The 45,663-nt window shown below is 45.0% G+C and carries 38 protein-coding genes and 3 pseudogenes; 20 read left to right on the top strand and 21 right to left on the bottom strand.

The window, feature by feature from the left end:
- Positions 1 to 281: 281 nt before the first annotated feature.
- From MiSe_RS23830 to rpiA, 6 genes are all read right to left on the bottom strand, one after another.
- Positions 282 to 1,019, bottom strand: a complete 738-nt coding sequence (locus MiSe_RS23830; RefSeq protein ID WP_226585541.1) for a superoxide dismutase — start codon at positions 1,017 to 1,019, stop codon at positions 282 to 284.
- Between the two features lie 73 nt (positions 1,020 to 1,092).
- Positions 1,093 to 2,265: an aldo/keto reductase gene (locus tag MiSe_RS23825; protein WP_226585538.1), complete on the bottom strand. Its 1,173-nt coding sequence runs from the start codon at positions 2,263 to 2,265 to the stop codon at positions 1,093 to 1,095.
- A 659-nt stretch (positions 2,266 to 2,924) separates the two neighbouring features.
- The gene (locus tag MiSe_RS23820; protein ID WP_226585536.1) at positions 2,925 to 6,878 is read right to left on the bottom strand and encodes a choice-of-anchor D domain-containing protein; all 3,954 of its coding nucleotides are present in this window, start codon (positions 6,876 to 6,878) and stop codon (positions 2,925 to 2,927) included.
- 184 nt (positions 6,879 to 7,062) lie between these two features.
- A complete protein-coding gene (locus MiSe_RS23815) occupies positions 7,063 to 7,308 on the bottom strand; it encodes an SH3 domain-containing protein (RefSeq protein WP_226585534.1) in 246 nt (81 codons plus the stop codon).
- A gap of 135 nt (positions 7,309 to 7,443) precedes the next feature.
- Positions 7,444 to 7,713: a hypothetical protein gene (locus MiSe_RS23810; protein WP_226585532.1), complete on the bottom strand. Its 270-nt coding sequence runs from the start codon at positions 7,711 to 7,713 to the stop codon at positions 7,444 to 7,446.
- Between the two features lie 48 nt (positions 7,714 to 7,761).
- Positions 7,762 to 8,475 (bottom strand): ribose-5-phosphate isomerase RpiA, encoded by a 714-nt coding sequence (gene rpiA / locus MiSe_RS23805; protein WP_226585530.1) that lies wholly within the window; start codon positions 8,473 to 8,475, stop codon positions 7,762 to 7,764.
- A gap of 108 nt (positions 8,476 to 8,583) precedes the next feature.
- Here rpiA and MiSe_RS23800 point away from each other — a divergent pair, with 108 nt between their 5' ends.
- From MiSe_RS23800 to MiSe_RS23790, 3 genes are all read left to right on the top strand, one after another.
- Positions 8,584 to 10,452 (top strand): tetratricopeptide repeat protein, encoded by a 1,869-nt coding sequence (locus MiSe_RS23800; RefSeq protein ID WP_226585528.1) that lies wholly within the window; start codon positions 8,584 to 8,586, stop codon positions 10,450 to 10,452.
- A 184-nt stretch (positions 10,453 to 10,636) separates the two neighbouring features.
- On the top strand, positions 10,637 to 13,219 hold the full coding sequence (locus tag MiSe_RS23795) for a tetratricopeptide repeat protein (RefSeq protein ID WP_226585526.1): 2,583 nt from the start codon (positions 10,637 to 10,639) through the stop codon (positions 13,217 to 13,219).
- Between the two features lie 66 nt (positions 13,220 to 13,285).
- Positions 13,286 to 13,567 carry a DUF3288 family protein gene (locus MiSe_RS23790; protein WP_226585524.1) on the top strand — a complete coding sequence of 94 codons (282 nt, stop codon included), beginning with the start codon at positions 13,286 to 13,288 and terminating at the stop codon, positions 13,565 to 13,567.
- 414 nt (positions 13,568 to 13,981) lie between these two features.
- Here the strand turns inward: MiSe_RS23790 and MiSe_RS23785 are convergent, their stop codons facing one another.
- Together MiSe_RS23785 and MiSe_RS23780 are read right to left on the bottom strand one after the other, a co-directional pair.
- A complete protein-coding gene (locus MiSe_RS23785; protein WP_226585522.1) occupies positions 13,982 to 15,745 on the bottom strand; it encodes an MlaD family protein in 1,764 nt (587 codons plus the stop codon).
- 72 nt (positions 15,746 to 15,817) lie between these two features.
- The gene (locus tag MiSe_RS23780) at positions 15,818 to 16,600 is read right to left on the bottom strand and encodes an ABC transporter ATP-binding protein (RefSeq protein ID WP_226585520.1); all 783 of its coding nucleotides are present in this window, start codon (positions 16,598 to 16,600) and stop codon (positions 15,818 to 15,820) included.
- A 74-nt stretch (positions 16,601 to 16,674) separates the two neighbouring features.
- On the opposite strand from MiSe_RS23780, the gene MiSe_RS23775 reads away from it, so the two are divergent.
- The 3 genes from MiSe_RS23775 to MiSe_RS23765 all read left to right on the top strand — a co-directional run bounded on the left by MiSe_RS23775 (position 16,675) and on the right by MiSe_RS23765 (position 18,745).
- Positions 16,675 to 17,346, top strand: a complete 672-nt coding sequence (locus MiSe_RS23775; protein ID WP_226585518.1) for a uracil-DNA glycosylase family protein — start codon at positions 16,675 to 16,677, stop codon at positions 17,344 to 17,346.
- A gap of 348 nt (positions 17,347 to 17,694) precedes the next feature.
- A complete protein-coding gene (locus MiSe_RS23770) occupies positions 17,695 to 18,174 on the top strand; it encodes an orange carotenoid protein N-terminal domain-containing protein (RefSeq protein WP_226585516.1) in 480 nt (159 codons plus the stop codon).
- 121 nt (positions 18,175 to 18,295) lie between these two features.
- Positions 18,296 to 18,745, top strand: a complete 450-nt coding sequence (locus MiSe_RS23765; protein ID WP_226585514.1) for an orange carotenoid protein N-terminal domain-containing protein — start codon at positions 18,296 to 18,298, stop codon at positions 18,743 to 18,745.
- A 90-nt stretch (positions 18,746 to 18,835) separates the two neighbouring features.
- Here the strand turns inward: MiSe_RS23765 and MiSe_RS23760 are convergent, their stop codons facing one another.
- From MiSe_RS23760 to MiSe_RS23750, 3 genes are all read right to left on the bottom strand, one after another.
- Positions 18,836 to 20,389 carry an EH signature domain-containing protein gene (locus tag MiSe_RS23760; RefSeq protein ID WP_226585512.1) on the bottom strand — a complete coding sequence of 518 codons (1,554 nt, stop codon included), beginning with the start codon at positions 20,387 to 20,389 and terminating at the stop codon, positions 18,836 to 18,838.
- Between the two features lie 58 nt (positions 20,390 to 20,447).
- Positions 20,448 to 21,167, bottom strand: coding sequence for an OmpA family protein (locus MiSe_RS23755; RefSeq protein ID WP_226585510.1), 720 nt, complete (start codon positions 21,165 to 21,167; stop codon positions 20,448 to 20,450).
- Between the two features lie 115 nt (positions 21,168 to 21,282).
- Entirely contained in the window at positions 21,283 to 23,517 is a 2,235-nt protein-coding gene (locus tag MiSe_RS23750) for a hypothetical protein (RefSeq protein WP_226585508.1), read from the bottom strand.
- 430 nt (positions 23,518 to 23,947) lie between these two features.
- Between MiSe_RS23750 and MiSe_RS23745 the strand changes: the two genes are divergently transcribed.
- From MiSe_RS23745 to MiSe_RS23730, 4 genes are all read left to right on the top strand, one after another.
- On the top strand, positions 23,948 to 24,874 hold the full coding sequence (locus tag MiSe_RS23745; RefSeq protein ID WP_226585506.1) for a cell division protein FtsQ/DivIB: 927 nt from the start codon (positions 23,948 to 23,950) through the stop codon (positions 24,872 to 24,874).
- A 149-nt stretch (positions 24,875 to 25,023) separates the two neighbouring features.
- Positions 25,024 to 26,325 (top strand): cell division protein FtsZ, encoded by a 1,302-nt coding sequence (ftsZ, locus tag MiSe_RS23740; RefSeq protein WP_226585504.1) that lies wholly within the window; start codon positions 25,024 to 25,026, stop codon positions 26,323 to 26,325.
- Between the two features lie 133 nt (positions 26,326 to 26,458).
- The gene (gene thiD / locus MiSe_RS23735; RefSeq protein ID WP_226585502.1) at positions 26,459 to 27,268 is read left to right on the top strand and encodes a bifunctional hydroxymethylpyrimidine kinase/phosphomethylpyrimidine kinase; all 810 of its coding nucleotides are present in this window, start codon (positions 26,459 to 26,461) and stop codon (positions 27,266 to 27,268) included.
- A 178-nt stretch (positions 27,269 to 27,446) separates the two neighbouring features.
- Entirely contained in the window at positions 27,447 to 28,061 is a 615-nt protein-coding gene (locus MiSe_RS23730) for a hypothetical protein (RefSeq protein WP_226585500.1), read from the top strand.
- Positions 28,062 to 28,551: 490 nt separating this feature from the next.
- Here the strand turns inward: MiSe_RS23730 and MiSe_RS23725 are convergent, their stop codons facing one another.
- From MiSe_RS23725 to MiSe_RS23715, 3 genes and pseudogenes are all read right to left on the bottom strand, one after another.
- On the bottom strand, positions 28,552 to 29,223 hold the full coding sequence (locus MiSe_RS23725; protein ID WP_226585498.1) for a hypothetical protein: 672 nt from the start codon (positions 29,221 to 29,223) through the stop codon (positions 28,552 to 28,554).
- Between the two features lie 347 nt (positions 29,224 to 29,570).
- A pseudogene (locus tag MiSe_RS23720) lies at positions 29,571 to 30,149 on the bottom strand (L-histidine N(alpha)-methyltransferase); the annotation flags it as partial.
- Positions 30,150 to 30,292: 143 nt separating this feature from the next.
- Entirely contained in the window at positions 30,293 to 31,429 is a 1,137-nt protein-coding gene (locus MiSe_RS23715) for a trans-sulfuration enzyme family protein (protein ID WP_226585496.1), read from the bottom strand.
- Between the two features lie 270 nt (positions 31,430 to 31,699).
- Here MiSe_RS23715 and MiSe_RS23710 point away from each other — a divergent pair, with 270 nt between their 5' ends.
- Entirely contained in the window at positions 31,700 to 32,242 is a 543-nt protein-coding gene (locus MiSe_RS23710) for a low molecular weight protein arginine phosphatase (RefSeq protein WP_226585494.1), read from the top strand.
- Positions 32,243 to 32,439: 197 nt separating this feature from the next.
- Here MiSe_RS23710 and MiSe_RS23705 read toward each other — a convergent pair whose 3' ends face one another.
- Complete coding sequence (locus tag MiSe_RS23705; RefSeq protein WP_226585492.1) at positions 32,440 to 32,727, bottom strand: DUF2087 domain-containing protein; 288 nt, start codon at positions 32,725 to 32,727, stop codon at positions 32,440 to 32,442.
- A 237-nt stretch (positions 32,728 to 32,964) separates the two neighbouring features.
- On the opposite strand from MiSe_RS23705, the gene MiSe_RS23700 reads away from it, so the two are divergent.
- Positions 32,965 to 33,312, top strand: a complete 348-nt coding sequence (locus MiSe_RS23700; protein WP_226585490.1) for a DUF6717 family protein — start codon at positions 32,965 to 32,967, stop codon at positions 33,310 to 33,312.
- 341 nt (positions 33,313 to 33,653) lie between these two features.
- Here MiSe_RS23700 and MiSe_RS23695 read toward each other — a convergent pair whose 3' ends face one another.
- Positions 33,654 to 34,868: a calcium-binding protein gene (locus MiSe_RS23695; RefSeq protein WP_226585488.1), complete on the bottom strand. Its 1,215-nt coding sequence runs from the start codon at positions 34,866 to 34,868 to the stop codon at positions 33,654 to 33,656.
- 274 nt (positions 34,869 to 35,142) lie between these two features.
- Here MiSe_RS23695 and MiSe_RS52885 point away from each other — a divergent pair.
- From MiSe_RS52885 to MiSe_RS23680, 3 genes and pseudogenes are all read left to right on the top strand, one after another.
- Positions 35,143 to 35,208: pseudogene (locus MiSe_RS52885) on the top strand (arsenate reductase/protein-tyrosine-phosphatase family protein); the annotation flags it as partial.
- The gene (locus MiSe_RS23685; RefSeq protein ID WP_226585487.1) at positions 35,205 to 35,411 is read left to right on the top strand and encodes a low molecular weight phosphatase family protein; all 207 of its coding nucleotides are present in this window, start codon (positions 35,205 to 35,207) and stop codon (positions 35,409 to 35,411) included. The pseudogene MiSe_RS52885 and the gene MiSe_RS23685, both read left to right, overlap by 4 nt.
- 102 nt (positions 35,412 to 35,513) lie before the next feature.
- Positions 35,514 to 36,261, top strand: a pseudogene (locus MiSe_RS23680) (nucleotidyltransferase domain-containing protein).
- A 6-nt stretch (positions 36,262 to 36,267) separates the two neighbouring features.
- Here MiSe_RS23680 and MiSe_RS23675 read toward each other — a convergent pair.
- The gene (locus MiSe_RS23675) at positions 36,268 to 36,597 is read right to left on the bottom strand and encodes a hypothetical protein (RefSeq protein ID WP_226585486.1); all 330 of its coding nucleotides are present in this window, start codon (positions 36,595 to 36,597) and stop codon (positions 36,268 to 36,270) included.
- Positions 36,597 to 36,971 (bottom strand): PadR family transcriptional regulator, encoded by a 375-nt coding sequence (locus MiSe_RS23670; RefSeq protein WP_226585485.1) that lies wholly within the window; start codon positions 36,969 to 36,971, stop codon positions 36,597 to 36,599. The genes MiSe_RS23675 and MiSe_RS23670 overlap by 1 nt, the downstream gene beginning before the upstream one ends.
- Positions 36,972 to 37,042: 71 nt before the next feature.
- Between MiSe_RS23670 and MiSe_RS23665 the strand changes: the two genes are divergently transcribed.
- Together MiSe_RS23665 and MiSe_RS23660 are read left to right on the top strand one after the other, a co-directional pair.
- Entirely contained in the window at positions 37,043 to 37,282 is a 240-nt protein-coding gene (locus MiSe_RS23665; RefSeq protein WP_226585484.1) for a hypothetical protein, read from the top strand.
- A 256-nt stretch (positions 37,283 to 37,538) separates the two neighbouring features.
- On the top strand, positions 37,539 to 38,270 hold the full coding sequence (locus MiSe_RS23660; RefSeq protein WP_226585483.1) for a DUF7873 family protein: 732 nt from the start codon (positions 37,539 to 37,541) through the stop codon (positions 38,268 to 38,270).
- A gap of 937 nt (positions 38,271 to 39,207) precedes the next feature.
- Here MiSe_RS23660 and MiSe_RS23655 read toward each other — a convergent pair.
- Positions 39,208 to 41,160, bottom strand: a complete 1,953-nt coding sequence (locus tag MiSe_RS23655; RefSeq protein ID WP_226585481.1) for an NB-ARC domain-containing protein — start codon at positions 41,158 to 41,160, stop codon at positions 39,208 to 39,210.
- Between the two features lie 312 nt (positions 41,161 to 41,472).
- Here MiSe_RS23655 and MiSe_RS23650 point away from each other — a divergent pair, with 312 nt between their 5' ends.
- From MiSe_RS23650 to MiSe_RS23640, 3 genes are all read left to right on the top strand, one after another.
- Positions 41,473 to 42,111 (top strand): hypothetical protein, encoded by a 639-nt coding sequence (locus tag MiSe_RS23650; protein ID WP_226585480.1) that lies wholly within the window; start codon positions 41,473 to 41,475, stop codon positions 42,109 to 42,111.
- A gap of 12 nt (positions 42,112 to 42,123) precedes the next feature.
- A complete protein-coding gene (locus tag MiSe_RS23645; RefSeq protein ID WP_226585478.1) occupies positions 42,124 to 42,438 on the top strand; it encodes a hypothetical protein in 315 nt (104 codons plus the stop codon).
- Between the two features lie 105 nt (positions 42,439 to 42,543).
- A complete protein-coding gene (locus tag MiSe_RS23640; protein WP_226585476.1) occupies positions 42,544 to 43,668 on the top strand; it encodes an ATP-binding protein in 1,125 nt (374 codons plus the stop codon).
- A gap of 21 nt (positions 43,669 to 43,689) precedes the next feature.
- Here the strand turns inward: MiSe_RS23640 and MiSe_RS23635 are convergent, their stop codons facing one another.
- A complete protein-coding gene (locus MiSe_RS23635) occupies positions 43,690 to 45,303 on the bottom strand; it encodes an acyl--CoA ligase family protein (protein ID WP_226585474.1) in 1,614 nt (537 codons plus the stop codon).
- Between the two features lie 9 nt (positions 45,304 to 45,312).
- On the bottom strand, positions 45,313 to 45,663 hold a 351-nt coding region (locus MiSe_RS23630; RefSeq protein ID WP_226585472.1), incomplete at its 5' end, for a hypothetical protein.

Genomic DNA, 45,663 nt, shown 5'->3' with positions numbered 1-45,663 from the left:
CCCGAGGCTAAAGCCTGGGGCTGCACAAACAAAGCCCGCCAGAGCGGGCTGAAATTATTACAGCCCCGAGGCTAAAGCCTGGGGCTGCACAAACAAAGCCCGCCAGAGCGGGCTGAAATTATTACAGCCCCGAGGCTAAAGCCTGGGGCTGCACAAACAAAGCCCGCCAGAGCGGGCTGAAATTATTACAGGCTGCTCTGGCAGCCAAAGTTTGTATAGCGACACCCTTAAGGGTGTCGGATTTTGGCGAAGGTATTGTTCAAAACAATCGGGTTTCTTGATTAAGCACTTGCTTGAGCAAACCGCTTGTTTATTTCATCCCAATTGAGTACATTCCACCAGGCATCTAAATATTCGGCGCGGCGGTTTTGGTACTTCAGATAATAGGCATGTTCCCAAACATCGTTGCCCATAATGGGATAATTGCCTTCGATTAAGGGACTATCTTGGTTAGCGGTACTCGTGACTTGCAGCTTACCATCTTTAGTGCGAACTAACCAAACCCAACCGCTGCCGAAACGCTTGGTTCCTGCGGCGTTAAACTGTTTCTTGAAGTTGTCAAAACTGCCAAAAGATTGTTGAATGGCAGATGCGATCGCACCAGTTGGTTCCCCACCTCCATTGGGTTTCATAATACTCCAAAACATGCTGTGGTTATCGTGTCCGCCGCCATTGTTTCGCACCGTGGTACGAATATCTTTCGGTACGGTATTGATATCTTTTAGCAACGCTTTCAGACTTTGGGTTTTGAGTTGGGGATATTTGGCGATCGCGGCATTCAAATTGGTAACATATGCAGCATGATGTTTGTCATGGTGTATCTGCATCGTCCGCGCATCAATGTGGGGTTCTAAAGCATCGTAGGCGTAGGGTAACGGGGGTAGTTCAACATAATTAGTTGTGCTTTGCGCTACATCCGTCCCGCCTAAATTATCTCCAGACGCTTTGCAAGCACCGATAGTGACTGCACCGACACTCGCTCCCAATAAATATACAAAACTTCGGCGTGTAAGAGTCATACTGGATGGGATTGGGGAAATTGGTAAGTTTGTTGCCAGTATTCCATTGTCTCAGGGTTTTGGTATCTCAAATTCATTCTTGAGATAAACGTTTAACTGATTCACCGCCTAACATTTGATGCGCTTGTTCGAGAAAAGCGGGTATCTGATCGGCGTGGGGACTTTTAGCAAGACACTGACGCAAGTTTAATTCTTTGACTCGATCTGCCTTTTGACCTGGGAACCAGTGACCGCCATTACCCAGCAGGTTGTAGCGCATTTTGGCATAGTCGTACATATCGTAGGCCATAGCAAGATTTCTCAGCCACAAGATCGTGGGTATATTCATATTACCGGGGGTGCGATCGCAGCTAGGTAACCCGACTTGCCAGGTTTTTACCCAATCTTCCCCCAAACAGCGGATCGCTTCTGCCTCTAACCTTGCCAAAATAGACGGTAAAATTTCATCTGCCTTGTCTAACAATGCCAAAGTTTTCAGGTGTTCTTCAAAATCCGTCCGTTGCGCCGCCCCTATACTCAAAGTATGCACTTGGGGATGGCTCAAACAAAATAAGTCATTGAACACCATCGGACTCAGAGGATAGCACAGATCGACCAACTTTTGCGGCGGTTTATACAGCATTCCGCCTTTATCCGAAGGACTGATAATAAACACCCCCATGTCGTGGCTTCTTGCTGCTTCTATCGCCGCCCAATTGCTTTGGTTAATGTAATACCAGTGCAAGTTTACGTAGTCGAACTCGTTCGTCTCGATCGCCTGCACGATTACATCGGTAGGGGCGTGGGTAGAAAAGCCGATAAACCGGACTTTCCCTTGCGAGCGCAACTTCTGCGCCATCTCCTGACACCGGATGCTATCTGAAAAAATTTCGGTAGTATTTATGCCATGAATGCTCAGCAAATCTACGTAATCGAGATTGAGATTAGCGAGAGATTGGTCAAAATTGCGCTTAAAGTCTTTGGGGTCTGCAAAGGGGACAATTTTAGTTTGGACGATGATGCGATCTCGCTCTAACTTCGGTAAAATTCGTCCCAGTTGCATCTCGGAAGTGCCATAACCGCGCGCAGTTTCGATATGATTGATGCCGACTTCAATAGCGCGACGGATAGTTGCTTCCAGGTTGTTTTGATTGTCCTGTGGAATTTGCCATTGGGGGACATCCTGCCATTTAAATTGATATCTCATGCCGCCGCAGGAAAAGACGGGGATTTGCAATTCTGTGCGTCCAAAGCGTCGATACTGCATGATTAGCTATTGAGGGATTTATGCAATATTTAAGTTAACGCAAGTTGCTAGTTATAAACTTTGGCTTTGCTAATTGCTAATTGCTAATTGCTAATATAGGATTATAGTAGGGGCTATCGCATTTGCGCTGTTATCTTGTCCGTAGACCTGAAATATTTCTACGCAAATGCTTCACCCTTACACGTTATTAGCCGCTCTTCGAGAGATAACTAGCAACTTGAGTTAAGTTATGTAACAGGAGCTTAGCGCACGAGGATCTGAGAAACCGGGTTTCTTTGCTGACAAAGCGATGGCTATTAGTTATTAACGCAAGTTGCTAGTGCGGGACTGACGCGCACCCATGGGGGTTTCTCTGAAAAATAGTTGGTTTGGCAACTAGAGATACAGCGGATTGCACTCGTATGAGGTACACCTTTGTTTGTCAAGCGCGCACCGTTAACGGTGCGCGCTTGACAAACAAAACCTGAAGGCTGTACCTCACTCGCTTGCAATCCGCTGTATACGTAGAAACAAAGATGATAGAATCGTCGTGGGTAAGTCCTGTAGTTATCTCGCTGCTAGGAGCTAATGGCTAATGGATCGATTGGTAAAAATCCTATATTAGCAATTAGCAATTAGCAATTAGCAAAGCCAAAGTTTATAACTGCGTTATGAGTTAACTACGGCAGCAAAAATGGCATTCCGATTAAGGTTGGGTCGCCGATAGGAGAGAAGTCAGACTCAAATGCTCCGATATCAATCCTACCAACTCTGATGCGAGCAAATCCCGTCCCCCGCTGATCGGTTTCTGGTGGTGGCGCAAAGTTAGGATCGCCGGCATTAATCGCCGGACTGCCTGGAAGTAGTGCGATTGTCTGCGTCGCACCACCGTTATCTTGCAACGCGCCAAGTTTGGCATCAACATTGAGGATATTGCCAGTAATATCCCCAGTGATGATAGCGGTAGAGGGATTGCCAATCAGGTTGTAACCCTGTGAGGTGAGGGTGCCACCCAAATCAGGGAGATTGGAGGCGGTATTACCAGCGATTATGGTGTTTTTGGCACTCACCGTACCTGCTAAATTAAAGACACCAGCGCCTTCGGTTGCACTGTTGCCGGAGATGGTGCTGTTACTAATATTCACGCTGCTGTTGTTGGCATTAAAGATGCCAGCGCCTTTGCCGCTATCGATGTTGACAGAATCGAATGTCACGTGGTTGCCAAAGATAGTGCTGTTGGTAATATCTAACGTGGCGCCAAAATTATTATGAATGCCTCTGTTAAGACTGGTTGGGTTGCCAGAGAGAACGCTGTTAGCGATGCTGAATGCACCGCGGAAATTTGTGATGCTGCTACCAAAAAAGTTTGGCGCGTTGTTAGTGGAAATAGTGGTGTTAGTCACACTGACTCTGCCACCTTCGTTGAGGATGCCGCTACCAACGTTTGCCGCCATGTTGCCGGAGAGTTTGCTGTTAGTGACGCTGACTGTGCCACCTTCGTTGAGGATGGCACCACCTTGATTATTTGCTATGTTGCCGGAGAAGTTGCTGTTAGTGATGGTGACTGTACCACCTTCGTTGAGGATGCCGGCACCATCGTTTGCACGACCATTGGCAATATTTAAGTTAGAAAAAGCAGCATTCACGCCGTTACGGACGGTAAAAATCCGGTAATCTCCCCCTGTATCCCGTCGCACAGTTAGGGTGTTTGCGCCCGGGGCATTAATCGTGGTGTTATTAGCGTGAGGACCGCTAATTTCTGGCAGTGCTGCTGTCAGATTAATCGTTCCCGATGCGCCTGCACCAGCGAAAGCGATCAGATCAGCACCAGGACTTGCGATCGCATTCAACATCGCTTGTCGCAACGACCCTTCTCGCAGCGCATAATTATCTACAGAATCCTTTGTATTGATTACCACCGTGTCGTTAGCAGCAATCGTTACCGTCGCATTATTATTTGTTCCATCAATCGTGTAACTACCAGATGCCAAATTCAATTTCAGCGTTTCATCCGCCTCGGCATGTTCGTCATCTACAGGCGTGAGAGTCACATCCACCGAAGATTGTCCAACAGGAATAATTAAACTTCGATTTGCACCCGTTCCTGAAATACTGCCACCACCACTAACGCTGAAATTGTAATCAACACCGAAAGCACCACCCGCATTACTGGTAACAGTACTGCTGTCATCAATTGCCAGATTTACCGTCAAAGCATTCCCCGTATTACCAGTGCGCGTAATGCGATAAGTCCCGGTATTCCCGCCAACTTCCGCTGCTTCTGCATCGGTGGCGGTGATGCTAACCGTTGGGGGTGGTTCAACAATCCCTGCAATCGGAAAATCAAACGGACTTTCATCCTTGTCGTTGTTAGTAAATAGTAGCGTGCCATTGAAAGTGCCAGCATTAGTAGCATTCAGTTGCACTTCAAACGTAGCACTACCACCAGGAGCAATACTGCTAGGAAGCTTTCCTACCCAACTGAAACCATCGGGCAAATTGCGGTCTAAGAGGTTTAAAGTTTCAGAACCTATATTCCTCACCGTGAAGGTTCTAGTAACCGCAGTGCCAACATTAGTAATGCCGAAATCAATTGCTGTGGTTGTGCCATCGGTAATCTTATTTTCCTCATCTAAAACTTCAATTTCTGGCACTGTAACGTCAGTTACCGTACCTGCAAGCGTAAAATCAAAAGGATTTTCATCCCTATCGTTGTTGCCAAATGACAATGTACCGCTGGGGGTTCCAGTCGCACTGGCATCGAGTTTTACTGAGAAAGTAGTTTGGGTCCCTGCCGCTAAAGTGGAACTGGCAAAACCACTCGCCAAACTAAAGCCATTCGGTAAATTAATCCTACTCAGATTAAGGTCAGCATTCCCGATATTCTTGACAGTAAAGCTTTTGGTAATATCTTTGCCAACTGTAGTGCTACCGAACTTAACAGAACCCTTACCATCGGCAATGTTAGCTTCTCCATCTAATACCTCAATCTCTGGGTCGGTGGCAGCAATATCATCGTCAATAATCGTATAAGTTGCCGTTTGCTGAGTTCCTAAACTTGCCCCACCTGTAGGATTGATTAATTGCAAATTAATCGGATCGTCTTCTTCCGCAATCGTATCCCCAATAATGGGCAGTTCGACATCTTTGGAGTTTTCCCCAGGATTAAAGGTAACAGTAATCGGCAAATTGTTAGTAAAATCATTCAAAGTTGCCGTGCTACCTGCACCGAGTTGCACTTGTACGGTGACAAGGCGATCGCTGGCACCCGTGCGTTGAATTGTGGCAACAATTTTATTGGTCGTGCCGCTATTTCCTTCCCGCTCGCTATAGTTAGCAGAAGTAAAGGATAAAGTACCTGGGGTTAGTCTTGATTGGGTGTCGTTATCTAAAATTGTGAGAACGGCAGTATTTTGCGTCCCAATTGTTGCTCCGCCTGTAGGGGATTCCAAGGTTAAATTAACCGTTTCATTACCTTCAACTTCTGTATCGTTAAAGATAGGAACGGTGACGGTTTTGGCAGATGTATCTCCATCTGTCCAATTAACGGTAATAAAACTATTATCGTAATCTTTGGGCGCTGCTAAAGGAGGCGCACCCCCTATGGAACTGCCACCGTTAACAAGTACCTGCACCGAGATAGCGCCGCTGCTGCCATCTGTGCGGGTAATAGTCACCGCAGCAACCGGCGTGCCATCTTCATTAATACTGAATGTCGGGGCGCTAAATTGTAAAATGCCGTTTGAAGTTGGTGTAATTACGAGTGGAATCGGAGCGGGTTCGGTAAAAGTGCTGGCGTTAATTCCTTTGAGAATTGCTAAATACTCGCCGGTAAATTTATCCTGAATAATTGTATTGCCAGTATATGTGCCGCTGCCGTTAAAAATATTCAGGTCTTCAAAAGTCACACCTCCAATTAATTCAAAGGAGTCCTGACCTTTGGTAAAGTCTATAATGCTGTCGGCGTCGGCAATATTTAAACCGCCTGTGGTGCGAAAACCGGGAACGTCAAAACGCCTGCCGATGACAAAAGTGTCGTTGCCTTCGCCGCCGGTTAGTGTATCTGCACCCAAGTCACCGTAGATAATATCGTTACCGGCGTCGCCAAATAACAAGTCGTTGTCTTTACCTCCCCGGATTAAGTCGTTGCCATCCCCGCCAAAGACGATATCATTGCCTTTGTTAGCGGACAAGAGATCGTCGCGATCGCCACCAAATAGCTGGTCGTTTCCGCCTAACCCAAACAGAGTATCAATTCCCAATTGACCATAAAGGACATCGTTACCATTTCCGGTAAAATTGGCTTCGACTCCAGTGTCGCCAAATAACAAATCATTCCCATCACCGCCAAACGCAGTATCGTTTCCCCTGTCCCCGTGGAGGGTGTCGTTACCGGCGTCGCCAAATAGCTGATCGTTGTCTTTACCTCCCCGCACCCAGTCGTTTCCTTCACCACCAATGACCGTATCTTCATTTTGATTACCGTTGAGCAGGTCATCTCCTTCCTCACCCTTGAGCAGGTCATTTGCTTCGCGACCAAAAATGGTATCGTTGCCTGCAAATCCGATCAGGGTGTCGGCATCGGGTGTACCATCTAAAAAATCGGTATCAATAGTTCCGTTAAAGATAGGCATTTTTACGGTTTTCCCCGATCAACAGTGTGTGAGGTGCTATCCAAAGATGGCATCTCTATTCAGTATAAACCCTGAAAAAAGGTTATCAGTTGAGGGGTTGTGGTGGGCGTCGCTCAGTAACATCACTGAAGGGCGATTCGGGAGGGTCGGATTGATTGGCAGATTGGGCGAGTTGTTCGATATCCTAACGGTTGCACAACCTGAAATTTCCCTGACTGGTGGGTTTACCATCAGAAACCCATCCTGGTCTGGGAGAAGTAATAGCAATCCAATTTTCCCCATCAGCTTCTACAATGGAAGCCGGAAAACTATTAGGTCTAACCGTGGGACCGTTGGCAACTCTTCCCAATGCTCTAGAATTATTTCTAGGTTCGGATCGAATCGCTAAACCCGTAGGCGAATTGACCCGGAGACAATTAACGTTTTGCAAGTTGCTAGTTATAAACTTCGCCGTTGCTAATGGCTAATTGCTAATTGCTAATCTTGGATTTTTACTGACATTAGCCATTAGCCTCGTTCCCAGGCTCCTGCCTGGGAACGCCATTAGCCGCTCCCAGAGAGATAACTAGCAACTTGAGTTAATAGACGAATTACCAACTGTTGGATTTGTCTTACAAGCGTTTTCAAAGTCTAAATATCCTCCCAATTCCATATTAGAAAATCCCGCATCAAACCCGGCTTTTTCTATTTCAGAATTGGGTCGCCATAAACTCCAACCTTGTTCTTGTCTTGGCGGGGAACCATTAGGATTGATTTCCCTAGCTTGTACCGATAGGGTTGTGAAGAAGGCGAAAGAGTAAATGATTGGCTTTTTCATGGGCAATAAAACTTTCATTGCTCAAGAAACCCGGTTTTTTAGAAAAACCGGGTTTCTTGGTTCAAACTAGGAAATCTCGCGCACGTTGGGTTTTCCGTCTATGACTTCGCCGACTAAAACTAAGTTGGTGACGCCAACAAATAAGCCGTTTTCTAACACTCCGGGAATGTTATTCAAGGTTTTTTCTAACCCAGCAGGGTCGTCGATGTTGTCAAATTTGGCATCGATTACCATATTGCCTTGATCGGTAATTACTGGCCCAGCTTTTTTCACACCCATTCGCAGTTCTGGTTTGCCGCCTAATTTTTCAATTGCACGCATGACGGGTGCATAAGCTAACGGCAAAACTTCCACGGGTACGGCAAAAACCGAACCGAGTTTGTCTACCAATTTAGAGCTATCTACGACAACGATAAACTGCTCTGCCAAACAATCGACTATTTTCTCGCGGGTGTGGGCGGCGCCGCCACCTTTGATTAAATTGAGTTGGGGGTCTACTTCGTCGGCGCCATCGATGGCAATATCGATATGGTCAACGACATCGAGAGTCGTTAAAGGAATCCCGTATTGTCTCGCCAAGACTTCTGCTTGAAACGAGGTCGGGATGCCTACAATGTCTTTTAATTCCCCAGACTTGAGGCGTTCTCCTATGTACTGAATCGCATAGGCAGTGGTTGACCCGGTTCCTAGCCCCACTATAGAACCAGATTGGACGCGATCGCTCGCGGCTTTGCCAACTTGTTGCTTCATCAATGTGGTGGGGTTCACTTCTGCGCTCATTTCAACACTCCTTTTGCGGTACAACCACGGTCTATAGGCTAGGATGGCGAAAGGTTGTCGTTCATCCTACGCTGCCTAAGTTAGTCTACTATTTGACCGCCCCGTGCCATGAACCAAGATCGAGATTTTTCCGAATTTTCCTATTCGAGTCTGACTCCAGAGGAACGCCAAGCGCAACTGGTTGATGAAAATGTCCCCGTTGCTTTGAAGGCGCTGTTGCTGTTTCACGAAGGTTTACACTTGGCTAATTCGGGAAATTATCAGTTAGCGATCGCATTGTACGATCGATCCCTAGAATTCATCCCCGACGCTGGGGAAGTTTGGTATCATCAGGGCGTGGCTTTGTCTAATTTAGGCCGCTATAAAGATGCGATCGCAGCTTACGATAAAGCGATTGATTGGAAACCAGACTGCTGCGAAGCTTTGAGGGAAAAAGGCTATTGTTTGAGTATTTTAGGTCGCCACAAAGAAGGCTTAGCTTGTTGCGACAAAGCGATTAAAATTAATCCCGATTATTATAAATCTTGGTGCGATCGCGCTTACATTCTCAGTAGATTAAACCGCCGCAAGCAAGCATTATCTAGCTGCGACAAAGCTTTAGAACTTAAACCAGATAGCCACGAAGCTTGGAACGTTCGCGGTTTACTATCAAATCGCCGTCAAGCAGCACTGGCTTGCTTTGAAAAAGCTTTGGAAATTCAACCCGACTATGCCAGATCGTGGTATAATCGCGGCCTCTTGTTGTTGCGATTAGGCAAGAACGAACTGGCGCTTGATTGTTTTCAAAAGGCATTAGAAATTAAACCCAATTCTCAGGAATTTTGGCATTCCCAAGCTTGGTATGCGCGGGGTTATATGCTGACTAAGTTCCGTCGATACGAGGAGGCGATCGCTTGCTTTGAAAAAGCCTTGTCACTCCAACCAGACTATCCTGCTCCTGCTTTGTACAAACTGATTATCTTAATCCTAAGCGGCAAATTTTTCAACCACATTGCTCATCCAACTAAAAGAAAAACCCTCTGGCGGGACTTGAAGACGATTCTATATTCTGTCAAATACCTTTTAATCGGATTCTTGGCTATTATTATAATAAATACATATGCCAAAGGGGCTGGGATGATGGTCTTGCAAGAAACATTGTCTGTAGTCTTTTCCGTGGGAATTCTTTGCTTATTTATTTGGGAACTCTGGCTAAACCGAACCAACTTAAAGTTTGTTTGGCAAATTTATAGAAGGGGAATTATTACTTACATACGATCATTTTTAATACTGATTATCACCCTCATTACATTTGTAGCAGTAGCTTCAGTTGTTCCTCCAATTATGCGATGGGGATGGGCGAGCGCAGTTTTTGGTAATTCAGGTAATTTAGTATTTCAACCAATAACCACAGTCCAGAAGATTAAACCATCCCAAGAGGTGGAGAAACCTAAAATAGCACCACCATTAGAAAAAAAACCGCAAGCAGCGAACGTACCTAAAATAGCACCACCCTTAGAAAAAAAGCCGCAAGCAGCGAACACACCTAAAAACGTACCACCCTCAGAAAATTCGACCAAAGTCCAACCTGTAAAAGAGGCTATCGAAAATAAAAACTCCCTAGAAGCTAACATTGACTATTCGCTGATTATCACGGTCGGAATTTGGATAATTTTAATGTTACTCGTGCCATTTTGGGCTAATTTTGAAGAAAAAATATTTCGCCAAGGAGCTAACACCTGGAAGCAAATATTAATACGTTCAACTCAATTTGGCTTAGTCCACATTCTAGTAGGAATTCCAATTTTCGCCGGATTTGTACTGATTCTGCCCGGATTTTTATTTGCTTGCCGTTATAAATACATCCACGACAAGAACTTAAAACAAACAAACGATGAAAAAATGGCACAAGAAGCAGGAGTAGAAGCAAGTACAGCAGATCATGCTATCTACAACGCAATTCTAATCACCTTTGTCGTAGCAGCAATGCTCTTGTAATAGACCCAATATCAAATACGCCAGCAAACAGTCTCTATCTTCCTCCTCTTCTTCGCGTTCTAAAACGCTAGCGCGTTTCGCTTCGCTATCGCGTCTTCGCGGTTGATTAAAAAAAGAACGTAATCGAAGCATAGTAGGGTAAAATAAACACCAGCCCCAAAATAGACAGCACCCAAGACAGCAGATGAATCCCTCGGCTAAAACCTACATCGAAACAGGTAACTCCCTGAAAGAACAAGGCAAATTGGATGAAGCGATCGCCAATTACCAAAAAGCGCTGAAAATTGAACCAAACAACGCCTTAGCATACAACCAACTGGGGGAAATTTATTTAGCGCAAGGGAAAATAGCAGAAGCGATCTCATCGTGCCAAAATGCCCTAAAGTTACAACCAAATTTAGCCGCCGCCTACAAAAATTTAGGCAACGCCTTACAAGCAGGAGGCAAAATTGAGCAAGCAATTCGAGCATACACCAAAGCAGTAGAAATCGAGCCGCAATTTGCCGAAGCATATGCCAATCTTGGGAGTATGCTGGGGATACAGGGACAAATGGAAAAAGCCATCCCTTATTTCCAAAAAGCGATCGAAATCAAACCCAACCTAGCCGCAGTACACTGGAATCTGGGAAACGCCTTAAACAAAGTAAAGCGATTTTCTGAAGCGATCGCATGTTGGCAAAAAGCCGCAGAATGCAACCCACAACAGTTTAGCGCCGAAGCAATCAACGATCGGGGAACGATGTGCGCGCAAGTGGGGAAATTTGCCGAAGCGATGGACAATTACCAACGGGCGATTCAAATCAAACCCGACTTTGCCTTAGGGTATCTTAACTTGGGAACAGTGCTGCAAAAAGAAGACAGATTAGATGATGCGATCGCTCAATTTAACAAAGCGTTGGAATTAAAACCAGACTACTTAGAAGCTTATGCCAAATTAGGAAACCTGCTGATTGGGCGAGAAAAATTTGATGAGGCGATCGCGCAATATCAGAAAGTAATTCAAATGCAACCTGATGCTGTAGAAGCCCATTTTAACTTCGGAACGGCACTGCTACAACAAGGGAAAATATATCAAGCGATCGCTGCTTTCCAAAAAGTGCTGGAACTGCAACCCAACAATGCAGAAGCTTATAGCAACCTGGGGGTCGCACTGTATCGGCAATTTAAACAATCAGATCGATGCAACATAAATCAGTTCGACGCCGCATTAAACAACTACCAAAAAGCATTAGAAATAAACCCCAACCTTTTAGCCGCCGATCTCGGCATATCGGAATTAATTAATAATTCGATTATACTGCTCAGCCATAATTCTTTAGATCATTTAAGAAAAGCCGCCGAAACCCATCTGCAAAATTGTGGCGAAACCGCCAAAATAATTGCTACCACAACCTTTATTAACGTTTATCTCAAATCCGCCTTGCATCAAATCGCCCAAGAGAAATTTTTAGAAATAGAACGATTAATTTATAATGCCGAATTAAGCGAACCAGAAATAACCAGTCTCTATGCCCATTTATTATTTAACCTCAACTACTTGCGCGATAATAGATCCGCCAATAGTAAACTATCCAAATTCATTGGCGAACAATATGCACAACTGATTGCTAAAGCCTACTCACCTATTAATCTACCCCAAAATCCTCGCCAAGGTCAGTTAAAAATTGGCTTTCTTTCCGCTCATTTTCGCAGACATTCCGTCAGTTGGTGCAGTGCCGATATCATCCAAGAACTATCCAAACTGACGCCTCATTTATATTTGTATTCTACCAGCCAATATGAACCCGACGACCGAACCCAGCTATTTGAAAAGGTAGCAACAAAATTTTACAAACCGAGTAAATTTAGCAATGGAAATGCAGACGGAAAAGAAATCATCGAGCAAATATTGCAAGATGAGTTGGATGTACTGATTGAGTTGGACTCAATAACCATCCCGCTGCAAGTCGATATTATCCATCAACAACCCGCGCGCCTGTGCTTATCTTGGTTAGGATTTGAAGCACCGTTTACCTCAGAGAAAAATTACTTTCTTGGCGACGCGCACACCCAACCAGAAGGCGTGGAAGAATACTACCGCGAACAGTTAATTCGGATGCCAGATTCATTCGTCGCCGTAGGAGGATTTGAATGCTTACCAGTAGATAGAAAAAATGTCAGAAGAGGATTAAGAATAGCAGAAGATCAAGTTGTTTACCTATGCGTTTCTCCCGGGTATAAACTCAATGCAGAATTGATAAAAGCGCAGGTGCAAATCCTCAAACAAGTCCAGGATAGCGTATTGATTTATAAAGGTCATACAGGGGATATAGAAATAATTCAAGCAGCATACAAAAAAGAATGCGAAGCCATCGGAGTCGGGTTACACAGAATTAAATATCTATTAGTAACAAAAAGCGAAGAAGAACATCGCACCAACTATAAAATCGCAGATATTTTGCTAGATTCCTATCCTTATAATGGAGGGACGCACAATTTAGAAGCATTGTGGTTTAATTTGCCAATCGTAACCAGAACTGGCGAACAATACCTTTCGCGCATGGGGTATTCTTTCTTACAAACCCTGGGGATTTCAGTAGGAATTGCTAACAGTTGGGAGGAGTACGTAGACTGGGGAGTTAAACTAGGTAAAGACAGCGACTTAAGGCAAAAAATTCAACAGCAGCTAGTACAATCCAAACAACCAGAAACATTATCCCCCTTGTGGAATCCGAAAAAATTTGCCCAAGATATGTATGGGTTGTTTGAACAGCTTTTAAATGGGTAATAGGTAATAGGTAATGGGTAATGGGTAATAGAAAACCAATTAGCAATTAGCAATTAGCAATTAGCAATGACCGACCAACAACATCCACTTTATAGCAGCGATCGCAAAATCGTTGATAAAATATTTCAAGAAGGCCCCACCGACTATAACCTAGCGGAATTAGCGCGTTTAAAAATTCGTTATAACGGCTTTCCCGGCGCTAGAGACATCCAAGCAGACTTAGAAAAACTGCTGCAACAATGGGAATTAACCGAAGCCGAATTATACCAAAAAACGCGCCAACTTCACGCAAACAGTCGAATTTACCAAGTCCGCTCAAACAAAAAAGAAGAAGAAGACTGGAGTTAACATTTACTGCCACAAAAAGCTGATATTAACGCAAGTTGCTAGTTATAAACAAGGGCGTTGCTAATTGCTAATTGCTAATTGCTAATTGCTAATTGCTAATCTTGGATTTTTACCAATTTCGCCATTAGCCTCGTTCCCAGGCTCCTGCCTGGGAACGCCATTAGCCGCTCCCAGAGAGATAACTAGCAACTTGAGTTATTACTAGGTTGGGTTTGCTTGCCTCAACCCAACCTAGTAATATCATATCCTTAGGCATCGGTAGTGTATGGATAGCTAATTGCTCGCTTGCTAATTGCTCGCAATTCAATTGCCTCCAGAGCTGCTCAGCAATCATTGACTGTTTCTTTTTTATTTAGCCATTAGCGATTAGCTATTAGCAGTTACACAACCGTTGCTATTGGACATGATATAAAATTAATTTGGATTTTCCCTTGTAGGATTCCGTTGAAAAATTATAGATTTTGGCGCTTCCCCCTTGCTGGGAGAAACAATTGGCATAGATAGATCGACAACCGATATTTGATCCATCTGAAACGTACTTGGCATTTGGGGAATATTCATATTCGCCGCCTCAACCATTGGCGTCAAAAACCGAGCCACCTCAACTTGTTCCTGTAATTGATTAGTAGAAGAAACTAAATCGCTCAATCCATTAACAAGATTGCGAAGCTTATTCCGGAAAGCTGGATCTCCCGTCAAATCATCCAAATCAGAGGTAATTTTTTGGGCATTTTGAAACGTTACCCTTGCCGAATCTAAAGTTTGTTGCAACACCAACAAAGTGAACGGATTATTAAGCGCCCCCGTCAGGTCGCGTAAATTCGCTGAAGTTTGAGCCGCATTAGCAGATAAAGTTTCTAAATTCTTGATTAATTCTCCTTGGGCAATTCGATTAATAGCCGGATTCAAATTACTAACTACCGTGCGAAGTTCAGCACTTGTTTTGCTCAGATTATCTAACGTAGCAACAAGAGAAGCTTGATTATTTGTGACTAAATTATTGATATTTGTCGCTAAACTCCCAACTTGCCCCGCCGTGACGCCCAATTGCTCCGCAGTCGCACCAAATCGATCCGCAGCAATACCAACTCGCTGCACAGTGCGCTCGGTATTAGTACCAACTCGCTCGAAAGTTGTGCCGACTCGTTGCACAGTTCGATCGGCATTGTTACCAACTCGCTCGAAAGTTGTGCCGACTCGTTGCACAGTTCGATCGGCATTGTTACCAACTCGCTCGAAAGTTGTGCCGACTCGATCAACAGTTGTCCCCACTCTATCGATCGTCCGATTTGCATTAGTACTAATCTGATTTATATCGCGAGAAAGTTGATTAGCAGTGCGATTCGCTGTTGCAGTAAGCAGATCCATATTGCGGTTAAATCGATCGGCAGTGCGATTCGCAGTTGCACCAATTTGATTGGCAGTGAGGGCAAATTGATCGGCAGTGCGATTTGCCGTCGCACTAATTTGATTAGCAGTAACCGCAAATTGGTCAACAGTTCGATTTAATTTATCGGCAGTTGGCCCAAATTTTTCCGCCGTTCGACCAATCGCATTCGCAGCAGCAGATACGCTTGTAAGTTGTTGCTTTGCCGTTACCGTAAAACTGGAAAGATCGCGAGACAGTTGAGAAACTGACTGCGCCGCCATCGCTGTATTTTGAATCGCAGAATTGATGTTGGCATAAAACTTTTCGTCGGTGTAGAGGCGAAGGAATTCATCGAGACTAAAGCCAACTTGCCCTTTGATGCTGTCGTTATTACAAATAATCAGATTGCGGTCTTTGCAACTAGGATCGAGAGGGTTTACCCCTTGAATGCTAGCAGATACGGTTTCTGTGGGAACAATATCAATTGCGTTTTGACCGATGAAACCAGATTGATTGACTTCAACTCTAACATTGCGCGGTATAATCAGGCCGGGTTCTGTAATTTTAATCTCAACATTCACTTTATCGGTTGCGGGTTTAATCGTCATTACTTGACCAACTTTGACACCGCGATATCTCACTGGCGTCCCAATTTGCATTCCTGCTGCGTTATCGAATTCTACGATCGCTTGGTAACCGCGATCGCCAAAATAAGTTTGTCGCAACCATACACTCATCGCCACAAACAAACCGATTCCCAACAGAAAGAACAACCCAACCGAACCTTCTCTCACCGTGCGCGATCGCATACTTTCTCCTTTAATTTCAGATTTTAGATTTCAGATTTTAGATTTAATCGAAAATCTACCATCCAAAATCGACTAACCAATTGCCTGAATTGGTCCTTCTACACTACCGCTAAAGAATTGCCTAACCAAAGGATTATCTGTCGCATCAATATCGCTAACGCTACCTTGCCACTGAATTTTACCTTTGTAGAGAAACACGATGCGATCGCTCGTGCGGCGGATAGTGCTGTCTTGGTGAGTGACGATCGCATAGGTGCTGCAAACCCCTGCGGCACGCTGTAACTGTCGGATCAAATCCTCAATCACCGTAGATGCAACCGGGTCTAATCCCGCCGTAGGTTCATCATATAACAAAACTTCTGGATTATCTTTAGGATTATCGGGATTGGACATAATTGCACGGGCAAAACTAACTCGCTTTCGCATCCCGCCGGATAATTCAGATGGGTAGCGCGAGTTTATTCCCGGTAACCCTACCATCTCCAGCTTTTCGTTCACGAGTTCCCGAATTTTTTTCTGAGGCAATTTTGAGTGTTGATACAGCAGAAAGCCGACATTTTCCTCTACCGTCAGCGAGTCAAATAACGCCGCCTGCTGAAACACCATGCCAATTCCAATCGGATCGGTTTTATCTTCAACCAACCCCAACCTTTGCTCTCCTTTGATATAAATCTCCCCCGCATCCGGTGCTAACAACCCGGCAATAATTCGCAAAATTGTTGATTTACCCGTCCCAGAAGGCCCTATAATTCCTAAAGCCTCCCCTCGGTCAATTGTCAGGTCAACTTTATCTAAAATGATATTGTTACCAAACGATTTACTTATTCCTTTTAGTTCGATTAATGGCTCGGTCATAAAAGTCCCGCAACTCAGGTTAAAATAAACCCGCACCCCCTAACCAAATTAAACATCAAAACGAAGCCATTTCAATGTTAAATATAGAACAATTGATTGCACAAATCCAGCAGGAAGCAGAAAGCGCTACCTTTCCCATCGATGAACCAGTTTATCAAGCGGCGGGTTTAAGTCCAACCCAGCCAATTCTTTATGCAGGCAATTTGAACGGCAATTTGTGCATTTTTGCGCGCGATTTGGGCAAAGATGAAGTCCACGCGCGTCAACCGCTTTACGGCGCTGCTGGTAAGCTAGTTCGCAAGGGTTTGTATCGCGCCATATATGGTAAAGAACCGGATCGGGATACAGATTTACAAATTGTATGCGATCGCGTCCTCCTGACTAACACCGTACCTTACAAACCAACTGGTAACAAAGCATACTCAGAGGCAGTCAAGCAGCGATTTCGTCCTTTTATAGAGCAATTGCTAGTCCTTTACTGGCAAGGCGATAAGATTATTACCCTAGGGAATGAAGCGTTTAATTGGTTTGCGCCTTATGGGGCGAAAGGCGCGTTAAAAGAGTTTTTTGAAGAGAGCGAACGCTACACTAAAAGCATTCAAGTCACGCTTCAAGCAAAGGATGAACAAGGAAACCAGCATCAACGTTTAGTAACCCTGATGCCACTACCTCATCCTTCCCCACTGAATCAAAAATATTACGCCCAATTTCCCCAATTGCTGCAACAGCGTCTGGCGGAAATATAGCATATTCAGGACTCTAGCACGCGGAGCCAAAAACAAAGGTGATGCGTCAATCTTGCTCGTGGAACCCTACCATTTTTCGGATCGCCCTTTGTTTTTTTGCGTAAGTCCTGATATTGCCAGCGAGTGAAGCACAACCTTTTGGCGCAAGTTTGTGTAGCGGCACCCTTAAGGGTGCCGCTACACAAACTGCTTTCTCGCTATATTTGAACCGATTTGAGCCAGCTACATCTATCCTGAGTAGAGTTTGTTTTCCGTTGATCTCCAAGGGATTATCTACCCTTTTACAGGGGTAAAAACTCACAGGTTATTTCACCATGAAACTGTTAGTTTAGATACATTCGGCTCGCTATGACAGTTACCAATGTGAGTGCCTACGACCAAGGTAAAGAAGCTTTGGAAGGTTTGAAAACAGACGATCAACTGGCGTTGCTGTGGTTTGTTTACACCAAGCTGGGAAAATCGATAACACCAGCTGCTCCAGGCGCTTCAGGATCTGAAATTGCTCAAGGATTGTTCAATCAAGTAAAAGAACTGCCCCACGAGCAACAACTGCAAGTGATGCGAGAAATTGTTGAAAAAGCGAATACACAATTGAGTCGTCAATACGGTTCTTTGAGTCCTGAAACAAAGCTGGCTTTTTGGTACTTTTTAGCCCAAGGAATGGAAAGCGGGACAATTATTCCCATGCCTCCTGACTACGAATTTCCGGCAGCTGGAACAGTTTTGTTAGGACGAATCGAAAATATGGATTTTCAACAGCAAATTGATTTCCTCCGGGGTGCAGTATTGGTAATGGGTGCTGAACCCGCTCCTGGCGCTGCAATTTAATCAGAATCTGCCAATTGCTAACAGCTAATAGCTAATTGCTAATCTGCCATTACCTATTAGCAATTAGCCATGAGCAATTAGCCATTAGCAAAAACTGTTGTTCGTTCATTCACAGGTTTTTATGACATTCACAAACATTGCAAACATCGACCAAACTGTACAGCAATTACAGCGTTTGAGCGTTGACGATCAACTCGCCGTTTTGTGGTTTGTTTACACAGAAATGAAAGACGGTATCACGCCGTCGCCGACTGCTGGACTTGAACTTTCTCAAGCGGTAGTAAATCGAATTGGGATAATGTCTCGTGAAGAGCAGCTACAGGCGCAGCGGGACATTATTACAGGTGCAGATAACGAAATTAACCGCGAGTATCGTGCTTTATATCCCAGAGCAAAGTTGGGTGTTTGGTATTTGCTAGCTCAAGGAATGGAACAGGAAACAATCGTTCCAATGCCACCAGATTATCAACTATCTTCTGAAGCTCAAGAAATGTTAAATGCTGTCAAGCAACTTGATTTTGAACAGCAAACTGAATTCATGAGCCGTGCAGTAACAAACATGGGTGGTTAATATCGTTGACCGTTGCCTCGGAATTACTCCCTGTGGGGGCAATTAGCAATTAGCAATTAGCAATTAGCAAAAAACCGGATTTTATATAACTCACGACTTGGCTTCCCTTTCCAATTTTTCCATTTGCCGTTGCCACTGTTTTAACAGAGCTTCGCGCTCTTTTTGTTCTTTTGCGTCTGGAAGGGGAAGCCCTTTATTTGGATCGTATTTGCCCTGATGTTTGAGCAATCCTTTAAAGTATTCGGTGCCAGCATTGGGGCGAATATTTTTTTGGCTGAGCCACCTTTGGCAATGTGCCTGCCATTGGAAAATACGATCGTGAGTTTCTCCCCCCAAACTTCTCAGTTTTTTCACTGATAGTTTCGTCGGACAAAATAACAAAAGTTCCATCTTAGGATTTCGGGGAATTAACCGCGCCTCGCTCCCACTTCCCCGTAAAAATTCTATTATATAGTAATTGCCAAAATCAAAGATACAGATTTCGGTCGGATCGCTGCCATCTTCTGCGAGAATATCGACATTAATCTGGAGTTGATAACCGAGTGCAGTTACCGATGATTGGGGTAAAAGTAGGCGAATGCGTTGGATGCGATCGCTATAATTTGCCCAAAAATCCCGCTTTTCTGCCAACTTCCGCTGCTCTTCATCTGGCAGCTTGAGCATTCTTGCCAACAAGTCTACTAATTGTTGGAAATATCCATAATTAACCGTACCGATCCACCGACTCAGCGCCGCCTTACCTCCATCAGAAAGTTGATGCCATTTCCCATTATTATCGCTCTGGGAATATTGCTCTTGTAACCATTCAATTAATTTCGGCAAACGGGTTACCATCTCCCCCGAAATTTTGGTCAGTAACTCTTCTACTGCTAGCATTTGTTGTAGGGGTGACATTTGCTTGAGACAGCGCAACAACCACTCGACTTCTGGGTTACCGGAAACTTGCTTTTTGGCAAACATTTCTGCCACGAAGTCAAGCGCCGTTCGACCTTCTTTTAACCATCTAGGTAACCCAGCATATTCTAAAAAATCCGGAGGCGTGCGGAGGTATTGCCAGCTAAGTTTAGCTAAATTGTAAGCACTTTGATCTTGATTGAGTGCTTTGATAATTTGGATCGGCAGTCTATCAGTTCCTGTGGAGTTGTTAGCAAATTCAGAGAAACCCTCTACTAAGGAAGGAGGACAAAGACTGTAAGCGCTTGGCTTTTCTCCACTCGCCGAATTCGGTTTATAGGAAGTGTAAAGTCTGAAAGATGAAGGCGTGGAAACTGTGGAATTTTCTTTGACTTTTGATTCTTCGCTATAGTGGAGCGCGATTCGCCAGAATAACCGACGTTTCAACCATTCATTGGTTTTTGCGACTTGCCAAATTGCCTGGGAGGTTTCTCGGCTTTTTTCTGGATTTTGAATATCCCATTGAGTTTTGGCATAGAGGCAGTAAACCCAATCAAGTTGAGTTAATTGCTCGGTTTGTTCGTTTTGGATATAATAAATTATATCATTTATCGCGCGCGGTGGCGATGTTTCGGTTTTGGGAATATTTGGCGCCTTTACCGATTCGCGGCTAATTTTATCCCTGGCAACTTTGAGTTTTTTCGGTTCCCATTCGGGGGGGTTTTGCGGTACTTTGAGTTGACGAAACATAATTGCTAATTGCTAATTGCTAATTGCTAATACCTTTTTTCCGATTACCCATTACCAATTACCTATTATCTAAATTTAAATTCTTGAGGGTTTCGCGGCGGAATTGGAAGCGGAAAACGACTTTGCGATCGCTTGGTTCATCCCGATTCTGTTTGGCTTCAATTTCCCCTCTCCCAGCGGCAAGTATTTTAGCTTTAAACTTGGCTTTTGTGGGAAAATTTACTTCATTAGAAAGGATGTAGTTCATCACAGATTCAGCGCGTCGCAAACTTAAATTCAAATTTTCTTGTTCCGTACCTTTGGAACTGGTGTGACCTTCAATCACTACTTTAGCGATCTGATCCTCGAATTTTTTATCGGAGAAAATGACGCGACTGTATAGGGGAATAAAGGATTGGAGAAACTTTTTGCCTGCGGGTTTTAGGGCGGCACTATTTTCGTCGAAGAGGATGCGATCGCGTATACTCACATCCCCCGTTTCCGGGTCAACTGTAAAGATATCTTTTCCGCCTAATTTTCCTTCCAGGGTCTTGACAATAATCTGGGGAAGTGCTTCAAATGCCTTGCGATAAGTTACTAATTCTCGTTCTAATTTTTCAATCCGAGCGAGTTTTTCGTTCAGTTCTGCTACTTTTTCATTCAGCTGAATCTGCACGGTAATAAACAGCAGCGCAAAGAACATTAGCAACCCAGACATTAAATCGCCAATTGATAGTAAAACGCTGGAGTCTTCCGCTTCTTCAATTTCGGTTTCATCTAAATTAGATAAATCTCTCATTGCCACCGTTATGTGTAATTTTTGATAATTTACCTTTGGTAATTGGGCATTGGTAATTGCTCATTGGTAATTGGATTAAAAGCCAGTCTAATCTTGACAATTACCCATCCATTACCTATTTAATATTCCCATTTTTAGTTCCCAAATTATCCGCCGCAGCGACTAGATAATGAGCGACTTGCATCAAACCATTCGAGGTTTCTTGTAAACTGCTACAAACATTTGCCATCTCGCTATCTGACTGAGTAAAGAAGTTTGTTTGCGATTGATTTGCCTTTTCCAGATAATCTATCAATTGATGATTCCCCACCTCCAATGCTTGATTGAATTGCTCGACCATATTCTGATAAGAATTCTCCACAGTTTTTACCTGTTCTTGTACCAACTGGAGAGATCGATCTAATTGACCAACCATATTTTCATAGGTACTTTGCATTCGTTTCCCCTCTTCGTTTAATTGTTTGACCATATTCTGATAGGTAGTTTCCACCCGCAGCACCTCTTTTCCAGTCAATTTAGCCAGAACTTGCAGTTGCGCCAAACGTTCGCTTGAATTCAATCCAACCGAGTTAGCAAAATTGCTCACATTTACGACAGTTTCCTGTATTTTTTCCATATTTTGGTCAACTTGCGCTGCCAACAGTTTGCGTTTTTCCGATTCTTCCCGGAACACTTGCTGTAAAGTCACAACAACTTGAGCTAATCCTTGCCGCTGCTTACCAAGACTAGACTCTAAAAGATTGTTTTGTTCGGTAAAGAATTGCTGTAGCGATGCTTGGTAGTTAATCCGGAATTGCTCTAATTCTTGCTGGACGGTGACGCGAGTATTTTGCAGCATTCCATCCACATTTTGCAAGCTGGTTACCAAATTTTCTCGCGCTTGATTCATCAGTTGGGAAGCTTCGCTACCAACCGCTTGAATTGTACTAGATTGGGTTTGGAATGCTGTATGAGATGCGTTGAGAATATTCATCATCCGTTCCTGCAAACCAGCGAGCATTTTTTGTTCTTGTTCTGCTTGAGTTTGCAGCGCAGCTTGCAAGTTTTCTTGAATGCCTCGGAAAGTAGCAGAAGCGTCTTGGGCGCTTTCTTGAAACGCGGTGCGCTGCGCTTTCATTCCTTCAATACTTTCTGCCACCCCCGCGCGAATTTCTGTTGCCATTTGCTGCAAGACGCCTTGCGTGTCTGTTTGGAATTGACCCAGAATTTGCTGCAAGTTACTGGCGAATTCCTGAAGCTGCACTAGGGTATCTTGCTGGAAGTTTTGAATCGTCAGAATCGATTCGGCTAAACTTTGGGAAATGCTACCCAATTCGGTTTTAAGTTCTCTGACTGCTAAAGATGCGTCAGTAGTGAGTTGGGCGCTTTGATCGAGTCGCCCTACTACAGGTTCGATCACTTCTGTACGCAACCCTTGAATCATATTATTAATGATTTCTTGTCCCCAATCGGCTTTAATTTGTCGCAGGGTAGCTAGTTCCTGGCGAATGTGCTGAAATACGGGTGTCATCGCCATGCCAACTTGAATCCCAATTTGTCGGGGATTTAATTCTCGTTGCGCCTCTACCATTTGTGCAAATCCAGTTTGCATTGTTTCGGCGGCGCTAGTAATAGCAACAGCTGCTTCTCGACTGCTATCCGGGTTGATGCGGGCAAACATTTGCCCTGGGGTTTGTAGCGTGGCAATTTTATCTAATTGACTTCGCAAACTGTCGCGCTGTTTTTGTCGTTCTTGCTCGCCCCATGCCAAAACGATGGTAAAAATACTGGAAGATCCCAGTCCCATCAACGAGGTGGAAAAGGCCGTTTTCATACCTTCGAGTAACTGCCTGATTGATGGTAAGAGTTCCCCAGTATTATTTAAATCGCCCAGACCGATGTTTTGCAGTCCTTGTTGAATGCCGTAAAATGTTCCTAATACCCCGATGGCAACCAAAATGCTGGGGACAAACCGCCATTGACTGCGCGGCACCGGGCGAGTCAGAAAGGCGGGATACTGCAATAAGAGAAAGCGCCCTCGATGTACTTCTGCTGCGTATTTATCATCGGCGGAAAAGTCTCCTACCAAATGTTCGCCAAACCAGTCGAGGAGGGATGACCAATTTTCCCCGGTTGTTTCGTCTGATTGTAGCTTCTTGATGCCGCTTACTTTCCCATCCAGTTTTTCGTTTAAGTAAGCGATCGCCTCCATCATCAAACGACTTTTCCCACTTTGATACCGTCGATACCGCTTGACGGCGTTATATTCCCCCCACACCGCCACACCCAGCAGGATTAACGCTGCCCAATGAAAAACGCTGTTCTGCCAAATTATGCCGAACAATTCTTTAAAATAATTAATCAAGTCCATATTGACATATCAAGGTATTTGTGTATTAAGCAACGGCAACCCCATAAGCCGCAGAGCAATTTCTATCAATATATATAGATGTAGCGCTGGGGAGGGGCTGAGGATTGCAGAAAGGGGTGAAAATATTTTCCCACGGCGATCCCCGCCGTGGGGATCGCTGTCCAAGAAAAGATCGCCCCACCGCAGCAGTCAGGGCGCGGAAATAGTGCGATCTCAACAGGTAAAAACAATCGCGCTCGCGCGTTGTTTTCGGTCGCAGCTAATTTATGATGGGGTGGAGATTGCCAGTAGGTAAAAACTAAAAGAGGTTGTTATATATACAAACCGCGGGCAACGGACAGCAGTTGAATAACTTCTGCCCAACCCCTAGCATTAGCTAGTCATAACAAACTGAGCAGTCACTTTACACGTAAGCATATAGGGGATTACGATGACTAGCATCGCATCGGTATCGCTTTCAGAATTGAGGGGGCGGCGAATAACATTGCGCCGGAAAAGGCGTATTCATACAGCGCAGGCAATTTGGAGAACGGTAGCAAGTGCCGGTTTGGCAAGCGGGTTAGTCTGGGGGGCGACTCAACCAATTTGGGTGATTCGCACTCCGGATCAGATCGCAGTCGAAGGCAATGAAATGATTTCAGATCGAGCGGTGAGGTCTTTGTTATCCTTGTCCTATCCCCAGTCGTTACTGCGAATTGAACCGCAAGCTCTGGCATCTCGTCTGACCTCAAACGCATCAGTCATTGCCTCTGCAACGGTAAAGCGCCAGCTGATTCCGCCCGGATTGATGGTACAAGTCCAAGAACGGCAACCAGTGGCGCTCGCGATCGGTATCCCATCCCCCGGATCGCCACTGATTGCCTCAAGAGCAAAGGAAACGCCTAAGATGCGATCGCCTGTGGGATTGCTAGATGCCAACGGTGTATTAGTGCCGTTGGAAAAGTACAAAGTCTTAGGGGCATCGTTTTCCTTACCAAAGCTAAAAATCCTCGGCGTGCGAGAGCGGGATCTCGCCAAATGGCCCCAAATTTATCAAGTATTGCGCGAGAGTACCGTGAAAATCTTTGAGATTGACTGGCGCAACCGGACAAATATAATTTTGCAAACCGAGCTGGGAATTGTCCATTTAGGTCCGTACAGCTCCCAGTTTGCCGAACAGCTCGAAGTTTTGCATCGCCTGCGCGCTTTACCAACCAAGCTTAAAACCAGCCAAATAGCTTACATTGACCTGAAAAATCCAGAATCCCCCGCCCTGCAAATGATACAATCATACCCCAAAACAAACCCCAATCTCCCCCTAAAAACCCCCAGTGTCCCTTCCAAGCTACCCCAACCACCCAAACCAATATCCCGATAAAATTTGCAACAAACGGCAACAAACGTTTTGCTGCTCGTCAACCAGCTTGTTGCTATTATTGGTTTGTCAACCGACATAGCCCATATAACCCATAGTTGACTAGAGCTATCTTCAACTGAAGAATTGTTTACCAGTTATTTTTGATTACAATGACGCTTGATAATAAACAGGGGCTTACCTATAAACTTTCTCAAGCTGAGGGACCATCGAATTCGTCCCTGTCGGTGGACACGGCTAGTTCCTTCGGTAATCCCCTATTCCAATTTGGTCAACCTCGCGAGCCAAAAGCGATGTCTTCTGAATCATCCCGCCTCGGCGATATCGTACCCAGTCGGGTAGCCAAAATCAAAGTGATTGGCGTCGGTGGTGGCGGCAGTAATGCGGTGAACCGCATGATTGCCAGCGAGTTATCGGGTGTAGAGTTTTGGGCTGTTAATACCGATGCCCAAGCTCTAGCCCAATCAGCGGCTCCCAAACGCTTGCAAATCGGACAAAAACTGACGCGAGGGCTGGGGGCAGGCGGTAACCCGGCTATCGGTCAAAAAGCCGCTGAGGAATCTCGCGACGAAATCGCTGCGGCTTTGGATAACTCCGACCTCGTATTTATCACCGCTGGGATGGGAGGCGGCACGGGTACGGGTGCAGCAGCTGTCGTCGCCGAAGCAGCAAAAGAAGTCGGCGCCTTGACGGTGGGCGTGATTACAAAACCCTTTATGTTCGAGGGGCGGCGTCGCACCAACCAAGCTGAAGAAGGCATTGCCGCGCTGCAAAGTCGGGTAGATACGTTAATCGTAATTCCCAACGATCGCTTGTTATCGGTGATTAACGAACAAACCCCCGTTCAAGAAGCCTTTCGCGCCGCAGATGACATCCTGCGCCAAGGTGTACAAGGCATTTCCGATATCATTACTATCCCCGGGTTGGTCAATGTTGACTTTGCCGATGTCCGCGCCATCATGGCAGATGCCGGCTCGGCTTTAATGGGGATTGGGGTTGGCTCCGGCAAATCGCGAGCTAGAGAAGCCGCGACGATGGCAATTTCCTCGCCCTTGCTCGAATCTTCCGTTGATGGAGCAAAAGGCGTTGTATTTAATATTACCGGCGGTCAGGACCTCACCTTACACGAGGTCAACGCGGCAGCAGAAACGATTTACGAAGTCGTCGATCCAAATGCCAATATTATTTTCGGGGCAGTGATCGACGACAAGATGCAAGGAGAAATTAGAATTACGGTGATTGCCACCGGCTTTAGCAGCGAAACCCAATCGGCTCAACCAGCCGCACGGGCAGCCAGAACGCCAACCCCGCCCCCGCCGCGTCCAACTACACCAGGGTCAACCCCTGGGGCTGCTGCTAAACCGCCCCAAGGTCTAGAGGTAATTAAACCAGAACCCGGATTGGATATTCCCGAATTCCTCCGTCGGAAGCGTCCGCCGAAATCGGGCGGGTGAGCAGATGAGCAGGGGAGCAGGTGAGCAGGTGAGATGAGGAAAATTATAGATTCAAATGCCCCTTTGCCCCTAGACCTCTGCCGCTTTTGCTCCCCTGCCCCCCTGCCCCCCTGCCCCCCTGCCCAAATACCCTATGCCCAATTCAATCCCTGTAGCACTGACTGTTGCCGGTTCGGATAGCGGCGGCGGTGCTGGAATTCAGGCAGACTTGCGAACGTTTGCCTTTCACTGCGTCCACGGGACGAGTGCTATAACCTGCGTCACAGCCCAAAATACCCTGGGAGTGACGCGAGTGGATGCCCTACCGGCGGCGGCTGTAATTGCCCAGATAGAGGCGGTGGTGGCAGATATTGGGGTGCAAGCTGCCAAAACGGGTATGTTGCTGAACCAGGAAATTATTGCCGCCGTGGCGAACCAGGTGGAAGTGTTAGGCATCGAGAAGTTGGTGGTTGACCCGGTAATGGTATCGCGCACGGGCGTCCAGCTGATAGACAATCAAGCCGTGGCAACTCTGCGGGATGCTTTGATGCCAAAGGCAATGCTGGTGACGCCCAACCGATATGAGGCTCAGATTTTAAGCGGATTGGAGATTCATACCCTCGATGATATGCGAGCGGCTGCCCAGCGCATCTACCAACTCGGTTGTAGGGCCGTTTTGGTAAAGGGGGGAGGAATGCCGAGACAAATCCGAGGTGTGGATATTTGGTTTGATGGGAAGCATTGGCAAACTTTGACGGCGTCTGCGGTAGAAACGAAGAATACCCACGGTACTGGGTGTACGCTGGCGGCGGCGATCGCAGCTAATCTAGCTTTAGGTAAGGATTTATTCCCCGCGGTTCAACAGGCAAAAGATTACGTCACCACTGCCTTACAGCACTCTTTAACCATAGGTTCTGGCTCAGGCCCAGTAGGACATTTTTTTCCGTTACTCGGTAATGGGTAATCGGTAATGGGTAATTGGTAATGGGTGAAGCTAGCAATTACCCATTACCCTTCCCAGGCGGTCGCCTGGGAATGCCATTACCCAAATCGGAGTATCAAATTGTCCTAATTTCTACTATTGTTAGGCATATAAAACAGGCTGCTTGTTGCCAAACGACAATCTAAACCTAGCTAAGCCTATGACCTCCAATCCGTATCCCAAGCCATCGGTGTCAAAATTAACCAATCCCGGTCAAAGCACACCAGCCACAACGAATGCTTACGCTCCCGCTGTACCAATATCGGTTTACCGACAACTGGCAGCGGAGTTGCAAGCGACGCGGGTAATGCTGGAATCGCTCAACGCCCACAATCAGCAGTTGGTGCAACAAAACCAACTTTTGCGCCGGGAACTTGACAAAATCGTTCAGTCAGCGGTGTACCTAAAACAAATCGTTGACTCGTCCCCAGATGGCTGGAGTGAGGCTAGCTACACCCATCCCGAAATGAGAAATCAATCGGGATACCCGACGGGGGGGCCACGACCGATGTCTTGGGGGCCACGCCCAATGTCAGGGGTCAACGCTTCTAGCCCCGGAGTGGCACCGAATGCTTTCAGGAACCTGGAACCGAGTGGAGGCGCCCTGCCAGATAGGATTGTCGGAGAACAGGCAGAAGGCCGCTATCGTCAGCGATCGCAGCCCGATAGCTCAACCTTCCATGGATGGTTGTATACTTTGTTGGTGATTCTAGTTGTCATTACCGCATTTGGCGCTGGCTTTTTGGTTATACGCTCGTTGGCATCAAAGCGTTGAACACCGAGCAAAAATTCTCCACTTTTTTGGGCGCCACAATCAAACGGCAACATGTTTCATATGATGTCCGGCTTTTCACCCTTAATTAAAACTCAGAGCGTCACCGCTCTCCCTTGTCACCGCGTCATATCGTGTCCGGTTGCATCGGTTGCGTTTGGAGAGCAAAGGGGATGGGGGAGCTGGGGGAGCAAAGGGGAGCTGGGGGAGCAAAGGGGAGCTGGGGGAGCAAAGGGGCTGGGGGAGCAAAGGGGAGAAAAAACGCTTTTTCGCACAATCAACTATACACAACTGATCTCTCGCGGACATGATATAACGCATCTCTAGTTCTTCCACTGAAAGATGTGGTTCGATTACAAGACGCTTGCCCATAACTGTGCGATCGCACTCTCGATCAACTACACCCCCACTATACAAGTCCGGTGCAACCGGACTTGATATCAGTCCTAACTATGGGTATTCCAGCGGACACGATATCAGTTGCCGTTGCTGTTTAACGTCCTTCGTAATCTTTGTAGTCGTCGTACTCGTCGTAGTCCAGATAGCTGGCGCGTTTTTCCTCATACCGAGGGGACGCATACTCAGAGCGCCGTTTGTAGGGCAACGACGGTGGCAGCTGGTTGATTGGGTGAATCAACTGTACCGTACCCGCAGGAGGACGCTGCTGCCGCGAGAGCAGCGAGAATACCCCTGCCATCAGCAGTCCAGCTGTCACTGTCACCCCCATTCCTCCCAATGCCCACAGCAAGCTTGTCGTATTGGGATTGGTAGACTGTATCCCGGCAGTCAACTGGGCTTGATTCAGCTGGGGGTTCAAGCCGCCGTTATTTCTTTGTGCGTTTAGCGCCTCAATCACGAATTGCTGATTGCGAAGTTGAGTTTTAAGCTGCTCGTTTTCTGTTTTTAGCTGTGCGTTCTCTAACTGCTGCTGGGCGCAATTGGCGCAATAAGCAGGATTATTCACACCTGCCGCCGGTATTGGCAGTGGTGCGGTTAGCCCAGGCAGCTGGGGGTTAGGAACTGGCTGTTGGAAGTTTTGCGGGGGTTGCAGTGAAGCAGCAGCAGGCAAGTTGTATAAGCCAGGATTTCCACCACCTTTAAGAAATAGCAGCGCCGCAATCCCTGCTAGTCCAGCTCCTGCTACAAATGCCATTCCATTACTCATCACTCTCACCCCTAAAACTACATTACTTTGGAATAGATTAATTTAACCCGACTTGATTTAGGTTAATACCCCAATAAACTTAATGGGATATGGGGTAGTTTGTCGCACCCTTGTCTGCCTTATATATTGAAAACCACAACGGCACAGTTGTCTACCCATAAAAAATTACAGGCGCACCGATCATCCCCAGGCGCTTGTATATTAGGACACAATTTGACGGTTAATCGGCAGGGAGGATTGAGTTATATGATGTCCGCCTAATTACCCTGAATAAAAATCTCAGAGCGTCACCGTGTCACCGTTCTCCCAAGTCATTCCTAACTATGGGTGTTTAACCGGACATGATATCAGGCGATCGCATTAGGGGTGGGTAATTGCCTTTGGCACAGCAGCAACCCAAACCAGGAATTCGGATCTGTCCAAGCTTGCACCGGCACTAAACCTCGCGCCCCTAGTTCCCGTTGCATGACATTCAGGTCGAATTTGCGGGAAATTTCGGTCAAAATTGTCTCGTCTGTTTCAAACTCGACGGTTAAGTCGAGGGCGTGCAATCGGACGGTTTGGGCTTTTTTACTTTGCAAGTAAATTTCCATTTGGGATGGGGATTCGTTGTAAAAAGCCTGGTGTTGCCACTGATTTGGGTCAAAATTGCCCTCAAACCGCCAGTTGAGGTGATCGAGCATGTTGCGTTTAAATTGCGCCGTGACGCCAGAGCTGTCATTGTAGGCGGCTTCTAGGAGATGTTTTGGCTTTTGCAGGTCGATTCCTAACAAGAAATACTCGCCTAGTTGCAGCGCGTTGGCGATCTGGGTGAAGAAGCGATCGCACTCTGCTGGCGTCAGATTTCCCAGGGTACTACCGATAAAACATATCATCCGGATCTTCAGTTGAGTAGGCGGCAGTTGTTGCAGCGCCAATTCGTAGGTACTAACGCAAGTTGCTAGCTATCTCAAACCTGGGGCTAATGGCTAATGGCTAATGGCTAATCTCAGGAAAAATGCTAGCTTAGTCAGCTGGCAGAAGCTCTCGCTATTAGCTATTAGCTATTAGCATTGCTCGGGTTTTCCAGTCAGGCAAAATCAGAGTTTAAAGCTTGCTCCAAGTCATCGATTAAATCATCGACATGTTCAATTCCGATAGACAGTCGCAGTAAATTTCCCGGCGTTTTTGTTCCTTCTCCTTCAATTGAGGCGCGATGTTCGATTAAGCTTTCTACACCTCCTAAACTGGTGGCGCGCGTGAATAGTTTTACCTTCGCGGCTACATCAAAAGCTTTCTCCCTTCCTGCTTTTACCTGAAACGAAACCATTCCACCAAAAAGCTGCATTTGGCAAGCCGCAATTTCATGTCCGGGATGTTGTTTTAAACCTGGATAATGGACGACTTCTACCTGGGGATGATTGCTTAAAAATTCAGCAACTTTGAGGGCATTTTCTGCGTGAGCCTTCATCCGATAGGGTAAAGTTTGAATACCCCGCAGGACTAACCAACAATCGAAGGGAGAAGCGACTGCGCCTCCAGTTTTCTGTATTTGTTTAATTCGGTTAAAAAAGTCAGTTTCTGTGCGTGATATCGCCATCCCTCCCAACACATCGCTATGTCCCCCCAAATACTTCGTCGTCGCGTGAACAACCAAGTCAGCACCCAGTTTTAACGGGTTTTGTCCCACCGGAGTCGCCCAAGTATTATCGCAGACGCAAATTGCATTCGCTCGATGGGCAATTTCTGCAATATTCCGAATATCGGTAATCTTTAAAAGCGGATTTGAAGGCGTTTCTATCCAAATTAATTTTGTATTTTCTTGAAGTGCTTCTTCAACTCTGGTAAAATTAGATAGATCGGTAAAAGTTACTGACAAACCCCAAGGAATCAAAACTTCTCGCAGCAGCAAAGATGTGCCAGAATAAGCATCAACGGGTGCAATAACATGGTCGCCTGGGGAAAGTGCTTGAAATACGCTCATCGTGGCGGCGGAACCGGAAGAAAACGCAGCGGCGGCGACGCCTCCTTCTAATTCGCAAAGACATTTTTCTAGCGCTTCCCGGTTCGGGTTGTTGGTACGGGTATAAATATAGTTGTGGGGATAGGTTCCGTCAGGCGATCGCTCAAAAGTTGTAGATAGATAAATCGGCGGTACAACTGCGCCTGTCGCCGGATCGATACCACGTCCTGCGTGAACTGCTAGTGTTTCAATTCGCTTTGACATCTTGCAATTTTGGATTTGAGATTCCCCCCTTAATTAAGGGGGGCAAGGGGGGATCGGATTTGAGATTCCCCCCTGAATTAAGGGGGGCAAGGGGGGATCGGATTTGAGATTCCCCCCTGAATTAAGGGGGGCAAGGGGGGATCGGATTTTGGTTTCCCCCCTGAATTAAGGGGGGCAAGGGGGGATGGGATTTTGGTTTCCCCCCTGAATTAAGGGGGGCAAGGGGGGTAAGGGGGGATCCTCAAGTATATTGTTTCATGAGTTGTACCAATGAGAATTTTATTTGTTTGTACGGGTAACACCTGTCGCAGTCCGATGGCGGAGGCGCTATTTCAAGAAAGAATTCGGCAACTAGGAAAAATAGATGAAATTGAAGTTCGTTCCGCTGGAATTATTGCAAACAAGCGTTTTACAGTAGCTTCTAACTCACTCACTATATTATCAGAGTATGGCATTCAATACGAGCAAAAGCCCCAAGGAATTAGTTTAGAATTAATCCAATGGGCAGACTTAGTGCTGACGATGACAAGGTTGCATAAGTATCTGGCGATCGCCATCTTTCCCGAACTGAGCGACAAAACATTTACCCTGAAAGAATTTGTCGGATATCCAACTTCATTAGACATTGCAGATCCCGTTGGTAAATCTTTATCCAGGTATCGCCAATGCGCCCAAGAAATTGACCAAGCCCTCGATATTTTACAACATAGATTATCCGGGAAAAATCCTTTTACCCTGCCCACGCCTCAGCCGTTACCTCGCGGTATTTTTTTGTTAAAATGGATACTGAAATGGCTAATAGCTAATGGCTAATGGCTAATGATAGAACCGAAAAATATTCCGAGCGGCAATTAGCAATTAACGATTAGCAATGAGAGCAACCCAAGATAGTTATAACTAGCAACTTGGGTTAGGTATTCTAGCAGAATGGGTGAACCGAGGTAGCCTAGTAAACGGCACATGGTGTTTGGGCGATCGCTCTCAACTCATAACAAGATACACTGTTTCGATTACTCAGACACACTCGGACGCCAATCAGCACTTCCATCCCGCATCCTCGCCAGTAATTTACGTTCCACCATCTCCCGCCGCAACAGTGCCGGATCGTTGAAGGTGTGATATTGATTTAACAGCGCATTCACTTCTTTTTCAGTGTATTTCACCTCCTGATAAAATTTAGAGGCCATATATTCTAATACTAGCTGCTGGGACTTGCCTTTATTCCGTTTAGAAGGCCATTCTTTGAGGCGGTCTTCCTCATCTAGATAGTTTTTGAGTTCTCCATTATCATCGGTCATTTTCCTAATCCCTATCTCCCACTTTTTTACTCGTTATCAATTACAATTGAATTAATCAATAATCTAACTAACTCAAGTTGCTAGTTATCTCATACATAGCAGCTAATGGCTAATGGCTAATGGCTAGATTGGTAAAAATACAAGATTAGCAATTAGCAATTAACAATTAGCAACGCCCTTGTTTATAACTAGCAACTTGCGTTAACTACTTCACCAATATAATACAAGGTGGAAAAAATGGCTAACGCCATGCTGGTAATCTTTCCTTATCGATACGAAGGCACTTGGGTATTTGATGACGATCGAGTCGGACTTGAACGAGAACCCTTTGTGAGCGGCATTCCCGAAATGATTGATATTTTAGTTCAAGATATTCCCAAAGCTGAGTTGGGTTTTAAGCTTTTGTTTTCTGCTAATCCTTTCCCAGGATATCAAGCAGAATTAGTTTGGGTTAGAGAAGAATACGGCGGCAATTGGTATCGTTGGCAAGATAAAAATTTAGAAGGTTGGTTATGTCCGGCGTTGTTTAAGTATTTCAGCGAAACCCCAAGACAAATATATTGCAAAGCAGAAAAACTCATTTAAACATAGGAGGCGGCAGCTCACCATCACTCGTTCCCAGGGGTAAGCCACAAAGGTGTACCATCAACGGCTGCAATCCGCTGTAACAAATGCGCTCGCACCTGCATCCATCCCCAAATGCGATTCCCTACGGCACGCTAAGCGAACGCAGTCTCACGTCTAGGTTACTTCAGCTTTACTTAACTCAAAAAAGGCTTTATATCAAGTACGGTTACATCGGACTTGCACGCTTACCCCCAACCTCCTCTGTCATCAAGGGAGAGGAGCTGGATATACAAGTCCGATGCGAGCGGACTTGATATTATTTCTCGTATCACCTTAGTTTCTTTGCGGAATGTAGCTAGTTAAAACGATGTAGCAGGAGGCAAAATCAGTGGGTTTATAGGAGAGCTAATTCTCAAGTCGATATCCCGATGGGGATTGAAGTCAAGACCTGTTGGAAGTTGGGCGAATTGTTGGCTGTTAAACAATAGCGCACCCGTGTTTGAATTGTACGAGATTTGGTTAATGGAAATTTGCCCGAAACTGACGATTTCGATCCTGTCTCCCTGTTGGAGATTGAAATCGTCGATCCTGTCAATTCCACTTTCGGGTCGTGGTGTTTGGGGTTGGGGAAATAGGGAAAATTTGGCAGAGCTAGAGGGGGACAAGTTGGGTCCAGATGGCGGCAAACCCGAAGGGGGAAAGTTGAAAGATTGGTAACTCGTAAAGGTGAACCCAAAGCGATCGCTCCCCAAACCACCTGTGAGAGTATCGCTTCCTTCTCCACCTTTGAGAATATCGTTGCCATCTGAGGCAATCAGGCGATCGCTACCGCTCTCACCAATGAGAGTATCATTACCTGCTCCACCTATGAGCGTATCGTTGTAACTCCCACCGTTGAGCGAGTCATTGCCATCCCCACCATCGAGGCGATCGCTACCGGGATTAATCGTATAGGGAATTCCGCTTAGCGGTGCGATCGCATCACCATTGAGAATATCGTTACCACTTCCTCCAGTGAGAATATCGTTGCCATTGCCACCATCGAGAGTGTCGTGACCATCCCCACCATCGAGAACATCGTTGTCAGACTCCTCTGGTACAAACCCATAGGAGTCCGATACAAATCCAAACCCAGTATTAGATCCGAATCTAGCACCCGTTCCGCCAGATAATAAATCATCCCCATCTCCGCCAATGAGTGTGTCGTCACCAGCACTACTGGTTAGAGAATCATTACCCAAACCACCATTGAGAAAATCATTGCCAGAAGTTGGGTCGTCGGTGTCCAATAGAACAACAACCTGGGTAGCGCTTACTCCACTATCGAGAACATCGTTTCCTGCTCCACCCAGAAGTGTATCGTTGCCAGAACCTCCGTAAAGCCAATCGTCATCTGCCTCTCCTTCAAGCAGATCGTTACCTCTAAAACCCCAGAGAGTATCATTGCCAGCTCCACCTTTGAGGGTATCATTCCCATCGGTACCACTGAGGGAATCATTCCCATTTGTACCGATTGCAAGTGTGCCTGCATTGTTTGCCAGCAATGGGGGGTTCAAGTTCAAAGTTTCTGCCATAACTAATTTCCACAACATCCTCAAATCATCTGATTATTGACTCTTACTTCGGGTAGATGTTGCCAATTTGCCATTTGGCTTCAGGACTTATACCAAGTCGCAGTCCAAACCCTATGCGATTCGCTTCACGCGCCAAATTAACGCACCAAGAATGGTGTAGGTGAAGTAGTGCAGGCGCATTATCATTCACCAGCAATAATTAGTTATCCCCATCTATTACCGGCTACAAAATAAGGGGAGCGATCAAAACGGATTTCCTCTGCAAATAATTTGATTTTTTTGTACGGGTAACACCTGTCGCATTCCGATGGCGGAGGCGCTATTTCGGGGAAAAAAATGAGGCTACTCGGAAAAATAGATGAAATTGCAGTTCGTGACGCTGTAATTCTTGCAAACAAGCGTTTTACAGTAGCGTCTAACTCACTAACTATATTAGCAGAATATGGCATTCAATCCGAGCAAAAACCCCAAATAATTAGTTTAGAATTAATCGAATGGGCAGACTTAGTGCTGTTCCCAGGCTCCAGCCTGGGAACGAGATAACGAGATACCTAGAGGCTCTGCCTCGCTACCAACGAGAGCCTGGGAACGAGATAACGAGATACCTAGAGGCTCTGCCTCGCTACTAACGAGATAAAATGAATTATGGCTACGAATCAGCTTTTACTTTCAGTAATTGGCGAGCAACCATATCCGCTTTTATTCTCCACAATTAGCGGCGCACATTTGTATGGCTTTTCTACACCCGATTCGGATTATGACTTGCGGGGAGTGCATATTTTGCCAGTCCGAGAGGTGGTTGGATTAAATCCTGGACGAGAAACTATCGAAGTTTCTGAAATTCGAGATGGATGGCAAATTGACCTCGTAACTCACGATGTAAAAAATTTTTTCACTGCTGTTGAAAAAAAATGGCTATGTTTTAGATCAGCTTGATTCGCCGCTAATTGTTCGCACAACACCAGAACATGAAGAATTAAAGCAAATTGCTAAAGGTTGTATCACGCGCTATCACTGTTACCACTACTTGGGTTTTGCTCAAACGCAATGGAGATTGTTTGAAAAAGAACAACTGCATCGTGTGAAACCTTTGCTTTACGTTTACAGAGTTTTGCTGACGGGTATTTATTTGATGCAGACAGGGACTGTGGAGGCAAATTTAGTGCATCTAAACGAAGCGTTCAAATTGCCTTACATTCCCGATTTAATCGCTCGTAAGTTAGCTGGTGCGGAAAAATCCGTTTTGGCAGATGCTGACGTGGCGTTTCATCAGGGAGAATTTGACCGTCTGCACCGCGAATTAGAAGAGGCAAGTCAGAATAGCAAATTACGTGAATCGCCTTCGTGTAAAAATGCCCTCAACGACCTGCTGGTAAGGTTAAGGTTATCATAAGATGAGTTACTGCTGAGCATAAAACCAATAAACAAAACCAAAAACTAAAAAAATCAAAGCGATAACAGCTTGTACCACTCTAGTAAAAATCCATCTGGAACGGTAATAATTCGCTGCAAGTAAGCGCTGTTGCCTCACAGTTGTCACCCAATCCGGCAACACCCAAAACCATACTTCTAAAATTCCCAAACATCCCCGTTGCCGAATTGAATCTTGCAGCATATCGCGAAACAGTTGCATCATTTCTTGTCCGTATTCCCAACGGAAGGTTGGAGGATAGGCTAATAGCAATATGCTATACAACCAAACCGAAATATTGCTCAGCAAAGTTGACATTAGAAATTGCCTCCCGCAATACTTCCATCCAGCAACTTTTTCGCCGACGCCATGTTAACCAAATTGGCTAAACGTTGCACTTCCAAAGTAATGACTCGGCGACCTAATTCTGTCAGGTAATAGTAACGACGGCGTTCGTCATCTAATTCTGCATCGGGTCTTTCTTCTGACTCCAAAATCAGTCCATCCGCCAGCAGGCGCTTAATCGTGCCGTAAAGCGTACCGGGACCGAGTTTGACGCTGTTATTCGTGCTTTGTCGCACTTCCTGCATGATGCCGTACCCGTGCCTTTCCCCATCCACCAACGCCAGCAGAATGTGAAACGCCGCCGGTTTCAGGGGTAGGAAACTCTCTGGATCAATTTTGACTTGCATCGCTTTATATCAATCTACGATATATTATTGTACAATATATCGTAACATGATATAAATCTCAAAGTCGATCCATGCAATTTATCTATTTTTTGCTTGCCGAGGGGACTTACAGCTTTTTACGGGCAATTTTCGATATTTATCAAGCCCTGGCGCACCGTTCAAGCAGATATCGCTGGTATCCCCCCGATGAAGATTTTCCCGATGGTGACGCCGAGGCAGGTGTGAGAAACCGTCCTCCCCACCCAGGGGGAACCGACTCGGCACAAGCTAGACCCGAAGTCGAAGGGAGAGATTTTTCTCTTGTGCCTTAAAAGCAGATTGCCAGCGAGTGAAGTACAGCCTTAAGGCTTCGACAGCAGTGTGCGGGCACCGTTAACGGTGCCGCTACACAAACTTGCGGTGTACCTCATCCAGCGGCAAACCGCTATAAAAGCGGTACAGAAACCCGGTTTCTGCGTCAGTGTCTCGTTGTACAACTCAAGATTTTGACAAGAAACCGGGTTTCTTGACCTATGAAATACGTTATACTACAATAACGACAAGCTCAAAATCAAAAAAGGAGGCGTCATGGCACGCCTGAACCAAATTATTGCGATTGAAAAAGGCATTAAAAGCAAGTCAGTACAAGAACTGACAGGGATTCAGCAAACGCTACAAAAGCCTGCATTGTTTAGCGGAATTGCTCGCACTTATCGTCCCAAAGATGAGGAAGGCGAACAACTGCCACCTGAGTCGAATCGGGTGCAAGTGAAGGCAGAAGAAGTGCTGCGCCAAACGGTGGAAGTTTTGACCAAATTGTTTGACGTAACGGCAACAAAAGACTGGGTAAATTGCCACGCGCGGGCGGATGTTGTTGTGGATGGTCAAATTGTTTTGACTCAAGTGCCAGTTGCGTATTTGCTGTTTCTGGAAAAGCAGTTGGTAGAGTTGCAGGCATTTATTAAAAAGCTGCCGGTTTTGGACGCTTCCGAAACTTGGACGTTTGATAATTCAGCAGATTGCTGGGCAACAGAAGCTATTCAAACGCTCAAAACCAAGAAAATTCCGCGCAACCATGTAAAAGCCGAAGCGACGGATAAACACCCGGCTCAAGTTGAGGTTTATTACGAAGATGTGACCGTGGGATATTGGCGCACGGTGAAGTTTTCTGGTGCGATGCCTGCGACGCGGATTAAAGAACTGTTGGAGCGCATTGAAAAGCTGAGTCAAGCGGTTAAATTCGCCCGCGAGGAAGCGAATAATACGGAAGCCCAACAGCAGCATATTTCGGCAAGCATGTTTCAGTATTTGCTGGGGTAATTTAATTTAAGTTTAAAACTCGCTTTCTGGAATAATACCTTTGCCAAAATGCGACACCCTTAAGGGTGTCGCTATACAAACAAAGCCCGCCTGCGCGGGCTGTAAGTAAGAATTTAAGCCCTTGCCTTGCGGGCTTTGTTTGTGTAGCCCCATGCTTTAGCATGTGGGTGGGCGTTTCAGAAAATTGGCTCAGGTATTATTGAAGAAACTGGGGTTTTTTTACTTGCATTTTTAGAAGGTTTGCGCTATATTAAAAGACAGGAGTAATCCAAAGCTAAAACTCAAATTTTAATCTCAATCGTGCTTGCTTAATTGCTGCGATCGCTGGTTGTGACCTACCAGACAGATGCAGATAAAAATTAAGCGGAATCGGCACAGTTTCAACCTCAGACTATTACTCCAAGCTCAGCATTCACCGCTGGATGCCAAAGCGCTCGCCAACGAGTCTCAGATTGTCGGATGCGGGATCGTAGCCTGCCTGGAGCGCCCAACATGCTCCGGTAGTTTAAGTGGTAGAACACGACGATGTAAAGATTGAATTCTTGGCTTAAAAGCAATGGCACGTGCAAATAGCGGTATACCGAAACCCAGGGATAGGCCAGAACCTTGGGTTTCATGCATTATTGATAATGGAGAGCGATATGCCAAGGGCTAGCGAAGCTCTCGCATTCAGAACCTCAAAAGGGTATGGTCTTGGCAAGTTGTGTATGCGATCGAAGAAGAACTAAAGTTATTGACTGTTTTGGCAGTGAGGAAGCAACCTCCTTATCAGTATGATGATTTGCGTGAGTTGATAGATGAATTGATGGAAAATGAGGAATAAATTAGAGGCGATCGCACTCTTTAATTCGACAAATACGATCGCACCTACATACATAAACCTGAATTTGTTGGGTTTCGCTGGGATGCTACCCGACCTACAATTCTGTCCCAAACATTAAGGCAAAGGCAATCCTAACAGTCTTAAAGCTATTTTAACTACCTCGGTGACAGTAGTAGTGGCAGCAGTGCCACTTAAAGATTCTCCCCACTTAACTAGCTTGTCTTTAACTGAAGAATTATTCCGAGCCTGATTTGCTAAATCAGTTGCCGTTTGTTCCTGAGCTTGTTCTGGGCTGTATCCCTGATTTTGCAGTTGATTTAAAAGTTGCTGAATTTGGGCTGCGGCTTGCGATAAATCCTGGCTCATATTGATATAATTGCCTTGGATATAGTCGCGTCTAACTTCAAAATAGTTCCCCGTACCCATTTTAATAACGCGCCGATCTTGGTTATCTTGGTTAGTCATGTTTCCTCGTTTTTTGATTTGAGAAACTTTTAAGGTCAGTGAGAATATTTGCTCTAGCTTGACTTTAGCACTTTCTTCACTTCTGATAATGGTAGGTATTTCCCTAATTTTACTTTCTACCATTTCGTTGATTAAACGAATATCGTCATCTCTTAGATGCTGCTCCACATTGCCTTGGATAGAACTTGGAAAAATTCCTATTCGCTTGATTTTACAGGCTCCAGAAATCTTATATACTTGTTCACGAATGTCTTCAATAAATTTTTCAATTGCATATTCCCTGACAAAGGGTTGCAAATATAAGCCAGAACCATTGATATCATACCTTTGTTCGATCAATGAGCGTCTCTGTAATGAGAGCAAACCCTCGATTAAGTCTTGGGTTGAAATGTCTGTATAAAAATATCTCAATTTTTCTATATTCGCTATCGTGGCTGACTTAGGTTCAAGCACTAGCCAATACATAATTATTTTTTCTAAATCAGACAACCGCTTAAAATGCCTTTCTAAAAGAGAGCAAACCTCATTCAAGAGTAAGGTTCCAGCTTCTAAAAATTCAGAAATATTGTGACGAGATATTCTCCAAACCGTGTCAGCAGCTATCTGTAAGGATGATGGATGACCAGCATAATAGGAAATTATTTTTTCTAATTCTGGCTCAGAGCCAGAGAAACCTTTTGCTATAAAGATTTCCTTGGCATCTGTTTCATTCAATCCCTTTAAATCTATACTATGGACGGATAGGGTATTTATCTGTAATGAGCTGACTTCCTCTGAACTAATCAGCACCAAGCAGCTTTGATGGTTGCTTTCTTTTACCCGTGTTAGTAGAGTGCTATAGCTGCGATAGGTATCCCGGTATTGTCCAGCTAGCTGACCAGTTTCCAGAATTGCCTCTGCGTTATCGAGTATGAGTAAACAGCGATGAGCTTGTAAATATTGAATCAGCCTGGATATTTTATTGTCTAAAGTTTCTGGTAAATCAGTTTCTTGCTGATGAGATAGGAATTGTAGCAAGACTGCTAAAATTTCTTGGACAGGTGGAGCTTGGCGGAGACTGCGGTAAATGATGTACTCGAACTCACTCTGAATTTGTTGGACAAGCATTCGAGACAGAGTTGTTTTACCAATGCCTCCCATTCCCAAAAGCATTACTAATGAACAGCGCTCCTGTGTAACCCATTGCTCTAACTTGGTCAATTCTTCGGTACGTCTGTAAAAAATAGATACTTTCGGTGCATCGTCCCAGTTGATACGCGGGACAGAATTAGAAACTATAGGTGTAGTAGTTAGCTGAGTTGGTATAGTACTTGGCTGAGTTGACTGGTCGCCAACAATTTCTTCCCAATTCTCAATTTGGACAGCTTTACAGATTTCAACGAAGGCATCTTGATTAATTGGCAACCCCCGCCAAAACCGCTTCAAGGTCGCTGGTGTAGTGTTGGCAGCACTACACCAAACAGCAGCAATTTTATTCCAGCCCTTCTTTCTTCTAGCCAGATCAACAATTTGTAGTCCCGCTTGAGACGCTTTAAGAGTAACAGCCACTTTGTTTACGAGTAAAACTAATAACGTCAATGCTAAACCCCTCTGGCTTAGCATTTGACTCGATTTTGGCTCAGTAGATAGGCGATAGCCAAATGTGAGCCAAAACTGAGCCGTTTATCTGAAACAACCAGTTTATTGTTGTACATAAGCTACTAATGAGACTTAGACATTTTTATGTGAGTAATGGAAATAATTCGCTGAAAAATGCCTGAAACCCTCATGGTTACTAGATTTATACCAATTCGAGGTAAAAGTCCTTCCCCGTCCGGGTTTGAAGCCAATTTTACGCTGGTTTTTGTCTGAGTCCCGCTAACTGATTGCATAAAAAACTCAACTGCACCCGATAAATAAAAGGAGGTCACCATAATGACTACAATTTGGCATCTGATTCGGAATTACTCTCTGTTGATGGGGACGTATCCCGCCAGTTTAGGCCGCTACATTTTACCTATCTGGTGTTATCGTGAAAATTTAATAAGGGAATTTTATCTGGATAATACTGCTTTAAAATATTACCAAATACGAGGTGTTAAACTTAGCGATCAATTTTATTTTTATGATATATTTTATCATGCTACATGGAATATACTTACTTTAGGAATAGAACTATATTCACGTTATGATAATTACTTGAATAACGTATTAAATCAATCAAAATTCATGTTAAAATGCACAAATATATTTAAAATAACAAATAACTTTGTGAAACTACTGACTTACAAAGTCTGGTTATTCAGATTTACTTTTAGTAAAATAATGAATTACGATACAGCAATTCGCTACTTCGTAACTGAACGCCCTCCCGATCCAAGAATTAAAAAGGGAGCTATGCTGCGAAGCCATCGCAAAAAAGGCTACCTGTTTTCCCAGGTATTTTTAGATAAGGAAAACCAACTTGTCTGCAAACAAAATGGCATTCCTTATGGTCGTCAGATATTAGTCAAGCAATTTGATGAAGAGTTAAATGAGAGCTTTGGCGACAAAGATTTAATTATTGTAGAGTAATAGGAGGTCATCATGACATTTAATTTATTGACAATGATAATGTGGGCATGTGTGGCATCAACGGGGGCCACTATTGTATATATCGCCTACTTGAATTTAGATGAGATTACCAGATGGTTCCTTGAAAGAGAATCGTTAATTGTCGATCAAGATGATATCGCTTTTACCGTACAAGAGAAGCAATCATCTGGTCATTACAGAATAATTCAGGGAATTTTCAATACAAAAAATCACCAAATTGTTGAGGCTAGAACTATTAAATACGATCTGATTGATCGAGAAATAGCTAATGCTCACAGTGACGCTGAACTGGTGATTTACCAGTAGTAATTTATGTTGAATTGGTGATACAGAGTATGCTTGAGTAATTCAGTATTAAATCAGAAGTTAATGAAAATAGAACTTGGGCACCTACTAAGAGGAAATCAAAAAATGAGTAAGACAAGAGATATTTATATAGAAGGTGTTCCCAATGATGTGCCAGAAACCGAAGCCGCCATTCTCCGCTCCAGACTTTGCAGAGATATTAACGCTTTTATGGATCAAACTCGTTGTGAAGATGTTCGTATAAAAATCTTTGTTGTGGGTGAATGTGATGAAGGAAAAAGCAGTTTAGTTAATGCGCTGTTGGGCGATCAAAATCAACGCCGAAACAGTGACGAGAAATCACTCGAAGAACGCGCTTCTCAGTATACAGTTCAAAAACCACTTTATAATTTCGATGATTTGGTTCTTTCTGAAGCAGTAATGGACAATCTGCTTTCAGCTGTTGATGCGATCGCAGTAGAGTCAATTGTCTACAAAAATTGGGGACTCAACAAAATTCAGCCGAATCCTCACATAGTGTTAAACTTTTATGGCTCACCAGGAACAGGAAAAACTTTGGCTGCACATGCGATCGCACATCGCTTAGAAAAGCAAATTTTGCTAGCAAGCTACGCCGACATCGAGAGCAAGTTTCATGGCGATGGGCCTAAAAATCTTAAAGCCATCTTTCATGCAGCCGAGCAATCTAATGCTGTTTTATTCATCGATGAAGCAGATTCATTACTCTCAAAAAGATTGACAGAAGTCACATCTGGTTCCGAACAAGCTATTAACTCAATGCGTAGCCAGTTACTCATCTGTTTAGAACAGTTTCGAGGGATTGTCATCTTCGCAACCAATCTAGTGGAAAACTACGACAAAGCTTTTGAGACGCGGGTGCGCCATATCTATTTTCCTATGCCAGATGAAGAGTGTCGCCGTGAAATTTGGCGACACCATCTTCCCAAGCAATTACCACTAGCTGCTGATGTTTCTGTTGAAAAACTAGCTCAAATTGAAGATGTTTGTGGTCGGGAAATTCGAGAAGCAGTAATTGATGCAGCAGTCCGTGCCGCTTTACAGATGAAAAAGCAAGGTAAGCATCCCACTGAAGGTGTGGTTAACTTGAAGGATTTACTTGATGCAATTGAACGCAAAAAAACTGAAAGAATTACCCTCTCGACTTACAAACTAAATCAAAATGAAGAGGAGATAGTTCGTCAAAAAGTACAAGCAGGTTTATGTAGGTAAAAACAAACAGGAGTCGCATCATTAATGAATGCGCTTGTCATAACCTGCCCATTCTTTTTCCCGCAACAGATATTTTTGCACTTTACCCGTTGCAGTTTTAGGCAATTCGCAAAATTCTACAGATTTGGGACATTTAAAAAGTGCTAAATGCTGGCGACAAAAGTGAAGAATTTCCTTTTCCGTCGTATGAGTATCCGGTTTTAAAGTCACAAAAGCTTTGGGAACTTCACCCCTCGTTTCATCGGGAATAGAAATAACCGCAACTTCCAACACATTGGGATGTTTGTAAATTGCCCGTTCGACTTCAATGGTAGAGATATTTACACCAGTGCTAATAATGATATCTTTTGCCCGATCTCTTAATTCAATATACCCATCGGGATACATTACCGCTAAGTCGCCGCTATGAAACCATCCGCCGCGAAAGGCATTTGCAGTCGCTTCCGGGTCGTTAAAATAACCCTTCATCACATTATTACCCCGCATGACAACTTCGCCCATTGTTTCGCCATCGGCGGGGATATCGTTCATATCTTTATCTACGACGCGCATTTCTGCTGCATGGATATAAGGAACTCCCTGTCTCGCTTTGAGGCGGGCGCGTTCTTCTATGGGTAAATTATCCCAAGGTTTTTGCCATTCGCAAATGCTATGAGGACCGTAAGTTTCAGTTAAACCGTAAGTGTGAGTAATTTCAATTCCCAATTCTTCCATCGCTTGAATTATTGTTGGCGATGGGGGTGCGCCAGCGGTGGTGACGCGCAAGGGATGGGATAGGGTTAGTTTGGCGATCGCTCTATCATTTACTAACACGATCAAAATCGTTGGTGAACCGCAAAAATGAGTCACCCCCTCACTCCAGAGCAAATTAATTACGGTCTCCGGATAAAACTTTCGCAAACAAACATGGGTTCCCCCTACCGCCGTTACTCCCCAAGTAAAACACCATCCATTGCAATGAAACATCGGCAGCGTCCACAGATAAACGCTTTGACTATTCATTCCCACTTCTAAAGCTTCCCCCAAGGCGTTCAAATATGCGCCGCGATGGTTGTACATCACGCCTTTGGGCTTTCCACTGGTGCCGCTGGTATAGTTAATAGAAATCAGGTCGTTTTCATCTTCTAAACAAGATGAAACTGTTTCTGCTGTGCCTTCATTCAGAAAGGTTTCGTATTCCAGTCCGGGCAATTGTTCGCCATGAATTTCCGCTTGTTCATCTACAATATTGACAATTGCTTCAACGGTTTCGAGTTCTTCTCGTACCGATGCGACTAAGTGGGAAAATTCCGTATCGACGAAAACTAAACGCGCTCCAGAGTCGTTTAAAATATAGCGAATATCGTTAGCTGATAGGCGGATATTAATCGCAACTAAAACGCCTCCCGCGAGAGGGACGCCGAAATGCGCTTCCAACATGGGCGGGATATTGGGACAAATGAAAGCTATGCGATCGCCTTTCTTTATCCCCCACTTTCCCAAGGCACTAGCTAATTGCTTGACACGCGCGGCAAATTGTGCATATGTCCACCGTTTTTGGCGATAAACAATGGCATCTTTATCCCGAAACACAGTCGCACTGCGGTCGAGAAAACTTTGAGGTGTTAGAAAAGAATAGGAAACAGAATTTGTCATAGTTGTTTATTAGATTTTTCTTGTGGGATGGGCATCCTGCCCTTCTTGCTTGTGGGATGGGCATCCTGCCCTTCTTGCTTGTGGGATGGGCATCCTGCCATTCTTGCTTGTGGGATGGGCATCCTGCCCTTCTTGCTTGTGGGATGGGCATCCTGCCCTTCTTGCTTGTGGGATGGGCATCCTGCCCTTCTTGCTTGTGGGATGGGCATCCTGCCATTCTTGCTTGTGGGATGGGCATCCTGCCATTCTTGCTTGTGGGATGGGCATCCTGCCATTCTTGCTTGTGGGATGGGCATCCTGCCCTTCTTGCTTGTGGGATGGGCATCCTGCCATTCTTGCTTGTGGGATGGGCATCCTGCC

The sequence above is a fragment of the Microseira wollei NIES-4236 genome (genome assembly GCF_020521235.1).
Taxonomy (GTDB): domain Bacteria; phylum Cyanobacteriota; class Cyanobacteriia; order Cyanobacteriales; family Aerosakkonemataceae; genus Microseira; species Microseira wollei.
Note: the sequence above shows the minus strand (reverse complement) of the source record. Positions and strands in the feature narration are given on the sequence as shown.

What these genes read in the sequence shown, in the direction of transcription:
- MiSe_RS23780 (WP_226585520.1), bottom strand. Translation starts at nt 16,600, where the DNA reads ATGACCGAGCCATTAATCGAACTAAAAGGAATAAGTAAATCGTTTGGT.
- MiSe_RS23760 (WP_226585512.1), bottom strand. Translation starts at nt 20,389, where the DNA reads ATGTTTCGTCAACTCAAAGTACCGCAAAACCCCCCCGAATGGGAACCG.
- ftsZ (WP_226585504.1), top strand. Translation starts at nt 25,024, where the DNA reads ATGACGCTTGATAATAAACAGGGGCTTACCTATAAACTTTCTCAAGCT.
- MiSe_RS23785 (WP_226585522.1), bottom strand. Translation starts at nt 15,745, where the DNA reads ATGCGATCGCGCACGGTGAGAGAAGGTTCGGTTGGGTTGTTCTTTCTG.
- MiSe_RS23820 (WP_226585536.1), bottom strand. Translation starts at nt 6,878, where the DNA reads ATGCCTATCTTTAACGGAACTATTGATACCGATTTTTTAGATGGTACA.
- MiSe_RS23745 (WP_226585506.1), top strand. Translation starts at nt 23,948, where the DNA reads ATGACTAGCATCGCATCGGTATCGCTTTCAGAATTGAGGGGGCGGCGA.
- MiSe_RS23670 (WP_226585485.1), bottom strand. Translation starts at nt 36,971, where the DNA reads ATGCAAGTCAAAATTGATCCAGAGAGTTTCCTACCCCTGAAACCGGCG.
- MiSe_RS23830 (WP_226585541.1), bottom strand. Translation starts at nt 1,019, where the DNA reads ATGACTCTTACACGCCGAAGTTTTGTATATTTATTGGGAGCGAGTGTC.
- MiSe_RS23790 (WP_226585524.1), top strand. Translation starts at nt 13,286, where the DNA reads ATGACCGACCAACAACATCCACTTTATAGCAGCGATCGCAAAATCGTT.
- thiD (WP_226585502.1), top strand. Translation starts at nt 26,459, where the DNA reads ATGCCCAATTCAATCCCTGTAGCACTGACTGTTGCCGGTTCGGATAGC.
- MiSe_RS23800 (WP_226585528.1), top strand. Translation starts at nt 8,584, where the DNA reads ATGAACCAAGATCGAGATTTTTCCGAATTTTCCTATTCGAGTCTGACT.
- MiSe_RS23715 (WP_226585496.1), bottom strand. Translation starts at nt 31,429, where the DNA reads ATGTCAAAGCGAATTGAAACACTAGCAGTTCACGCAGGACGTGGTATC.
- MiSe_RS23645 (WP_226585478.1), top strand. Translation starts at nt 42,124, where the DNA reads ATGACATTTAATTTATTGACAATGATAATGTGGGCATGTGTGGCATCA.
- MiSe_RS23695 (WP_226585488.1), bottom strand. Translation starts at nt 34,868, where the DNA reads ATGGCAGAAACTTTGAACTTGAACCCCCCATTGCTGGCAAACAATGCA.
- MiSe_RS23635 (WP_226585474.1), bottom strand. Translation starts at nt 45,303, where the DNA reads ATGACAAATTCTGTTTCCTATTCTTTTCTAACACCTCAAAGTTTTCTC.
- MiSe_RS23665 (WP_226585484.1), top strand. Translation starts at nt 37,043, where the DNA reads ATGCAATTTATCTATTTTTTGCTTGCCGAGGGGACTTACAGCTTTTTA.
- MiSe_RS23775 (WP_226585518.1), top strand. Translation starts at nt 16,675, where the DNA reads ATGTTAAATATAGAACAATTGATTGCACAAATCCAGCAGGAAGCAGAA.
- MiSe_RS23675 (WP_226585486.1), bottom strand. Translation starts at nt 36,597, where the DNA reads ATGTCAACTTTGCTGAGCAATATTTCGGTTTGGTTGTATAGCATATTG.
- MiSe_RS23705 (WP_226585492.1), bottom strand. Translation starts at nt 32,727, where the DNA reads ATGACCGATGATAATGGAGAACTCAAAAACTATCTAGATGAGGAAGAC.
- MiSe_RS23655 (WP_226585481.1), bottom strand. Translation starts at nt 41,160, where the DNA reads ATGCTAAGCCAGAGGGGTTTAGCATTGACGTTATTAGTTTTACTCGTA.
- MiSe_RS23770 (WP_226585516.1), top strand. Translation starts at nt 17,695, where the DNA reads ATGACAGTTACCAATGTGAGTGCCTACGACCAAGGTAAAGAAGCTTTG.
- MiSe_RS23725 (WP_226585498.1), bottom strand. Translation starts at nt 29,223, where the DNA reads ATGAGTAATGGAATGGCATTTGTAGCAGGAGCTGGACTAGCAGGGATT.
- MiSe_RS23825 (WP_226585538.1), bottom strand. Translation starts at nt 2,265, where the DNA reads ATGCAGTATCGACGCTTTGGACGCACAGAATTGCAAATCCCCGTCTTT.
- MiSe_RS23765 (WP_226585514.1), top strand. Translation starts at nt 18,296, where the DNA reads ATGACATTCACAAACATTGCAAACATCGACCAAACTGTACAGCAATTA.
- MiSe_RS23730 (WP_226585500.1), top strand. Translation starts at nt 27,447, where the DNA reads ATGACCTCCAATCCGTATCCCAAGCCATCGGTGTCAAAATTAACCAAT.
- MiSe_RS23700 (WP_226585490.1), top strand. Translation starts at nt 32,965, where the DNA reads ATGGCTAACGCCATGCTGGTAATCTTTCCTTATCGATACGAAGGCACT.
- MiSe_RS23660 (WP_226585483.1), top strand. Translation starts at nt 37,539, where the DNA reads ATGGCACGCCTGAACCAAATTATTGCGATTGAAAAAGGCATTAAAAGC.
- MiSe_RS23755 (WP_226585510.1), bottom strand. Translation starts at nt 21,167, where the DNA reads ATGAGAGATTTATCTAATTTAGATGAAACCGAAATTGAAGAAGCGGAA.
- MiSe_RS23795 (WP_226585526.1), top strand. Translation starts at nt 10,637, where the DNA reads ATGAATCCCTCGGCTAAAACCTACATCGAAACAGGTAACTCCCTGAAA.
- MiSe_RS23810 (WP_226585532.1), bottom strand. Translation starts at nt 7,713, where the DNA reads ATGAAAGTTTTATTGCCCATGAAAAAGCCAATCATTTACTCTTTCGCC.
- MiSe_RS23685 (WP_226585487.1), top strand. Translation starts at nt 35,205, where the DNA reads ATGAGGCTACTCGGAAAAATAGATGAAATTGCAGTTCGTGACGCTGTA.
- MiSe_RS23710 (WP_226585494.1), top strand. Translation starts at nt 31,700, where the DNA reads ATGAGAATTTTATTTGTTTGTACGGGTAACACCTGTCGCAGTCCGATG.
- MiSe_RS23650 (WP_226585480.1), top strand. Translation starts at nt 41,473, where the DNA reads ATGACTACAATTTGGCATCTGATTCGGAATTACTCTCTGTTGATGGGG.
- MiSe_RS23640 (WP_226585476.1), top strand. Translation starts at nt 42,544, where the DNA reads ATGAGTAAGACAAGAGATATTTATATAGAAGGTGTTCCCAATGATGTG.
- rpiA (WP_226585530.1), bottom strand. Translation starts at nt 8,475, where the DNA reads ATGAGCGCAGAAGTGAACCCCACCACATTGATGAAGCAACAAGTTGGC.
- MiSe_RS23750 (WP_226585508.1), bottom strand. Translation starts at nt 23,517, where the DNA reads ATGGACTTGATTAATTATTTTAAAGAATTGTTCGGCATAATTTGGCAG.